Source organism: Sphingomonas sp. 1F27F7B (genome assembly GCF_005503355.1).
Lineage (GTDB): Bacteria > Pseudomonadota > Alphaproteobacteria > Sphingomonadales > Sphingomonadaceae > Sphingomonas.
Genome location: NZ_SCMK01000008.1, coordinates 1 through 57,671 on the forward strand (window position 1 = coordinate 1; position 57,671 = coordinate 57,671).

Annotated in this window: 43 protein-coding genes (1 of these 43 running past the window's edge); 20 read left to right on the forward strand and 23 right to left on the reverse strand. The window is 68.2% G+C overall.

Annotated features, from left to right (window positions below):
* Positions 1-239 precede the first annotated feature (239 nt).
* The 7 genes from FFS08_RS09205 to FFS08_RS09235 all read left to right on the forward strand — a co-directional run bounded on the left by FFS08_RS09205 (position 240) and on the right by FFS08_RS09235 (position 6,362).
* On the forward strand, positions 240-755 hold the full coding sequence (locus tag FFS08_RS09205) for a hypothetical protein (protein ID WP_137863820.1): 516 nt from the start codon (positions 240-242) through the stop codon (positions 753-755).
* A 123-nt stretch (positions 756-878) separates the two neighbouring features.
* A complete protein-coding gene (locus FFS08_RS09210; protein WP_249341187.1) occupies positions 879-1,940 on the forward strand; it encodes a helix-turn-helix domain-containing protein in 1,062 nt (353 codons plus the stop codon).
* Between the two features lie 29 nt (positions 1,941-1,969).
* Positions 1,970-2,641, forward strand: a complete 672-nt coding sequence (locus tag FFS08_RS09215; RefSeq protein ID WP_137863819.1) for a nucleoside/nucleotide kinase family protein — start codon at positions 1,970-1,972, stop codon at positions 2,639-2,641.
* Positions 2,642-2,728: 87 nt separating this feature from the next.
* Positions 2,729-3,853 carry a fumarylacetoacetate hydrolase family protein gene (locus FFS08_RS09220; RefSeq protein WP_249341186.1) on the forward strand — a complete coding sequence of 375 codons (1,125 nt, stop codon included), beginning with the start codon at positions 2,729-2,731 and terminating at the stop codon, positions 3,851-3,853.
* A 66-nt stretch (positions 3,854-3,919) separates the two neighbouring features.
* Positions 3,920-4,699, forward strand: coding sequence for a D-xylose 1-dehydrogenase (gene xylB / locus FFS08_RS09225; RefSeq protein ID WP_137863818.1), 780 nt, complete (start codon positions 3,920-3,922; stop codon positions 4,697-4,699).
* A 3-nt stretch (positions 4,700-4,702) separates the two neighbouring features.
* Complete coding sequence (locus tag FFS08_RS09230) at positions 4,703-5,590, forward strand: SMP-30/gluconolactonase/LRE family protein (protein ID WP_171012544.1); 888 nt, start codon at positions 4,703-4,705, stop codon at positions 5,588-5,590.
* A 313-nt stretch (positions 5,591-5,903) separates the two neighbouring features.
* Positions 5,904-6,362, forward strand: coding sequence for a MarR family winged helix-turn-helix transcriptional regulator (locus FFS08_RS09235; protein ID WP_137863817.1), 459 nt, complete (start codon positions 5,904-5,906; stop codon positions 6,360-6,362).
* Positions 6,363-6,485: 123 nt separating this feature from the next.
* Here the strand turns inward: FFS08_RS09235 and FFS08_RS09240 are convergent, their stop codons facing one another.
* From FFS08_RS09240 to FFS08_RS09255, 4 genes are all read right to left on the reverse strand, one after another.
* The gene (locus FFS08_RS09240) at positions 6,486-7,160 is read right to left on the reverse strand and encodes a GNAT family N-acetyltransferase (protein ID WP_137863816.1); all 675 of its coding nucleotides are present in this window, start codon (positions 7,158-7,160) and stop codon (positions 6,486-6,488) included.
* A 253-nt stretch (positions 7,161-7,413) separates the two neighbouring features.
* Positions 7,414-9,189: an IlvD/Edd family dehydratase gene (locus tag FFS08_RS09245; protein WP_137863815.1), complete on the reverse strand. Its 1,776-nt coding sequence runs from the start codon at positions 9,187-9,189 to the stop codon at positions 7,414-7,416.
* A gap of 149 nt (positions 9,190-9,338) precedes the next feature.
* A complete protein-coding gene (locus FFS08_RS09250) occupies positions 9,339-10,742 on the reverse strand; it encodes a sugar porter family MFS transporter (protein WP_137863814.1) in 1,404 nt (467 codons plus the stop codon).
* A gap of 274 nt (positions 10,743-11,016) precedes the next feature.
* Complete coding sequence (locus FFS08_RS09255) at positions 11,017-12,105, reverse strand: LacI family DNA-binding transcriptional regulator (RefSeq protein WP_137863813.1); 1,089 nt, start codon at positions 12,103-12,105, stop codon at positions 11,017-11,019.
* 140 nt (positions 12,106-12,245) lie between these two features.
* Here FFS08_RS09255 and FFS08_RS09260 point away from each other — a divergent pair, with 140 nt between their 5' ends.
* Positions 12,246-14,642 carry a glycoside hydrolase family 3 N-terminal domain-containing protein gene (locus FFS08_RS09260; RefSeq protein ID WP_137863812.1) on the forward strand — a complete coding sequence of 799 codons (2,397 nt, stop codon included), beginning with the start codon at positions 12,246-12,248 and terminating at the stop codon, positions 14,640-14,642.
* A 40-nt stretch (positions 14,643-14,682) separates the two neighbouring features.
* Here the strand turns inward: FFS08_RS09260 and FFS08_RS09265 are convergent, their stop codons facing one another.
* From FFS08_RS09265 to FFS08_RS09290, 6 genes are all read right to left on the reverse strand, one after another.
* Positions 14,683-16,497, reverse strand: a complete 1,815-nt coding sequence (locus tag FFS08_RS09265) for a glycoside hydrolase family 9 protein (protein WP_249341185.1) — start codon at positions 16,495-16,497, stop codon at positions 14,683-14,685.
* Positions 16,494-18,137 (reverse strand): glycoside hydrolase family 43 protein, encoded by a 1,644-nt coding sequence (locus FFS08_RS09270; RefSeq protein WP_249341184.1) that lies wholly within the window; start codon positions 18,135-18,137, stop codon positions 16,494-16,496. Before FFS08_RS09270 ends, FFS08_RS09265 begins: the two co-directional genes overlap by 4 nt.
* 116 nt (positions 18,138-18,253) lie before the next feature.
* On the reverse strand, positions 18,254-19,756 hold the full coding sequence (locus FFS08_RS09275; protein ID WP_137863810.1) for a tryptophan halogenase family protein: 1,503 nt from the start codon (positions 19,754-19,756) through the stop codon (positions 18,254-18,256).
* Positions 19,753-21,270 (reverse strand): tryptophan halogenase family protein, encoded by a 1,518-nt coding sequence (locus FFS08_RS09280; protein WP_137863809.1) that lies wholly within the window; start codon positions 21,268-21,270, stop codon positions 19,753-19,755. Before FFS08_RS09280 ends, FFS08_RS09275 begins: the two co-directional genes overlap by 4 nt.
* Positions 21,267-22,688: a tryptophan 7-halogenase gene (locus tag FFS08_RS09285; RefSeq protein ID WP_137863808.1), complete on the reverse strand. Its 1,422-nt coding sequence runs from the start codon at positions 22,686-22,688 to the stop codon at positions 21,267-21,269. Before FFS08_RS09285 ends, FFS08_RS09280 begins: the two co-directional genes overlap by 4 nt.
* Entirely contained in the window at positions 22,685-24,136 is a 1,452-nt protein-coding gene (locus tag FFS08_RS09290; RefSeq protein ID WP_137863807.1) for a tryptophan halogenase family protein, read from the reverse strand. The genes FFS08_RS09285 and FFS08_RS09290 overlap by 4 nt, the downstream gene beginning before the upstream one ends.
* Positions 24,137-24,408: 272 nt before the next feature.
* Between FFS08_RS09290 and FFS08_RS09295 the strand changes: the two genes are divergently transcribed.
* Positions 24,409-27,753 carry a TonB-dependent receptor gene (locus tag FFS08_RS09295; protein ID WP_137863806.1) on the forward strand — a complete coding sequence of 1,115 codons (3,345 nt, stop codon included), beginning with the start codon at positions 24,409-24,411 and terminating at the stop codon, positions 27,751-27,753.
* Positions 27,754-27,809: 56 nt separating this feature from the next.
* On the opposite strand, the gene FFS08_RS09300 is transcribed toward FFS08_RS09295, so the two are convergent.
* Entirely contained in the window at positions 27,810-28,514 is a 705-nt protein-coding gene (locus FFS08_RS09300) for a DUF6445 family protein (protein ID WP_212741982.1), read from the reverse strand.
* A 59-nt stretch (positions 28,515-28,573) separates the two neighbouring features.
* Between FFS08_RS09300 and FFS08_RS09305 the strand changes: the two genes are divergently transcribed.
* Positions 28,574-29,593 carry a cupin-like domain-containing protein gene (locus FFS08_RS09305; RefSeq protein WP_171012545.1) on the forward strand — a complete coding sequence of 340 codons (1,020 nt, stop codon included), beginning with the start codon at positions 28,574-28,576 and terminating at the stop codon, positions 29,591-29,593.
* A gap of 42 nt (positions 29,594-29,635) precedes the next feature.
* On the opposite strand, the gene FFS08_RS09310 is transcribed toward FFS08_RS09305, so the two are convergent.
* Positions 29,636-31,792 carry an alpha-glucuronidase family glycosyl hydrolase gene (locus FFS08_RS09310; protein ID WP_137863803.1) on the reverse strand — a complete coding sequence of 719 codons (2,157 nt, stop codon included), beginning with the start codon at positions 31,790-31,792 and terminating at the stop codon, positions 29,636-29,638.
* A gap of 131 nt (positions 31,793-31,923) precedes the next feature.
* Between FFS08_RS09310 and manD the strand changes: the two genes are divergently transcribed.
* The 4 genes from manD (at position 31,924) to FFS08_RS09330 (ending at position 36,289) form a co-directional block, all read left to right on the forward strand.
* On the forward strand, positions 31,924-33,135 hold the full coding sequence (gene manD / locus FFS08_RS09315; protein ID WP_137863802.1) for a D-mannonate dehydratase ManD: 1,212 nt from the start codon (positions 31,924-31,926) through the stop codon (positions 33,133-33,135).
* A 16-nt stretch (positions 33,136-33,151) separates the two neighbouring features.
* A complete protein-coding gene (locus tag FFS08_RS09320) occupies positions 33,152-34,288 on the forward strand; it encodes an endo-1,4-beta-xylanase (protein WP_137863801.1) in 1,137 nt (378 codons plus the stop codon).
* 76 nt (positions 34,289-34,364) lie between these two features.
* The gene (locus FFS08_RS09325; protein ID WP_137863800.1) at positions 34,365-35,366 is read left to right on the forward strand and encodes a P-loop nucleotide/nucleoside kinase family protein; all 1,002 of its coding nucleotides are present in this window, start codon (positions 34,365-34,367) and stop codon (positions 35,364-35,366) included.
* On the forward strand, positions 35,366-36,289 hold the full coding sequence (locus tag FFS08_RS09330) for a 1-phosphofructokinase family hexose kinase (RefSeq protein WP_137863799.1): 924 nt from the start codon (positions 35,366-35,368) through the stop codon (positions 36,287-36,289). The genes FFS08_RS09325 and FFS08_RS09330 overlap by 1 nt, the downstream gene beginning before the upstream one ends.
* Here the strand turns inward: FFS08_RS09330 and FFS08_RS09335 are convergent.
* Positions 36,268-36,576, reverse strand: coding sequence for an ArsR/SmtB family transcription factor (locus FFS08_RS09335; RefSeq protein WP_137863798.1), 309 nt, complete (start codon positions 36,574-36,576; stop codon positions 36,268-36,270). The two genes, FFS08_RS09330 and FFS08_RS09335, sit on opposite strands and share 22 nt — an antisense overlap.
* Positions 36,577-36,726: 150 nt before the next feature.
* On the opposite strand from FFS08_RS09335, the gene FFS08_RS09340 reads away from it, so the two are divergent.
* Positions 36,727-37,290, forward strand: a complete 564-nt coding sequence (locus tag FFS08_RS09340) for an alpha-ketoglutarate-dependent dioxygenase AlkB (RefSeq protein ID WP_137863797.1) — start codon at positions 36,727-36,729, stop codon at positions 37,288-37,290.
* A 1-nt stretch (position 37,291) separates the two neighbouring features.
* Here the strand turns inward: FFS08_RS09340 and FFS08_RS09345 are convergent, their stop codons facing one another.
* From FFS08_RS09345 to FFS08_RS09355, 3 genes are read right to left on the reverse strand one after another with little or no spacing between them, the layout of a single operon-like run.
* Positions 37,292-38,533 (reverse strand): threonine synthase, encoded by a 1,242-nt coding sequence (locus tag FFS08_RS09345; protein WP_137863796.1) that lies wholly within the window; start codon positions 38,531-38,533, stop codon positions 37,292-37,294.
* Positions 38,534-38,537: 4 nt separating this feature from the next.
* Positions 38,538-39,707, reverse strand: coding sequence for a serine hydrolase domain-containing protein (locus FFS08_RS09350; protein WP_137863795.1), 1,170 nt, complete (start codon positions 39,705-39,707; stop codon positions 38,538-38,540).
* A gap of 37 nt (positions 39,708-39,744) precedes the next feature.
* Positions 39,745-42,744, reverse strand: coding sequence for a TonB-dependent receptor plug domain-containing protein (locus tag FFS08_RS09355; protein WP_137863794.1), 3,000 nt, complete (start codon positions 42,742-42,744; stop codon positions 39,745-39,747).
* Between the two features lie 261 nt (positions 42,745-43,005).
* On the opposite strand from FFS08_RS09355, the gene FFS08_RS09360 reads away from it, so the two are divergent.
* From FFS08_RS09360 to FFS08_RS09370, 3 genes are read left to right on the forward strand one after another with little or no spacing between them, the layout of a single operon-like run.
* Positions 43,006-44,553 (forward strand): MFS transporter, encoded by a 1,548-nt coding sequence (locus FFS08_RS09360; RefSeq protein ID WP_249341183.1) that lies wholly within the window; start codon positions 43,006-43,008, stop codon positions 44,551-44,553.
* Positions 44,550-45,554, forward strand: a complete 1,005-nt coding sequence (locus FFS08_RS09365) for a serine hydrolase domain-containing protein (protein ID WP_137863793.1) — start codon at positions 44,550-44,552, stop codon at positions 45,552-45,554. The genes FFS08_RS09360 and FFS08_RS09365 overlap by 4 nt, the downstream gene beginning before the upstream one ends.
* Positions 45,551-46,738, forward strand: coding sequence for a dipeptidase (locus tag FFS08_RS09370; protein ID WP_171012547.1), 1,188 nt, complete (start codon positions 45,551-45,553; stop codon positions 46,736-46,738). The genes FFS08_RS09365 and FFS08_RS09370 overlap by 4 nt, the downstream gene beginning before the upstream one ends.
* 40 nt (positions 46,739-46,778) lie before the next feature.
* Here FFS08_RS09370 and dacB read toward each other — a convergent pair whose 3' ends face one another.
* A complete protein-coding gene (gene dacB / locus FFS08_RS09375) occupies positions 46,779-48,218 on the reverse strand; it encodes a D-alanyl-D-alanine carboxypeptidase/D-alanyl-D-alanine endopeptidase (protein WP_137863792.1) in 1,440 nt (479 codons plus the stop codon).
* A 131-nt stretch (positions 48,219-48,349) separates the two neighbouring features.
* On the opposite strand from dacB, the gene FFS08_RS09380 reads away from it, so the two are divergent.
* Together FFS08_RS09380 and FFS08_RS09385 are read left to right on the forward strand one after the other, a co-directional pair.
* On the forward strand, positions 48,350-50,359 hold the full coding sequence (locus FFS08_RS09380) for a S9 family peptidase (protein ID WP_249341182.1): 2,010 nt from the start codon (positions 48,350-48,352) through the stop codon (positions 50,357-50,359).
* An 8-nt stretch (positions 50,360-50,367) separates the two neighbouring features.
* Positions 50,368-51,627: an amidohydrolase family protein gene (locus tag FFS08_RS09385; protein WP_171015328.1), complete on the forward strand. Its 1,260-nt coding sequence runs from the start codon at positions 50,368-50,370 to the stop codon at positions 51,625-51,627.
* 239 nt (positions 51,628-51,866) lie between these two features.
* On the opposite strand, the gene FFS08_RS09390 is transcribed toward FFS08_RS09385, so the two are convergent.
* From FFS08_RS09390 to hutC, 6 genes are all read right to left on the reverse strand, one after another.
* On the reverse strand, positions 51,867-53,108 hold the full coding sequence (locus FFS08_RS09390; protein ID WP_331484521.1) for a dicarboxylate/amino acid:cation symporter: 1,242 nt from the start codon (positions 53,106-53,108) through the stop codon (positions 51,867-51,869).
* Complete coding sequence (locus FFS08_RS09395) at positions 53,108-54,670, reverse strand: N-acyl-D-amino-acid deacylase family protein (RefSeq protein ID WP_137863789.1); 1,563 nt, start codon at positions 54,668-54,670, stop codon at positions 53,108-53,110. The genes FFS08_RS09390 and FFS08_RS09395 overlap by 1 nt, the downstream gene beginning before the upstream one ends.
* Positions 54,667-55,656 carry an N-acetyl-D-Glu racemase DgcA gene (gene dgcA, locus FFS08_RS09400; protein ID WP_137863788.1) on the reverse strand — a complete coding sequence of 330 codons (990 nt, stop codon included), beginning with the start codon at positions 55,654-55,656 and terminating at the stop codon, positions 54,667-54,669. The genes FFS08_RS09395 and dgcA overlap by 4 nt, the downstream gene beginning before the upstream one ends.
* A complete protein-coding gene (gene dgcN / locus FFS08_RS09405) occupies positions 55,614-56,648 on the reverse strand; it encodes an N-acetyltransferase DgcN (RefSeq protein WP_137863787.1) in 1,035 nt (344 codons plus the stop codon). Before dgcN ends, dgcA begins: the two co-directional genes overlap by 43 nt.
* A gap of 70 nt (positions 56,649-56,718) precedes the next feature.
* Positions 56,719-57,603, reverse strand: a complete 885-nt coding sequence (locus FFS08_RS09410) for a LysR family transcriptional regulator (RefSeq protein WP_137863786.1) — start codon at positions 57,601-57,603, stop codon at positions 56,719-56,721.
* A 64-nt stretch (positions 57,604-57,667) separates the two neighbouring features.
* Positions 57,668-57,671: the 3' end of a histidine utilization transcriptional repressor HutC gene (gene hutC / locus FFS08_RS09415; protein WP_137863785.1), read on the reverse strand. Its footprint extends 689 nt past the window's final position; the window shows 4 of its 693 coding nt (coding positions 690-693); its start codon lies off the right edge, out of view; the stop codon is at positions 57,668-57,670.

The following is a 57,671-nucleotide window of genomic DNA, read 5'->3' on the forward strand; positions in this document are numbered from 1 at the left end:
ACCCCGATCCTCCCCGATGCGAGCCTGCCGCACAATCGCCTGGCCAGCGTCCGCGCCGTCGATCCGAGCACGCTCTCGCCCGCCGCCGCGGCATCCGCCACCGAGCAGTCGGAGCGTGTCGAAGCGGTCCAGCTCGCGGCCGCGCCGGCGCCGTCGACCGCCTCGCTCCACTGATCGCATCGGAACGCCCCCGCGCGTCCGCTTATCCTATAATGCTCCCGAGAGGGCCGGAGGAACCGATGCATCGCAATTTCGACTGGCAGGGCACCGAGGATTTCCCCGGTTCGCTGCCGCGCCCCAATCGCCGCCTGACCGCACTGGCACAGGACGTGGCGCGGCTGGCCCGCCCGCTGCTGCCGGCCGGCAGCGACCTGATCCTCGGCCTGGAAGCGACCGCTGACGGCCAGATCCACCTGCTCTGGTGGCGCCGGCGCGACTTCAAGCGCGTGGCGACCATCTCGGCCGCCCCCGACGCCTTCTGCCCCGAGGACAGCGACGAGGGCGCGCTGCAAGACGCCGCAGCGGCGCTGCTCGACTATCTCGCCGGCCGCTGGCCGACCCCGCCGGGCGCACTGGGTGCGATCACCGACGGCACCGGCGTGGCCTTCGCCCCCGATCATCCGGCACCCTCGGCCGAAGGCTGGCTGCTTCGCCACGCCACCGGCGAAAGCACGCTGGCGATGATCCTGGACCTCGATCCGGCGGGCCCGTGCGGGCTGCTGACAGGGCCGCAGCCGGCCGGTTCATTCCACTAACGGAATGCCGTTTACCTTGTATTATCCTTGAATTGCTTCAAGATACCCTCAGAATCGAGGGGATCGGTCATGGCAAGCGCGAACGGCAAGGGTAAGATGCGGGCGGGATCCGCAGGCGAACCCATGATCGACTTCTATCGTGCAATTGTCTTTCCGAACCGGGTGCGCGAGCAGCGGCAGCGGCACGGCTTTGCCAAACTGCTTCGCCTCTCGGCCGGGATTCCAGAGATCCCCTATATTCGTCTTTCGAAGATCGAGCGCGGCGAAGTCGTCGCGCGGCCGGACGAACTGCGCCGCATCGCCGCCGCGCTCGGTATCGCTCCCGCCGACCTGCTGCTCGACATCGATTCCCCCGATTTCGACATCGCCGCCTGGGCCGAGCCGTTCAGCGACGGCGCGCAGATCGATCTGAAGGAGGAGCGGTTCGCGGTGCTGCTCGGTGCCGCGCTGCGCGCGCGCCGCACGCTCGATCCGGCCCTGACCATCGCCATGATCGAGCGCGACTTCGGCCTGCCCCCGGTCAATCTCTCGCGGGTGGAGAATGCGCAAAAGCCGTTCGGCCGCTGGAACCCCGCCGTTCAACGCGCGCTGTTCGCGCTGTTCGGCGTCGCCGACGAGCCCGGGTTGCGCGCCGAAGTGGAGAAACGCCGCGCGGCGGGCGTGCTGGATGCCTTTCTCGCGACCATCGCCAACCCCGAGACCCGGATCGCCCGCACGCGGGAGCGCGTCGCCGAACTCCAGGCGGCGCTTCGCGAGGAGGCTTCCGCACCGGCGGCCCCGACTGCGATCCCGCTGCCGATCCCCGGCGCGCCGATGACGGCGATCCGCCTGTTACCGATCTTCGGCGCGCCCCTGCCCCATGGCCTGATCGGCCATCAGCCGACCGGCAAGACCGTGGAGGCGCCGCACATCGCGGGGCCCAATGCCTTCGGCCTCAAGGTCTGCCGCGCGACGCTGGGCGGCGGCCTGCCCGCGCAAGCGACAGTGGTCGCCGATCCCGACCGGCTGCCGGTGCCCGGCGGACTCGCCGCGCTGCGCGAGGGCGAGGGCTGGCGGCTGCTCTCGGTCGCTTCGGACCGTGACGGGCGGATGATCGGCTACAGCATCAATCCCGACATGGAAGTGGCGCTCGACGACTGCGATCCGGCGCATCTCGCCGCGATCGTCTCTGCTGTCTTCCTCTGATCGCGGCGCCCATGCTAGGGGCGCCGGTCATGGGGATCATCGTCGCGATCGAGGGCGCCGACGGCGTCGGCAAGAACACCACGTCGAGGCTGCTCTGCGAGACGCTCCAGGCAGCGGGCAAGACCGCCACGGTGATCGGCTTCCCGCGCTATGGCGAGACCGTCGCCGGCGTGACCATCGGCCGCTACCTGGCCGGGGACATGCCCGTGCCGGTGGGGCCCCATGCCGCCGCGACGCTCTATGCGCTCGACCGGTTCGAATGGCGCGAGCAGATCCTCGCTGCCGCCGCCGCGCACGACGTGCTGATCTTCGACCGCTATGTCGCCTCGAACATGGCCTATCAGGGCGCACGCGTGCCGGCGGAGGAGAGCCGCGCGCTGATGGAATGGATCCTGGCGCTGGAGACCGGCCAGTTCGCCCTGCCGGTGCCGGCCCTCTCCATCTATCTGAACACGCCCTGGGAACTGGCACGCGCGCTGATCCTGCAAAAGGCCGAGCGCAGCTACACGAGCAAGAGCTTCGACGAGTATGAAGCCGACGTCGCGCTCCAGCAGCGCGTGCGCGGCAATTACGAGTCGATCGTGGCCGCCGGCCTGCTCGGCCCCTGGCACATGGTGCACGCCAGCACCGACGGCACGATGCGCCCGCCCGCCGAGATCGTCGGCGAGATCCTCGCGCTTCTGGAAGCGGTTCCGCAATAAGGGGGAAAGCAGCGCGACCCGCTTGACAGCCTGCCCCGTGGCGCCGCATGGTAGCGCTATCAAAAGCAGATATTGGGGCGAGAGGATTTGAAAGCGTCTCCGGCGGAAGTGCTGCCTGTCGATCATGAGAAGGCGATTCTGGTTGGCCGCGTCCTGACGGAGGCGGGCCCCAGCCCCGTCCTCCTGCGCGGCGGCCGGATCCATGACGTGTCGGCCAGCGCCGCGACCGTGGCCGACCTGCTCGACCTTGCCGATCCGGCAGGCGTGGCGGGCGTCGACATCGGCGCCGTGGCCGACATTGGTAGCGATAACGGCCCCGTGCTGCTCGCCCCGATCGACCTGCAATGCGTCAAGGCCTGCGGCGTGACCTTCGCGCTCTCGGCGATCGAGCGCGTGATCGAGGAGCGCGCCCGCGGCGATGCCGACAAGGCGGCGGCGATCCGCGACGAACTGGAGGCCAGGATCGGCTCGGGCATCCGCGCGGCCGCCCCCGGCACGCCCGAGGCGGCGAGCCTCAAGGCCGCGCTGATCGATGCGGGCATGTGGTCGCAATATCTCGAAGTGGCGATCGGGCCGGATGCCGAGGTGTTCACCAAGGCGCCCGTGCTCTCCGCAGTCGGCTGGGGCGCCGACATCGGCGTGCGCTCGGACAGCGACTGGAACAATCCCGAACCCGAAGTGGTGCTGATCGTCGACCGGCACGGCACCCCCAGGGGCGCGACGCTGGGCAATGACGTCAACCTGCGCGACTTCGAGGGGCGCAGCGCCCTGCTCCTCGGCAAGGCCAAGGACAACAACGCCTCGACCGCGCTCGGGCCGTTCATCCGCCTGTTCGACGACGGCTTCACGATGGACGATGTCCGCGCCGCCGAGATCGACCTCGTCATCGACGGGCCCGAAGGCTATCGCCTCGAGGGCACCAACAAGATGAGCCAGATCAGCCGCGATCCCACCGAGCTGGTCCGCCAGGCGCTGAGCGAGCACCAATATCCGGACGGCTTCGCGCTGTTCCTGGGCACCTTGTTCGCCCCGATCCAGGACCGCGACCATCCCGGCCGCGGCTTCACCCACAAGGACGGCGACCTGGTGCGCATCGCGAGCCCGAAGCTCGGCACCCTCGCCAACCGCGTCACCACTTCCAAGGCGGCCCCGCCCTGGACCTTCGGCATCCGCGAGCTGATGCGCAACCTGGCGGGCCGCGGCCTGCTGTGAGCGATTTACTCGGACAAATTAAACACTATTCCAGGGTACCTTATTCTCATGTCGGAAGCTGATCCCATGCACGTGCCGCTCACTCGCGATCAGCGCGCCCTCTATCCGAGCCTGAAGGGCAAGCGCGTGCTGGTCACCGGCGGCGGATCGGGCATCGGCGCCGGCATGGTCGAGGGCTTTGTCCGCCAGGGCTGCGACGTCACGTTCTTCGACATCGCCGATGCGGAGTCGCAGGCGCTGGTCACCGGCCTTGCGGGCCTGGGGCAGCCGCCGGTCTACGAGCATGTCGACCTGACCGACGTCGCCGGCGCCAGGGCCCGGATCGCGCGGCTGATCGAGGATCATGGCAGCTTCGACATATTGGTGAACAACGCCGCGAACGACGATCGCCACACGATCGAGGAAGTCACGGAAGAATATTGGGAAAACCGGCTCAATGTGAACCTGAAGCACCTGTTCTTCTGCGCCCAGGCGGTGATCCCGGGGATGAAGGCCAAGGGCGCCGGCGTGATCATCAACCTGGGCTCGATCTCCTGGCACCTCGCGCTGGAGGGGCTGACCCTCTACCAGACCGCCAAGGCCGGGATCGAGGGCCTGACCCGCAGCTTCGCGCGCGAGCTGGGGCCCGACAACATCCGCTCGGTCTGCATCGTGCCGGGCAATGTGAAGACCCCGCGCCAGATGAAATGGTACACGCCCGAGGGCGAGGCCGAGATCGTCAACGCCCAGTGCCTGAAAGGCCGGCTGGTGCCCGACGACATCGCGGCGATGGCGCTGTTCCTTGCCTCGGACGATGCCCGGCTGATCACCGGCCACGAATATTTCGTCGACGCGGGCTGGCGCTGAGCCATGGGCGTGGTGACCTCGGCACCCGCGAGTGTCTGGTCGCTCGCCGCGCCGCTGCTCGAAGGGCCGGTCTGGGTGGCGCGCGACGCCGCCTTGTGGTTCGTCGACATCAAGGGCCATCGGGTCCATCGCTACGATCCCGCGACGGGCGGCAAGCGCAGCTGGCCCGCGCCCGGCCAGCTGGGCTTCGTGCTGCCGGCGGCAAGCGGCGGGTTCGTCGCGGGGCTGCAGACCGGGCTCGCCCGGTTCGATCCCGCGGATGGCAGCTTCACCCATCTGGTTGATCCCGAACCGGAAAAACCGGGCAACCGGCTGAACGACGCCACCGTCGATCCCGCCGGCCGGCTGTGGTTCGGCACGATGGACGACGCCGAGGCCGATGACAGCGGCGCGATCTACCGGCTGGCGGCGGACGGGCGCTGCATCGCCGCGAGCCCCTTCGTCTCGATCACCAACGGCCCGGCGGTGAGCCCCGACGGGCGGACACTCTACCATGTCGATACGCTGGGCGGCGTGATCCATGCCTGCGACCTGGCCGCGGACGGCAGCCTGGCCAATCGGCGCGAACTCGCCCGCATCCCCAACGAGCAGGGCTATCCCGACGGGCCGACCGTGGACGCCGAGGGCTGCCTGTGGGTGGGGCTGTACAAGGGATCGGCGGTGCGCCGCTATGCACCCGACGGACAACTGATTGAAACTGTGCCATTTCCTGTCGACGCGATCACCAAGATCGCCTTTGGCGGACCCGATCTGAAGACAGTCTATGCGACCACCGCCAACAAGCATCTCTCCCCCGCGGAGAAGGCGGCGAACCCCCATGCGGGCGACCTGTTCGCCTTCCGCGTCGCAGTGCCGGGGGTGGCGGGGACATTGATCCGTGAAGGCGCCTGACTCCAGGCGCCTGCGGATGCGGAAGTTCGCGAAGCTCGCGCACTTTGCCGCTCCGCGCTTGTCCGAAACGATCGGTTCGCCTGAGAGCGAGGCTGCGAGTCGTCCGTAGCGGCAGCATATGCTTCGCACGCGGAAGTTCGCGCGCGCCGGCGGCGCACGCGATTTCCCCCTCCCGCGCGGCGCGCATGCTTCCGCGGCTGGTTTTTCCGGACCGTTCAAAGAGCAAGTCGAGGACTAGCAGATACGGCGCCTGTAGGACAGCCAGATAGTCAACCATATTGACTATCAGATACATTGACTGTAAACGACTCACATGCTCGACGAACCCGCCATCCAGATCCCCCTGCCCGCGCTGCTGCGCCACGCGCGCCACACCTATGGCGCCGCGATGCGGGCGGCGCTGGCGGAGGGCGGCTATGACGACATCCCCGGTAACGGGCTCTATGTGATCGGCGCGCTGGCGCTGGGCGAGGCGCCGCTCTCCCAGATCATCCGCGAGCTGCGGGTGAGCAAGCAGGCGGCGGGCCAGCTGGTCGATGCGCTGGTGCTGCGCGGCTATCTGGACCGGCAGATCGACCTCGCTGATCGGCGCCGGCTGACCGTGACGCTCACCGAGCGCGGGCGCGCCGCCGCCGAGACGCAGACCGCCGCCCGCGTGGCGATCGATGCCGAGCTGACGGCATGGGTGGGCGCGGAGAAGATCCGCCACGCCCGCGAAGTCCTGTCCGCGCTGATCGACATCGGCCATAGCGCCGAGCCCGGCACCGACTGAGCCGTCCTGACCGGGTGGATAGCGGAGCTCGTGCCCTTCGGAATGACGCTCTCCTTCGTCATCCCCGCGCAGGCGGGGATGACGAAGGACAATCAGATACTTGTTTGGCTTCTCGACCTAACGCTAGACCTGCGCCAGCACCGTCACGTTGACGTCGATCCGGTAGCGATAGCCCAGGCGCTCGTACAAGGCGATTGCCGACGCATTGTCCGCATAGGCGTGCAGGAAAGGCAGCTCGCCCCGCGCGACGATGCGGGCGGCGACTGCGCGCATCAGCTTGCCGGCAAGGCCGGCGCCGCGGAAATCGGGATGGGTGCAGACCCCGCTAACTTCGGTGAAGCCAGGAGTCCGCATCCGCTCGCCGGCCATGGCGATGAGCCTGCCCTCGTGCCGCACGCCGATGAAGCGGCCGAGCCGGTGGGTGCGGGCGAAGAAGGGGCCGGGCTCGGTCAACGTCGCGAGCGCCAGCATCTGGGCCGCACCGGCATCACCCAGTTCCTCGAAGGCGAAGTCCGGATTGGCCGGCATCGGGGCCTCGGCAAGCATCTGGACGCCCATGCGGTGCTTCCGGACGATCGCGCCGGGCACCGGCGGCAGCGGCTCCCTCTCCAGCACGATGGCCGGGCCGGTGGCGGCGAGCAGCGCGCCGAGCGCGGCCAGCGGCACGTCGCCATGATCCTCCGCGGCAGCGAAGATGGCATAGTCGCCGTCGTAGCGCCGGGCTGCGCCCTGGCCGCGAGCGAGATGCTTCTGGCTGGTGGCAAGCGCCGTCCAGGCGGGATTGTCGAGCGGATGCATGGGGTGGCTTAGCCCAATGCTCCCCCCGCGGGGGAGGATTTGCGACTAGGGTGGGGACTCATATTCCTTCAATCGTCATCCCCGCACAGGCGGGGATGACAAGGTTTGCTGAACGAGTCTTGACCCTAGGTTGAGAACCCAAACAAGCATCTGATTTCCCGTCGTCATCCCCGCGCAGGCGGGGATGACGAAACAGGGACGCTTGTCTCAAGGGGATAATCGTCGAACCAATCCCGGGGCGGAGGATTGGCGACTAATGGTTGTGGCGCGGCACCTTCTCGCTCGTCCGCCGATATTTCAGCGCGAAATCGAGCACCCCGCCCTCGCCCAGCTGACCCACCTTCTCACGGTAGAGTTCTTCCCAGGGCGTATTGCTCTCCGGGATCGGCGGCGCGGGCTCGGCCTTGCGGCGGGCAATCTCCTCCGGCGCGACCAGCGCATCGCAGGTGCCGGCATTCAGATCGATGCGGATCGTGTCGCCGGTGCGCAGCCAGGCCAGCCCCCCGCCCGCCGCACTCTCCGGCGAGGCGTTGAGGATCGACGGGCTGTCCGACGTGCCCGACTGGCGGCCGTCGCCCAGTGTCGGCAGGCTCATGATGCCCCGCTGGATCAGGTGATCGGGCGGCTGCATGTTGACCACTTCCGCCGAGCCGGGCCAGCCGATCGGGCCCGAGCCGCGGATGACGAGGATGCAGTTCTCGTCGATGCCCAGCGCCGGATCGTTGATGTTGTGGTGATAATCGTCCGAGCCGTCGAACACGATCGCGCGGCCTTCGAACACGCCCTCCTGGCCCGGGCGCGCGAGATAGCGGGCGCGGAAATCCTCGCCGATCACGCTGGTCTTCATGATCGCCATGTCGAAGAGATTGCCCGACAGGACGAGGAAGCCCGCCTTGTGCTTGAGCGGCCGGTCCCAGGGGAAGATCACTTCGCGATCCGAGACATGGCTGTCGGCGATGTTCTCGGCCAGCGTCCGGCCGGTGCAAGTCATCATGCCGCCGTCGAGCGCGCCGTTGGCGAGCATCTCGGAGAGGACCGCGGGGATACCGCCCGCGCGGTGGAAGCGCTCGGAGAGATATTCGCCGGCCGGCTGCATGTTGACGACGAGCGGCAGGTCATAGCCCGAACGCCAGTCGTCCGGCGTAATCTCGATTCCCGCATGCCGCGCCATCGCGTCGAGATGCGGCTGGGCGTTGGTCGAGCCGCCGATCGCGGTCAGCAGCCGAATCGCGTTGAGGAAGCTCGCGCGCGTCAGGATCTTCGAGGGGCGGAGATCCTCATAGGCCATCTCGACGATGCGCCTGCCGGTCTCATAGGCCATCTGGCCGCGCTCGCGATACGGCGCCGGGATCATCGCGCAGCCGGGGAGCGACATGCCGAGCCCTTCGGCGATGCTGTTCATCGTCGAGGCGGTGCCCATGGTGTTGCAATGGCCCGACGACGGCGCGCTCTCCATCGCGCGGCGGAGGAACTCGGCCTCGTCGATCTCGCCCGCGGCCATCTTGCGCCGCGATCGCCAGATGACGGTGCCGGAGCCGACCAGCTCGCCTTCGTGCCAGCCGTCGAGCATCGGGCCGCCCGACAGGACGATCGCGGGGATGTCGACGGTGGAGGCCGCCATCAGCGACGAAGGCGTGGTCTTGTCGCAGCCGGTGGTGAGGATGACGGCATCGATCGGATAGCCGTTGAGAATCTCGACCAGGCCGAGATAGGCGAGGTTGCGATCGAGCGCCGCGGTGGGGCGGCGGCAATTCTCGAAGATCGGGTGAAGCGGGAATTCCATCGGCACGCCGCCCGCCGCGAGGATGCCGGCCCGGGCGCGCTTCACTGTCTCCAGATGGATACGATTGCACGGGGCGATGTCGCTGCCCGACTGGGCGATGCCGATGATCGGCTTGCCCGATGTCAGTTCCTCCGGCGTGATGCCGTAGTTCATGAAGCGCTCGAGATAGAGCGCCGCCATGTCGGCACGGCCGGGCGCGGCGAACCATTCGCGCGAGCGGAAGGGGCGGACGGGGGTGCGGGTCATATTTCCTCTTCATCCTCCCCGGCACGGGGAGGGGGACCGCCGCGAAGCGGTGGTGGAGGGGGCTCTCCGCAAAGGACGTGGCTGGTGGAGAGCCCCCTCCACCAGCCTTTGGCTGGTCCCCCTCCCCGTGCCGGGGAGGAATTGGGACCTCACCCCTCCATCGCCTCCAGTTCCTTGCCCTTGGTCTCGTGGATGAACTTCTGGACCAGGAAGAAGCTGATCACCGCGCAGACGCCGTAAAAGGTGTAGGCGCCGGTGAGGCTCAACTTCGCCATGCTCGGAAAGGTCTGGGCGATGACATAGTTGGCGCCCCATTGCGCGAAGCCGCACACCGCCAGTGCCGAACCGCGGATCTGGTTGGGGAACATCTCGCCAAGCATCACCCACATCACCGGGCCCCAGCTGACGTTGAAGAAGATCACGTAGAGGTTCGCCGCGATCACCGCGACCATGCCCATTTGCGGAGTCAGGACGAGCTTGCCCGCCGGATCGAGCGTGCCCTGGCTGAACGCATAGACCATCACGAACAGCGTCACCGCCATGCCGGCCGAGCCGATCAGCAGCAACGGCTTGCGGCCGATGCGATCGATCAGCGCGATCGTGAGGAAGCAGGCCGCGATCGAGACCGCGCCCGAGACGATGTTGATCAGCAGCGCGTCATTCTCGGTGAAGCCGGCGAGCTGCCACAGCGTCGCGCCGTAATAGAAGATGACGTTGATGCCCACGAGCTGCTGGAACACCGCGAGCAGCAGGCCGGCCCAGACGATCGCGCGGATGCCGAGGAAGCCGCCCGGCGCGAAGATGTCCGCCAGGCGCGGACGGTGATCGGTCGAGAAGCTGGCGCGGATCTCGGCGAGCTTGGCGGCGGCCGCGTCGGCGCCGAACAGGCTGGTGAGCACTTTGCCGGCTTCCGCGTCGCGCCGCTTTGCGACGAGGTAGCGCGGGCTCTCCGGAATGAAGAACAGCGCGACGAGGAAGACGGCGGCCGGGATCGCCTGCATCAGGTACATCCAGCGCCACGCCTCGATCCCGCCGAGATGGCCGAGCGAGCTGCCGGCGGCCTGGGCGAGATAATAGTTCACCACGAAGGCGGCAGTGAGGCCGGTGATGATCATAATCTGCTGCACCGTCGTCATCCGGCCGCGGATGTTCGCGGGGGCGACTTCGGAGATATAGGCGGGCGAGAGCACCGAGGCCGCGCCCACCGCGACGCCGCCGATGATGCGGGCGATGACGAAGATGGTGTGGTCGTGCGCGAAGCCCTGGACCAGCGCGCCGCCGAGGAAAAGCAGCGCGGCCAGGCGCATCACGTTGCGGCGGCCCATCGAATCGGCGAGCGTGCCCGCGAAGAAGGCGCCGAACACGCAGCCGATCAGCAGCGAGCCGACGGTGAAGCCGAGCCCGGCCTCGTCGAGCGTGAAGGCGGAACGCAGCCCTTCCTGCGTGCCGTTCACCGCGCCGCTGTCATAGCCGAAAAGCAGGCCGCCGATCGTCGCCACCGCGACGATGGCGCCGATCAGGCCGAAATTGGCCTTCTGCGCCGTATCGTTCATTCGCTCTATCCCCTCCACTCTGCCCTGGCCGGGCGAATTGTTAGCGGTAACGGTGGCTCGATCCGAAGGGAAAAGCAAGTGGGGTTGCTTCGGCCGAACGACTCTGTCCCGCGTTGTCATGCTGGACCTGTTTGCATGGCTGGCCAAGCCCCCCCCCCCAAACATCGTCATCCCCGCGCAGGCGGGGATCCAGGGTTTCTCCGACCGTCTCGCCCGCGACTCTAGGGATCCCCGCCTGCGCGGGGGGTGACGAATGGCGGGGGACGGGAGTGGCCTAGCGCCAGCTCTTCCCCGCCGCCGGCGCGCGCGCCGCACCCGGGGGCGGCCCGGAGGATTCGCGCAGGATCAGCTCGTGATCGAGCACCTGCTCCTCCAGCTTGTGGGTGGTGCCGGCGCGGTGGGCGCGCAGCCGGGCGAGCAGCAGAGTGAGCGCGCTTTCGGCCATCGCGGCGATCGGCTGGCGGACGGTGGTGAGCTCGGGCCACATGGTGGTGGCGAGCGCGGTATCGTCGAAGCCGACGATGCTGATGTCCTGCGGCACGTGCAGCCCGCGCCGGTGCGCGACGCCCACCGCGGCGGCCGCCATGTCGTCGTTCGACGCGAAGATCGCAGTGGGCGGATCCTTGCGGTCGAGCAGCCGCTCCGCGGCGACGATGCCCGAGCGGAACGTGAAATAGCCCTGCTCGACCGGCATCGCCTTCACGTCGAGCCCGGCGGCCTCCACTGCCTCGACGAAGCCGCGATGACGCTCGGCCGAGCTGGTCTGGTTGGGATTGCCGCGGATGAAACCGATCCGACGATGGCCGAGGTCGATCAGGTGCCGGGTCATCGCGCCGGCGGCGGCGGCATCGTCGATCCGCACGTTGAGGCTGCGCTCGGGCGGCAGGCCCATCGCCACCGAGACCCAGGGGATGCCCGCCGCCTCCAGCTCGGCACGGACCGGCGCGGCTTCGGACAGCGGCGGCGGCAGGATCACGCCCTCGACGCTGGTCGAGGCGAACTGGCGCGTCGCCTCGGCCTGCTCGTCCGCCCGCTCGCCCTCGCACGCCTCCAGCACCAGGTGGCAGCCGGCCCGCCTGGCCGCCGCGAGCGCGCCGATCAGGAATTGCGACAGATAGGCCGCCGAGGGATTGGAATAGAGCAGGCCGATCTGCGTGGCCTCGCCCGCCGCCAGGCTGCGCGCCGCGCTGTTTGGCGAATAGTTCAGCGTCGCGATCGCTTCGAGAACTGCCTGGCGGGTGGTCTCCCGGACATTGGATCCGCCATTGACCACGCGCGAGACCGTCATCGCGGAAACGCCGGCGGCGCGCGCGACGTCCTGTACGGTGACCGTGCCTCGGCTTCTGCGGCTGGGTCTGCTCATCGTTTCGGGGATATGCCGCGATTAGCATAAATGCAATCGGCGTGACCCGGTTGACCGTTACGGATTCCCACTGATAGTGATAGCGCTACCATAGATCAACGAAGCCGGCGCCCGAGCGCCGCGACCCAGAGGAGAGGAACGTGCGCAATTTCCGCCGCATCGCCGCGCTTGCCATCGCCGCCACGGCGCTGACGCCCGTGCTGGCCGCCCCGGCCCAGGCCCAGACCGCCAAGGCCGACAAGCCGCTCTACAAGGATGCCGGCCAGCCGATCGATGCGCGCGTCGAGGACCTGATCGGACGGATGACGCTGGAGGAGAAGGTCGCCCAGCTGGTCGCGATCTGGCTGAAGAAGGACGCGATCCAGACGCCGGCCGGCGATTTCGATCCGGCGAAGGCGAGCCGGTCCTTCCCCAACGGCCTGGGCATGATCTCGCGCCCGTCGGACCGCAAGGGCGTGAGCGCGGGCACCGCCAATGCGGGCGCCGACGCCTCCGCCATCCCCAATCGCGATCCGGTCGACACCGCGACCTATATCAACGCCGCGCAGAAATGGTCGATGGAGAAGACCCGGCTCGGCATCCCGATGATCATGCACGAGGAAGCGCTGCACGGCCTGGTCGCGCCGGGCGCGACGAGCTTCCCGCAATCGATCGCCCTCGCCTCCACCTGGAATCCGGGCCTGCTCGAGAAGATATTCTCGGTCGCCGCCGCCGAGGCGCGCGCCCGCGGCGCCAATCTGGTCCTGGCCCCGGTGGTCGACGTGGCGCGCGATCCGCGCTGGGGCCGCATCGAGGAAACCTATGGCGAGGACCCCTATCTCGTCTCGGAAATGGGCCTGGCCGCGATCCGCGGCTTCCAGGGCACCACGCTGCCGCTGGCCCGGGACAAGGTGTTCGTCACGCTGAAGCACATGACCGGACACGGTCAGCCGGACAACGGCACCAATGTCGGCCCCGCCTCGCTCGGCGAGCGGACGCTGCGCGAGGATTTCTTCCCGCCCTTCGAAAGCGCAGTGACGCAGCTGCCGGTGCGCGCGGTGATGGCCAGCTATAACGAGATCGACGGCATCCCCAGCCACGCCAACAAATGGCTGCTGCACGACGTGCTGCGCGGCGAATGGGGCTTCAAGGGCGCAGTGGTGAGCGACTATTTCGCGATCCGCGAGCTCGTGACCCGGCACAGGATGTTCAAGGACGTGAAGGACGCCGGCGCGCGCGCGATCGATGCGGGCGTCGACGTCGAGACGCCCGATGGCGAGGGCTTCAACTTCCTGGTGCAGCTGGTCCGCGAGGGCAAGGTGAGCCAGGGCCAGATCGACAATGCGGTGCGCCGCGTGCTCGAGATGAAGTTCGAGGGCGGGCTGTTCGAGAACCCCTATGCCGATGCGAAGCTCGCCGCCAAGCGGACCAATACGCCCGAGGCGATCGCCCTCGCCCGTCAGGCCGCGCGGGAATCGGTGGTGCTGCTCAAGAACGCCAACCAGCTGCTGCCGCTCGACGCGACCGGCATCAAGCGGATGGCGGTGATCGGCACCCACGCCCGGGACACGCCGATCGGCGGCTATTCGGACGTGCCCAACCATGTCGTCTCGGTGCTGGAGGCCATGCAGGCCGAGGGCAAGGGCAGGTTCCAGGTCGACTATTCGGAAGGCGTGCGGATCACCGAGGGCCGGATATGGGCCGCCGACGCCGTGAAGCTGACCGACGCGGCGACCAACGACAGGCTGCGCGCCGATGCCGTAGCGGCGGCGAAGGACGCCGATGTCGTGGTGATGGTGCTGGGCGGCAACGAGGCGCTGAGCCGCGAGGCCTGGGCCGACGAACATCTGGGCGACAGCGACAATCTCGACCTGCCCGGACCGCAGGACCAGCTGGCGAAGGAAATCTTCGCGCTGGGCAAGCCGGTGGTGGTGATCCTGCTCAACGGCCGGCCCTATGCCGTGAACTATCTGGCGGAGAAGGCGCCGGCACTGATCGAGGGCTGGTATCTGGGCGAGCAGACCGGCAACGCGCTGGCCGATGTGCTCTTCGGCCGCTTCAACCCGGGCGGCAAGCTGCCCGTGTCGATCGCGCGGAGCGTGGGCCAGCTGCCGATCTACTATAACCGCAAGCCGACCGCGCGGCGCGGCTATCTGTTCGGCGACACGACGCCGCTCTATCCGTTCGGCTATGGCCTGTCCTACTCCAGCTTCGAGATGGGCGCGCCGGTGCTGGGATCGGGCACGATCGGCGTATCGGACAATGTGACGGTGAAGGTGGACGTGACCAACACCGGCAAGCGCGCCGGCGACGAAGTCGTCCAGCTCTATGTCCGCGACGACGAAGCGAGCGTGACTCGGCCGCTGATCGAGCTCAAGCGCTTCCGGCGCGTGACTCTCCAGCCCGGCGAGCGGAAGACCGTGTCCTTCGAGCTGACCCCGAAGGATCTGTCGCTGTGGAACGTGCAGATGAAGCGCGTGGTGGAGCCGGGGACCTTCACCCTCTCGGCGGGGCCGAATTCGGTGGACCTGAAGAGCGCCACGCTGACGGTGAAGTAAGTTTCCAATTCCTCCCCCAGGCGAGCCGGGGGAGGAATTTTCAGTCGGCCAGCCACATCGCCACCCACACCAGCGGCGCGTTCCAGTTGATCGCGACTTCGTTGAGCACATAGGCCTCGACCTCGTCCGCCCAGCAGCGCTGCGGCGCGCAATGCCCCTTCAGCTTCGCCGCCACCGGATCGATCATCCCCGTCGAGTTCGGCCCGCCCGAAAGCACGCCCGGCGGCGGCCCCGGCAGCTTCGGATCGAGCGAAGGCGCCCAGAAGCGGTGATGCGGATGCCGCATCGACACCGCGCCATAGCCGCTGACATAGGAAACGCGATTGGGGTTGCGGCCCAGCACATAGTCGATCGCATCGATCACGCCCGCCCGGTATTTCGAGTCGCCGGTCAGGTCGCCCGCAATACCCAGCACCATCGCGCGGTTCAGCAGCGCGCCGTTCGATCCCCAGGGATAGCCGGACGCCGGATAGGGAATGCGATAGCCATTGCCCGCCTCCTCGGCCAGGAAGCGATCGGCGGCGGCGACCAGCGAGCCGCGCAGGCGATCGGTTTCGGCCCTGGGGAGCGCGGAGGGCTGCGTCGCCAGCGTGATCGTGCCCGGCGTCGCCACCTGGGGCCAGCCGGGCTCGCCGGCGGGCGCGCGGAAATGCGGCGAAGCCTCCAGGCTCGCGCGATATCCGGCTCCGCCGGTAGTCACGAACAGCTCGGCCGCCGCCCAGTAGAATTCGTCGGACACGTCATTGTCGCCATAGCCGCCAGAGCCGGTGAAGCTGTTGGTGGCATGGACTTCCGGGTTGCGCCGGGCTGCGGCGAAGGCACGCTCGGCGGCAGCGAGGCAACGCGCGGCGAACGCATCGTCGATCCCCTTCCAGATACGGGCGCACTGGGCCGCGGTGGCCGCCAGGTTGAGCGTCGCGGCGGTGGTGGGGGGATAGAGGAGCCGCTCCTGCGTGTCGTCCTGGGGCGGCGTGGGCAATTTGGTCCATGCGCGATCGGCGACCTTCTGGTGCGCCATGCCCGATGCGTCGATCGTGGCGAAGGGCGGCGGCGGCGCCTGCCAGGCGGGCTGGCCGGGCGCGGGCTTCGGCTTGCCGACGGGCACGGTGAGGCGCGTACCCGCGGGCACCTGCATGCGCAGCAGGAATTCCATCTCGTGGCGGGCTTCATCGAGCAGGCCGGGCATCGCCAAGGGGCGGCGCCCATGCGCGGCGAGCAGCGTCCAGAGCGCGATACCGCCATTGACGACATATTTGCCGTGGTCGCCGGCATCGTACCAGCCGCCGGTGACGTCGAGGCTGTAGGGGCACCCGGCCCATTCCGTGCCGCGCTCGTCCCTGCCGGCGAAGCATTTCGCCACCTCGTGCGCATGGCCGGCGGGGCGTGCCCATTTCTCCCCGACGATGGCCGCTTCGATGGGCGTGCCGGCGCGCTGATGGTAGAAGAAGGCCAGCGCATCGCGGGCGAGCGGGGCATAGAGGCCCGGGCGGATCGCGAAGGGCGCGCTCTCGCTGCCGCCGACGCGGATCCGATAGCCGCCGCCCGCAATGCGGAAGCCGGAGAAGTCGATGCGCTGGACTTCGACGCCCGAGGCAATATCGGGACCGAAGGGCAGCGCCTTGCCGCTGGCGAGGACGCGGCCCGCCGCGTCGACCAGCTGCCAGTCGCGCGGCGCGGCGCCAGCCTCGACGATCGCGGTCTTGGGATCGCCGGGCTCGAAACCAAGCTGGTTGAGATTGACCGGCGGATCCTGCGGCGCGGCGGCGGCCGGCAGCGGGCTGGCGAGAAGGGGGACGGCAAAGAGAGCCAGCCATCCTCCCTCCCTTGCGGGGAGGGGAAGATGCCGCCGCCTCACTCCCCTGCCCCGGCGAACAGCCCGAACACCGAGCCGACAAAGCCGCCCGCCACCTTGGTGGTCAGGCTGTCGGTCTCGACCGTGCCGAGCCGCTGCCATGCCGGCTTCCCGCCCGGCGCGGCATAGCTGAAGGCGTAGCTGCGCCCCTGCACGGCGATGCGCAGGCGCAGCGCGCCCGCGGGCGCGGGCGCAGTGAACAGCGTCCGGCCGAGCTTGGGGCTGGCCGGCCCCTCGCGCTGATCGACGGTAACGACATCCTTGCCGCCGACGCGCTTCCGGCCGACGAAGAACCAGTAATCGTCATTCTGCAGGACCACGAGGCCGGCGCGGTCGCCATCCTTCTCGGGCGCGAACTGCACGACGGTTTCGGCGACGGCATCGATATGCTGCTGGCGGCGGGCAAGGAATGACGGATTGGCATTGTCGCCCAGGCCGATGGGTCGCGCGACGAGCGACAGGCCGGCGGCGCCGGTGCGGTACCAGTCGTCGCGCGGGTTGCGCAGCATCATCCAATGAGGTGGGAGCTTGCCCCGGAAATCGTCGCGTATCGTGAAGGCGCCCGCGGTGGGAAGCGGCGCGCGCGCCCGCGGCAGCGCGGGGCGGGCATGAGTCCCGGGGATCGGCGTGGCGGGCGGCAGGATCACCGGCCAGCCGTCCTTCCACTCCACCGGCAGCAGGAAAGTCTCGCGCCCGGTGGTGTAGAAATCGCCCGCATAGGGCCGCACGGCAAGGAAGGTCGCCCACCATTTGCCGTCGGGCGTGGTGACGAGCTGGGCATGGCCGGCGGAAGTGATCGGGTGCGGGCGGTCGCGCGGCAAGTCGCGCTGGGTGAGGATCGGATTGCCGCTCCAGGCCGCATAGGGGCCGGTGACCGAGCGTGAGCGCAGGATCACCTGGCTGTGCCCCTCCGCCGTGCCGCCCTCTGCACAGCTGAGATAATACCAGCCGTCCTTCTTGAAGATGTGCGGACCTTCGATCCACACCGGCTTCTTCGAGATGTCGATGCCGCCGTCGACGAGCAGCGTGCGCGGGCCGAAGGTCTTGCGCGTCCCGCGGTCGAACTCCTGGACCCAGATCGCCCGATGCCCCTCGTAGAGCGGCTGGCCGCGGGTGGGGCCGTTGTTGACCACCCAGGCGCGGCCGTCGTCGTCGAAGAACATCGAAGGGTCGATGCCGCCCTCCAGATCGGGCAGCCAGACCGGGTCGCTCCAGGGACCGGCGGGATTCCGGGCAGTAAGCAGGAAATTGCCGCCGCAATCGACACAGGTGTTGAGAAGGTAGAAGGTGCCGTCCTTCGCCTGGATCGACGGCGCGAACACGCCGCGCGAGAGGCCCAGCCGCTTGAAGTCGAGCATGCCGGGCCGGTCGATCGCATTGCCGATCTGCGTCCAGTGGACGAGGTCGCGGCTATGGAAGACCGGGATGCCGGGGAACCAGCTGAAGGTGGAAGTGACGAGGTAGAAATCGTCGCCTACCCGGGTGACGCTGGGATCGGGATAGAAGCCCTTGAGGATCGGGTTGCGATAGTCGCCGGGCCTGGCGGGCACGACGTCGCTGGCGTCCTTGCCGCTATACTGGAAGGACGGGAAGGTCGCGACCCGCTGGGCGGCGGCGGGGGCGACCACCACCCCCATCGTCATCCCCACCATCCCTATCGTCATCCCCGCGCCGGCGGGGATCCAGGGTAACAAAGCGACGGCCTTCGCGACTCTGGATCCCCGCCGGCGCGGGGATGACGAAGGGGAATTGAGAGTTCTCATGCGGCGCAATGCTCCCGGATGAAGTCGCGGTGGCTGGGCATGTAGGCGGCCGAATTGGCGACCGCCTCGCGGATATGGGCGAGCCGGTCGCGGGTCTCGTCGAGGTGCATCACGTCGGCCACCGGGTCGTGCGACGCAGGCTCGATCAGCTGGCCGAGCATCACCGCGAACCAGCTGGTGTCGTTGAACAGCTCCTCATTCTCGCGAAAGGCGCGGCCATGGCTGCGGAACACGCGCATCTTCTCGGCCAGCCGCCCGGGGATCTCCATCGTGCGGCAATAGTCCCAGAAGGGGGAATCGGTGCGCTCGGTCGCATGATAATGGAGGACGAGGAAGTCGCGGATCTCCTCGTAATCCGTCGTCATGATCCGGTTGTACCGGTCGATGTCGGCCTGGTTGAAGTCGCGGTCCGGGAACATCGTCAGGAAACGCGACAGGCCCGACTGGATCAGCCAGATCGACGTGCTCTCCAGAGGTTCGAGGAAGCCGCCCGCCAGGCCCATGGCGACGCAGTTCTTTACCCACATCCGGTTGCGGTGACCGGTGGTGAACGGAACGGTGCGCGGATCGGCGAGCGGCTCGCCGTCGAGATTGGCCATCAGGATCGCCGTCGCTTCGTCGTCGGACATATGGTTCGAGGAGAAGACATGGCCGTTGCCGATCCGGTGCTGGAGCGGGATGCGCCACTGCCAGCCGGCCGCATGCGCCGTCGAGCGGGTATAGGGGGTCCAGGCATCGACGCTGGCGCAGGGCACCGCGATGGCGCGGTTGCAGGGAAGCCATTGCGACCAGTCGGTATAGCCGGCCTTCAGTGCCTGCTCGATGATCAGGCCGCGAAAGCCCGAGCAGTCGACGAACAGGTCGGCTTCGATCTCGGTGCCGTCCTGCATCTTCACCGACTGGACGAAGCCGTCCTCGCCGCGCAGCTTCACGTCGACGATCCTGCCTTCGCGGCGCGTCACGCCGCGCGCCTCGGCATAGCCGCGCAGGAACTTCGCATAGAGGCCCGCGTCGAAATGATAGGCATAGGCGATGTCGGAAAGCGGCGAGTTGCCCGCATCGATCGCGCGCATGAACTTGTCGTCGCGCGCCGCCATCGCCTGGAGCGACCATTGGTCGACGTCCGGCGCCTCGCCGAGCTGGCGCAGGCGGAGATAATAAGCGTGGAAGGACACCCCCTTCATATCGAGCCCGTAGCGGCCGAAGGGGTGGAAATAGCGATGGCCGATCCGCCCCCAGTTCACGAACTGGATGCCGAGCTTGAAGCTGCCCCTGGTCTCGCGGACGAACTGGTCCTCGTCGAGCCCGAGCATGCGGTTGAAGGTGGCCATCTGGGGGATGGTCGCCTCGCCCACGCCGATGATGCCGATCTCGTCGCTCTCGACCAGCGTGATCTTCGCATAATCGGGGCCGAGGATGCGGGCGAAGGTGGCGGCGGTCATCCAGCCGGCGGTGCCCCCGCCGACGATGAGGATGGAGCGGATGTTGCGATCGGTCATGAGCCAGTCCTTGCGGGGGCGTTGCGGGCGAGCCAGTCCTCGTGGCGCGGCATCGCCAGCGCGGCGCGGGCGAACATCTCGTGGATGCGCGCCAGGCTGGTGGCGAGCTTGTCGTCGTCGAGGCCGTCCGCGAGCGGATCCCAGCCCCGCGGCATCACCCCCTGCCCCAGCAGCACCGCGATCCAGCTCGATTCCGCGAACAGTTCGTCCTCGTAGCGGAAGAGGCGGCCGCGGTTCCGGAAAAGCGCGAGCTTGCGCTCCAGGCTCGCGGGGACCGCCATCTCGCGGGTCCGCCGCCACAGATCGCCGTCGCGGCGCGCATTGGCGTGATAATGGAGGATCACGAAGTCGCGGACCTGCGCCATCTGGGCATCGGTCAGGCGGTTATACTCGTCCCGCTCCGCCGGGCCGAAGCCGGTATCGGGGAGCAGCGCCATCAGCCGGTGGATGCCCGACTGGACGAGGTGGATGCTGGTGGATTCGAGCGGTTCGAGAAAGCCCGAGGCCAGGCCGAGCGCCACGCAGTTGCGGTGCCACGCCAGCTTGCGCCGCCCGGCCTCGAACTTCAGCACGAAAGGATCGCGCAGCGGCGCGCCGTCGAGATTGGCCAGCAGCGTCTCGCGCGCCGCATCGTCGGAGATGTCGGCACTGCAATAGACATGGCCATTGCCGACCCGGTGCTGGAGCGGGATGCGCCATTGCCAGCCGGCGCGGTGCGCCGTCGCGCGGGTGAAGGGCGTGATCTCCGGCCCCGGGCTCGCGCTGGGGACGGCGACGGCGCGATCGCATTGCAGCCAGTGCGACCAGCTCTCCCAGCCCGCATGGAGCGCCTGCTCGATCAACAGCGCGCGGAAGCCGGTACAGTCGAGGAACAGCTCGCCCTCGATCCGCCGATCGCCTTCGAGCACCACTGCCTCGATGAAGCCGTCCGCGGCGCGCAGCGGCACCTGCGCAACCTTGCCCTCGATGCGGACGACGCCGCGCCGCTCGGCATGGGCGCGGAGATATCGGGCATAGAGCGAGGCATCGAACTGATAGGCATAGGCCATGCGCGACAGGATCGAGCCCGGATCGGCGACCGGGGGCTGGTAGCGGCCCGCCGCCATCGCCAGCGCGCAGACGTTATAGTCCGCGATCCCGCGCACCCGCCCTTCGGCATGAAGCTTGCGCCAGATCTGGTGGAACTTCACGCCCTCGACGTCGAAGCCGAATTCGCCGAACGGATGGACATAGCGATGCCCCTCCCGCGTCCAGTCGACGAACTCGATGCCGAGCTTGATCGTGCCCTGGGTGCTGGCGAGGAAGTCGTTCTCGTCCAGGCCGAGCAGCGCGTTGAAGTTGCGGATTGGCGGGATCGTCGCCTCGCCGACGCCGACCGTGCCGATCTCCTCGGACTCGACCAGCGTCACCGCGACTCCGGCGGGCACCAGCCGCGAGAGCGCCGCCGCCGCCATCCAGCCGGCGGTGCCGCCGCCGACGATGACGATGCTGCGGATCGGCGCGGGAGCACTCATGCGATCAGTCCTTCGGCGCGGAGCGTGGCACCGTGATGGGGCATCGCGCGGACCGCGTCGAGGATCAGCGCGCGGATCCGCCCGGCATGGCCGAGCAGCTGCGCCTCCGGAACGGCATCGGCGAGCGCATCGTGGCGACGCGGGCGCCGGCCCTGGCCGTCGAGCACGGCGATCCAGTCTTCCACTCCGAACAGCTCCTCGTCGTCGAGCGGCACGCGGCCCCGGCTCGCATGGAGATCGAGCTTGTGCCGGAGCGCCTCCGGCACGGGCATCGCGCGGGCGGCATCCCACAAGGGCTCGCCGATCCGGCCGTTGGTCTTGTAGTGGAGGATCGCGAAATCGCGGACGCGATCGGCCTCGCGGGCGGTCAGGCGGTTATATTCGGCCGGCTCGGGGCCGTTCGGCGCGGCGGGGAGCAGGCCGATCAGCCGGTCGAGCGCATTCCGGAGCAGGGCGAGGTTCCAGCCATGGAGCGGCTCGACCAGCATGGCGGCGGCGCCGAGCGCCACCACATTGCCGGTCCAGGCGGCCGCGCGGCGTCCCTGGGCGAGGGAAATCGCACCGGGCTGATCCGGAAGCTGCCCGGCGGCATGGAAGAGCGCCCCGCCCTGCCCGCCGATCAGCGGCACGGTGCGCTGCCAGCCGGCCTCGAAGGCGCCGGCATGGGCATGCGGGGGCGGCACGCCCTCCACTTCGCTCCAGGTCTCGATGACGCGGTCGCAGGGGAGCCAGGCGGACCAGTCCTCCCAGCCACGGTCCAGCCGGCTCGCCAGCAGCGCGGCCGAGCCCGAGCAATCGAGCCAGAGATCGGCGGCGATCCGGGTGCCGTCGCGCAGCTCGACGGCGGCGACGGCCTCCTCGCCGATCGCGCGGCCGAAGCCGCCGGCCGGCGCCAGACCGGTCGCGGCCTGGAGCACGGCAGCCAGGCCGGCGCGGTCGAAATGCAGGCCATAGCCGTAGCTGGAGAGAATCGAGCGCGGGTCGCGGCTCGGCCGGGCGAAGCGGCCCGACGCGGCGGCGATGGCGGCCAGCGAGAAATCGGCGAGGCGAAGCGCGCGGCCGGTCTCGCGGATGCGGCCTGCGAGCTGGTGAAAGGCGATGCCGGCGAGCGGCGCCCCGATCGTGCCGAAGGGCAGGAACCAGTCCGCATCGCGCTCCGCCCAGCCGGAAACGGCGGTGCCGAGCGAGAAGCTGGCGCGCGCGGCACGGAGGAGCACCCCTTCGTCGACGCCGTGATCGCCGAGCCAGGCGGGGAAGTCCGCCAGGCTGGCCTCGGCGGGGCCGAACGGGCCCAGGCTCCAATCCGGACCATCGGTCTCGATGACGGCGATCCGGGTGCCGGGCAGCGCCCGGACGAGCGCCAGCGCCGCCATCCAGCCGGCGATACCACCGCCGACAATGCCGATGCTGCCGATCATGCCGGCATCCCCAGCGCGGCTTCGTGCGCCGGCATCGCCTCGGCCAGCGCGGCGATCCTGGTCCGCATCGCGGCCATGGCGGCGGCGGCGCCCGCCCCGCCCGCGCGCGGATCGCAGTGGCGCGGCGTCACGTGCTGACCGAGATAGACCGCGAGCCAGCTCGGCTCGAGGAAACTGCCCTCGCGATACTGAACCACCACGCCGCGCTCGCGGAACAGGGCGAGCTTGTATGCGAGCGAGTCCGGCAGACGCATGTTGCGGCAATGGCGCCAGAATTCGGAATCGTCGCGCTCCGTGCAATGATAGTGCAGGATCAGGAAATCGCGGACCCGCTCATATTCGAGCGCCATCAGCCGGTTGAACTCCGCCGCGTCGAGCGGGTCCCAATCGCGGGTGGGGAAAAGGTCGAGCAGCCGGCCGATCGCCAGCTGGATCAGGTGGATGCTGGTCGATTCCAGCGGCTCCAGAAAACCCGAGGACAGGCCGATCGCAACGACGTTGCCGACCCATTGCCTGCGCCGCTTGCCGGTGACGAAGCGGAGGCGGTTGGGATCGGCCATCGGCGGTGCGGCGATCGCGCCGAGCAAGGTCCGCAGCGCATCCTCGTCGCTGGTGAAGCCGCTCGCATAGACATGGCCGTTGCCGGTGCGATGCTGGAGCGGGATCCGCCAGATCCAGCCGGCATCCTGCGCAGTCGCGCGAGTCAGCGGCGCGATCGGGCCGGCATTGGCACAGGGCAGCGCGATCGCCCGGTCGCAGGGCAGCCAATGCGTCCATTCCTCATATCCGGTATGGAGCGCCTGCTCGATCAGCAGGCCGCGAAAGCCCGAGCAGTCGATGAACAGATCCGCTTCGAGCGCCTCGCCGCTCTCGAGCAGGACCGAGCGGACGAAGCCGCTCTCTCCATCGAGCGCGACGTCGACCACCTTGCCCTCGCGCCGGACGACGCCCCGCGCCTCCGCATAGCCGCGCAGGAACTTCGCATAGAGGCCGGCATCGAACTGATAGGCATAGTTGTAGGGATCGCCGTCGGGCCGGCGGAAGCGGCCGCGCCGCGCCGCCTGGATGGGCAGCGAATATGCCTCGAACGCCCCGGCTTCCCGCGCGGCGCACCATAACTGGTGGAAGGGCACCCCGCCGATCGGCGCACCGAACTCCGCGAAGGGATGGACATAGGAATCGCCCTTGCGGCCCCAGTCCACGAATTCGATGCCGAGCTTGTAGGTGCCCTTGGTCGCGGCAAGGAAATCGGCTTCGTCGATGCCCAGCGTCGCGTTGAAGTGGCGGATGTGCGGGATCGTCGCCTCGCCGACGCCGACCGTGCCGATCTCGGCCGATTCGACCAGCGTGATCCGCGCGGGGGTGCCGGCGAACTTATGCGCCAGCGCGGCGGCAGTCATCCACCCCGCGGTGCCCCCGCCGACCACGACCATGCGCCCTGCCAGCATTCTTGCGATGCCCCTCTCCGCCCTGAATGTTAGCGCTCCCGTCGCGAAACCGTCAATCGCATCCGCGAGTGATTCGAGGCCGGAATACGCTCTTCGCGGTTGCGGGATTCGTGCCGCGATGCAACGAAACCGTTGCGAAAACGCCACAAATCCGTGGTTTGCATCGCGGTGTCACAAGACGGCTTGATCTTTCGATAACTCCTACTTTAGGTTCGGCCCAAACAAGAAACGCGCCAATATATGGTAGCGCTAACACGGGAGGGGACAGCGCGATGCGAAAGCACGATTCAATTCATCATGTCGGCGGGACTGGCAGGTTCCGCACGGGGGCGCTGCGCGCCGGCGTCTCGGCCGCGGCGATGGCCTGCCTTTCGGTCGCCGCGCCGGCCTGGGCGCAGAGCACGCAGGGAGTGCCCGCCACCGGCGATGCGCAGACCACGGAAGACACGATCGTCGTCCAGGGCTATCGCCAGTCGCTGCAGAGCGCCCAGTCGCTCAAGAAGAATGCCGACGTGATCGTCGATTCGGTGACTGCCGAAGACATCGGCGCCCTGCCCGACCGCTCGGTGACCGAGACGCTGCAGCGCATTCCCGGCGTGTCGATCAATCGCTTCGCCGCCGGCGTCGACCCCGATCACTTCTCGGTCGAGGGCTCGGGCGTCGTCGTGCGCGGCCTCACCTATGTCCGCTCGGAGTTCAACGGCCGCGAGGCGTTCACCGCCAATAACGGCCGCTCGCTGAGCTTTGCCGACGTGCCGTCGGAGATGATGGGCGGCGTCGACGTGTTCAAATCGCCCTCGGCCGACCGCATCGAAGGCGGTATCGCCGGCGTGGTCAACCTGCGCACCCGCAAGCCGTTCGACAACAAGAAGGGCCTGGTGATCGCCGGCTCGCTCGAGGCGAATTACGGCGACTACAAGAAGGAATGGACGCCGACCGGCTCGCTGATGGTCAGCGACCGCTGGGAAACCGGCATCGGCGAGATCGGCGTGCTCGCCAACTTCTCCTATTCGCAGCTGAAGAGCCAGTCGGACCGTTTCCAGGTCTCCAGCTTCCGCATCCGCAACCTCTATTCGGACGGCGACGTCATCAACAACGGCAATGGCGCGACGGTCCAGCGCCAGGTCTATTTCCCGCGCGGCGCAGTGATGGGCCGCCAGGAGTTCAATCGCGAGCGCTATGGCTATGCCGCGGCGCTCCAGTATCGCAGCAATGACGGCTCGATCGAGGCAGTCGCCCAGTTCCTGCGCTCCGACGCACGCCAGGCCTGGACCGAACGCACGATCGAAATCGCGACCGACAACGTCTCGTCCAACGGCGATTCCCGCCGCGTGCCGGGCACCACGCTCGACTTCGACAGCGACGGCATGTTCGTGAGCGGCACCATCACCGGCCCGACCGGCTGGCGCGGCGACCAGAATATCGGCGGCGGCAACAGCGGCCTGATCCCGCGCGTGCCGATGCTGGGCCTGCAATCGAACAACCAGCGGCGCGACCACCAGGAGAAGCTCGTCACCGACGATTACGGCTTCAACCTGAAGTGGAACGCCAGCGAGCGGCTGGGCGTGGTCTTCGACTATCAGCATGTGAAGTCGAGCACCAACCTGCTCGACAACACGGTGTGGAACTCGACCTATCAGAACGCGTCGATCCGGCTGAACGGCTCGAGCTTCCCGACCGTGGCCTTCCTGCCGCCGCAGGTCTGCAGCGGCCCGGCCGCCAACATGCAGGACGCGCAGGGCACCGACAATGACTGCCGCGCCGGCGGCAACCCCAACCAGTACATGCCGAACTATTTCGGCGCCGGCCACACCAGCTTCACCGATCCGTTCAACAGCTTCCCGCGCGCGGCGATGGACCATATCGAGCAGAGCGACGGCAACTCGGACGCCTTCCGCCTCGACCTCGACTATGCCATGCCCGAGGGCAGCTTCCTGAAGTCGATCCAGGGCGGCGTGCGCTATGCCGATCGCGACCAGGTCTCGCGCTTCTCGCGCTACAATTGGGGCGTGCTCTCGGAACAATGGGGCAATAACGGCCCGGTATGGATGGACATGCCGGTGAACGGCAACAATGCCAGCCGCACCGACGGGCAGCCGTTCAACGCCAATACGCCCTATTATTTCAACAACTTCTTCCGCGGCCAGGTGACCAATCCGCTCGGCGGCGACGGGCGCCTCTATTATTCGGGCAACACCGTCAGCGATTATGACGCGATGGTGCGCTACGCCAATGCGATCGCGCGCGAATGGCAGGGCACGACCACCTGCGCCGCCGACGGGCGGACGGTCAACGCAGGCTGGAACGCGCTGGCCAATCGCTGCGGCGTGATCTCCGGCACGCCGTTCCTGCCCGACGAGATCAACCCGATCCGCGAGCGCAATTACGCCGCCTATCTGATGGCGCGCATCGACACCCATCTGGGCGGGCTGCACCTGACCGGCAATGTCGGCGTGCGCTACACCAAGACCAAGCGCTCGACGGACGGCTATATCTCGTTCAGCAACACCACGGCGCTGCCGACCGACGCGACCTGCGCCACGCCGCCGCCGGCCGGGCAGACGGCTTCGCCCTTCTGCTCGTTCGACCAGGCGACCCGCGACAAGGCGCGCGCCTTCGTCAACGGCGCGCTGATCCCGTCGCACGTCCAGTTCGACTATGACTATTGGCTGCCGAGCGCGAACTTCAAGCTCGAGGTGGGCGGCGGGCTGCAGTTCCGCGCCGCTTATTTCAAGGGCGTCTCGCCGCCTCAGACCGGCTATATCCGCAACTATCTCCAGGCCAATCTGAGCGCGGTGCAGAATGTCGACGCCAGCGGCAGCCTGATCCCGGGCAGCTTCCGCCTGCAGGGCGTCACCACTGCGGGCAACCCGTATCTGATGCCGGTGAAGGCCGACAATTTCGACCTGACGGCGGAATGGTATTTCTCGCGGGTCGGCTCGCTGACCGTCTCGGCTTTCTACAAGGTGCTCGACGGCGTGGTGACCAACAACACCCGCCGCGTCGACCTGACCAACAACGGCCAGACCTATCCGGTGGTGATCACCACGCCGATCAACGCCACGCAGAAGGGCAAGATCAAGGGCGTCGAGGTCGGCTATCAGCAGACGTTCGACTTCCTGCCCGGGCCGCTGAAGGGCCTGGGCCTGCAGGCGAACTACACGTACATCGACAGCTCGGGAGTGCCGCAGTCGACGCTGTCGGAGACCGATCCGGACGTCGCGGCTGGCCGCGTCACCACGGTCGACCTGTCGCTGCTGCCGCTGCAGGGGCTCTCGAAGCACCAGGTGAACATCACCCCGTTCTTCGATTATGGCCCGGTGTCGCTCCGCGCGAGCTATTCGTGGCGCTCGGACTTCGTACTGACCATCCGCGACGTGATCGTGCCCAACGACCCGATCATCAACAAGGCGACCGGCCAGCTCGACGCGTCGATCTTCTTCACCATCACCCCGCAGATCAAGATCGGCGTCCAGGGCTCGAACCTGACCAACGAGATCACCCGCACCACCGCGGTGATCACGAAGATCGGCGATCCGAAGGGGTATGTGGAGGTACCGCGCGGCTGGTACATGAACGACCGCCGCTTCGCCGCGATCGCGCGCTTCAACTTCTGATCCCGCGAAACACCCAGCCTGGCGCTGCCGGTTCCCAGCCGGCGGCGCCGATCTTTTCAGGCGGGGCGATAGCTGAGGAAGATATTGGCGGTGAGTCGGCCCCGGCGCGGATCGGCCGAGCCGGGGCCGGCAACCAGCCCCGAATGCAGCTGGCGGCTGCGATAGACCAGCAGCCGGTCGAACGCGGCATCCACCGCGGCGATCCGTTCGAACTCCGCAGTGTCGCCCTGGATATAGCCGGGCGCCGGCGCCGGCTCGGCGGCACGCGCGGCGGCATAGTGCGCCGCGCGCTCGGGGGTGATCGCTTCGAAGCCGGTGGCGCGGTGGCGATAGAAGCCAGTGCCGCCCTGCTCCGGACCGCACAGATAATGCAGGAAGGCGAATTGCAGCGGATCGGTGGTATCGATGTGCGGCGCGCGCTGCGACGGCAGGAGCGTGCCAGGTGCGAGCGTGACCAGCGAGAAATTGCATTCGGCGCGGCCGAGCCGGACCGCACCCAGCTCGAACGCGTCGCGCACTGCCGGATCCAGCGCCCGGACCACCGCTTCGACATAATCGAGCGGCGCGGGCGCACGGATGCCGGGATAACCACCCTGCGGGCCATGGACGGGCGCGAAGCCGGTCTCGGTCGCAGCATAGTCGATCAGGGCCTCCGGCGCGCGCATCAGCCCGTCGAGGCAGAGCAGCGGCTCCCCTTCCCGCCCCAGGCGCGAGAGCCGCGCGGCGGGCCGCGGATTGAGCGAAAAATCGTGCGACGACACGGACATGCCGGGGACACGAACCACCCGGATATGACCAGCGCATTTCCGGGATGACGAAAATGTCCAGCCGCGAGGAAGCACCGATCCGCGAAATCGAAGGGCCGCTGGACGCCGCCGGGCTGCGTGCCATCGTCGACGATTATGCGCCCGTCGTGCTGCGCGGCGCGACACGGGACTGGCCGCTGGCGGCTGCCGCCCGGCAATCGGACGAGGCGGTGTGCGACTATCTGCTCGGCTTCGATCGCGGCGCGTCTGCCGAGGCGTTCATCGGCCCGCCGGCGATCGCGGGCCGCTTCTTCTATTCCGAGGACATGCGCGGTTTCAATTTCGAGCGGCGCAAGGGGCGCTTTGCCGACCTGCTGCGCTATGTGCTGCAATTGCGGGGCCGCGACCACGCGCCTGCCGTCTATGCCGGCGCGGTGGAGACGGCGCAGGCGCTGCCGGGCTTCGCGGGCGCCAACGCCCTGCCCGCGCTGCTCGGCATGGGTGCCGAGCCGCGGATCTGGATCGGCAACCGGACCAGCATCAGCACGCATTTCGACGCGTCGGACAACATTGCCTGCGTCGCGGCCGGGCGGCGACGCTTCACGCTGTTCCCGCCCGATCAGACGGCGAACCTCTATATCGGCCCGCTCGACCATAATGTGGCGGGACAGCCCCTGAGCATGGTCGACATGGCCACCCCCGATTTCGCGCGCTTCCCGCGCTTCCGCGAGGCGCTGGCGGCGGCGCGGACGGCCGAGCTCGAACCGGGCGACGCAATCTACATCCCGGCGCTCTGGTGGCATCAGGTGGAGGCGCTCTCGCCGTTCAACGTGCTGGTCAATTTCTGGTGGCCGGATTCGCCCGACCAGGACGCCCGCTTCGACGCGATGGTTTATGCGGTGCTGACGCTCAGCCACTTGCCGCCCGGGCGCCGCGCGGCCTGGTCCGAATATTTCGACACCTTCGTCTTCCGCGAACATGGCGACCCGGCCGCGCACCTGGCACCCGAGCATCGCAGCGTGCTGGGCGAGCCGACGCCGCAGCTGCGGCAGTACATCAAGCAATATCTGGCGCGGGGGCTGGCCAGGCCCTGAGGCGATCAACCCTCTCCCGCTTGCGGGAGAGGGATTGCAGGGCTACTTCCCCTGCCCCGGCGCATAGGGCGTGGTGATCGCCTTGTAGTGATCGAGATCATGGGCCGGCGGCGCGTGCCCTTCCGGCAGCGGGCGCTTCGCGATCGACTGGAAATACGCCACCGAAGCGTCGCGCCACCAGATCGCCTCCTCCAGCTGGATCGCCAGGAAGTCGCGCACCTCGGCCCAGCGGGTCTCGTCGACCTTGCCGCGCAGCCCGGCCCAATCGGCCTGCATGCGGCGGACCCGGCCCACTCCGGCATCGTAGTGGATCACCAGCTCGTCCCACAGCGCGCGCCCGGACTTCATCCGATAGTCCCAGGGAACATGGTGGAACCAGAGCAGCAGCGCGTCGGGCACCGTCGCCAGGCTGCCCCAGTTCTTCGCGACCTGCGGCGCATATTGGGAGAGCGCGTCGCTGCCCCTGGCGGTGCGGTCGAAACCGATGCCGTCGGGGCGGGCCTGCGCATAATAGACCGGGTTCCATTCGGGCCGCTTGAGGTCCGCGACCCAGGGCCCCGGGCCATAATGATGGCCGGTCGCCATCTGATGGGTGAGGCCGAGCGGCGTCATATAGTCGACCACCGCCTCGCGCGAGCCCATCATCATCCGGACGATCGTGGCCGTCACCGCCGGATCGCCGCCCCAGGTCATCCGCGCCCAGTCGCGCGCGATCGCCTCGGCCTTGGCATCCGGATCCCAGGCGAAGCGCCCAAAGGCGTACCAATTGGCCTGATCGAACTGCGAGCCCGACCAGTTGCGGTCGCTGCCGATATTGGCGACTCCCGCCATCCCGGTGGCCGCGCCGGCATCGACCGGCGTCTCGATCACCTTGGCGACGGTGCTGCCCCTGGCGGGACGGAAGGTATCGGCCCCGAGCACTTCCTCCCACATCGTGCCGAGATAGGCGAGGTGCGTGGCGAAACCGAGATACTCCTTGGTGATCTGGAATTCCATCATCAGCGGCGTTCTGGGCATCGCCCCGAACAGCGGATGGAAGGGCTCGCGCGGCTGGAAGTCGATCGCGCCGTTCTTGACCTGGACGAGCACATTGTCGCGGAACTTGCCGTCGAGCGGCTGGAATTCGGCATATGCCTGCTTGTGCCGGTCCTCGGCATTCTCGGCGGCATAGACGAAGGCGCGCCACATCAGGATGCCATGATGCGGGGCAAGCGCGTCCGCCAGCATGTTGGCGCCTTCGGCATGGGTGCGCCTGTAGTCCGCCGGGCCGGGCTGGCCCTCGGAATTCGCCTTGACCAGCAGGCCGCCGAAATCGGGGATGACGCGGTAAATCTCGTCGATCTTGGCCTTCCACCAGGCCCGGACCGCGGGATCGAGCGGATCGGCGGTCTGGAGCTTGCCGAGCTCGATCGGCGCGGAGAAGCGCGCGGTGAGATAGACCTTGATGCCATAGGGCCGGAAGACCTCGGCCAGCGCCTTCACCTTCTGCAGATAGTCGGGGCGCAGGATGTCGGCATTGGCGTTGACGTTGGTCAGCACCGTGCCGTTGATCCCGATCGAGGCATTGGCGCGGGCATAATCCGTGTAGCGCGGATCCTTGTGGAGCGGCAGCTTCTGCCAGTCCCAGATCGACTGGCCCGAATAGCCGCGCTCGACATGGCGATCGAGATTGTCCCAATGGTTGAGGACGCGGACCTGGAGCTTCGGCGCATCGACAATGTCGAGCTTGTCGATCGGCTGGCCGGTCTGGAGCAGTTGCAGGAAACGAAACACGCCGTAGAGTGCGCCGATGTCGCTGTTGCCGGCGATGATCGTCACGCGCTTGCCCTGCACCGTCGCGCTGCGCAGGAGATAGCCCTCCCGGCCCAGCCTGGCGAACGGCAGGCCGAGCCCTTGCACCAACGGCGAGCCGGCGCGAGCGACCAGCAGGGTGCCGTCCCGAAGCTCGGCGCCCTGCCGCGTCAGCTCCCCGCCGAACATCCCCCGATAGCCCCGCTGGAGCTCGTCGACGGCGGCGCGGATCGTCGGGCCGTCGCCGGGCGCGACGATGCCGGCGATCTGCGGTTCGTACCGCGCCCTCGCGGCGGATTCGAGCGGCCGATAGCGCAGCCAGAGATCGTATCCGTCCTCGGCATGGCCTTGATTCGCAAGGCCGAAACACAAAAACGCAGACAAAATAGCCAACAATTTCCGAAGCATCGCTCTTCCCATTGACTGACGGTCGAACGCCGCCGTTGACAAGCTTGTAACAGGTCAACAATGGTAGCGCTACCAAGCAAGAAGGCGCGCGACGGACGACGCGCCGGACAGGAAGGGGAAGCTCTCGCGCCATGGCCGAAATCACATCCGCGCGCGTGATCGTCACTTGCCCCGACCGCAATTTCGTGACGCTCAAGATCGAGACGGCGGACGGCACGACCGGCATCGGCGATGCGACGCTGAACGGGCGCGAGCTGGCGGTGGTCGCCTATCTCCAGGACCATGTCATCCCCTGCCTGATCGGGCGCGACGCGCACCGGATCGAGGATATCTGGCAGTATCTCTACAAGGGCGCCTATTGGCGGCGCGGGCCGGTGACGATGTGCGCGATCGCCGCGGTCGACGTGGCGCTGTGGGACATCAAGGCCAAGGTGGCGGGCCTGCCGCTCTACCAGCTGCTGGGCGGTGCGAGCCGCGACGGCTGCATGGTCTATGGCCATGCCAATGGCGCGACGATCGAGGAGACGATCGCGGAAGCGGTTCGCCATGTCGAGGAAGGTTACAAGGCGGTGCGGCTCCAGGCCGGCGTGCCGGGGCTCAAATCCACCTATGGCGTCGCCAAGCCGGGCCAGCGCTACGAGCCGGCGGACGGCGCGCTGCCGACCGAGAGCCTGTGGTCGACCGAGAAATATCTCCGCTCGGTGGCGCCGCTGTTCGAGAAGGCGCGCGAAGTACTGGGCTGGGACGTCCACCTGCTTCACGACGTCCACCACCGGCTGACCCCGATCGAGGCGGCGCGGCTGGGCAAGGAGCTGGAGCCGTATCGCCTGTTCTGGCTGGAGGACGCGACGCCCGCCGAGAACCAGGCCGGCTTCCGCCTGATCCGCGAGAAGACCACCACCCCGCTGGCGGTGGGCGAGATCTTCAACACGATCTGGGACGCGAAGCAGCTGATCGAGGAGCAGCTGATCGACTATGTCCGCGCGACGATCGTCCATGCGGGCGGCATCACCCATATGCGGCGCATCGCTTCGTTCGCGGATCTCCATCAGGTGCGCACCGGCTGCCACGGCGCGACCGACCTGTCGCCGGTATGCATGGCGGCGGCGCTGCACTTCGGCCTGTCGGTGCCCAATTTCGGCATCCAGGAGCTGATGCCGCACACGGCGGCGACCGATGCGGTCTTCCCCCATGCGTACCGTTTCAAGGACGGGATGATGCATCCGGGCGACGCGCCGGGGCTGGGCGTGGCGATCGACGAGGAACTGGCGGCGAAATACGAGTATAGACGCGCCTATCTCCCCGTCGCGCGGCTCGAGGACGGAACGCTGTTCAACTGGTGAGCGGGAGAGGCTTGCGATGATCGAACTGACACGCCGTGGATTGCTGGGCGCGGGCGCTGCGCTGGCGCTGCCCTTCCCCGCAATTGCGCAGGCGGCCGAGGGGCTGAACGCCGTCGCCAGGACCAAGGGCATGCGCTTCGGCTCGTGCTTCGCCTGGAGCCCGCCGGGCGCCGATCGCGGCTCCTTCGCCAATCCGGAATATGCCGCGCTGCTCAAGCGCGACTGCGGCGTGCTGGTGCCCGAGAACGAGTTCAAATGGCAGGCGATCCGGCCCGACGCCAAGACCTTCGACCTCGACCATTTCTCGGACATGCTCGACTATGCCGAGGCGAACGGCATGGCGATGCGCGGCCACACCCTGTTGTGGCACAAGACGCAATATTTCCCGAAATGGCTGAACGACCATGATTTCGGCGCCAGCCCCGCAAAGGAGGCCGAGCGCATCCTGGGCACGCACATCCGCACCCTGTGCAAGCTCTATGCGAGCCGCATCATCAGCTTCGACGTGGTCAACGAGACCGTGGAGGAAGGCACGGGCGCGCTGCGCACCTCGTCGCTCTCCAAGGCATTTGGCGGGACCGAGGCGATGCTCGACTTCGCCTATCACACCGCGCGCGAGCATGCGCCCGGGGTGGAGCTGGTCTATAACGACTATATGAGCTGGGAACCGGGCAATGAGGGGCATCGCCGCGGGGTGCTCGCGTTGCTCGAGGGGTTCCGCAAGCGCGGCACGCCCTGCGACACGCTGGGCGTGCAATCACATATCGGGCTGACAGGCGACGGCACGGTGGGCGCGCTGGTGAGCAGGCAGGAAGGGCCCTGGCGCGGCTTCCTCGATGGCGCGGTGCAGATGGGCTACAGGCTGGCCGTCACCGAGTTCGACGTGAACGACAAGGCATTGCCGACCGACGCGAAGCTCCGCGACGGCATCATCGCCAACTATGCTGCGGCCTATCTCGAGATCATGTTCTCCTATCCGCAGCTCAGGGACGTGCTCGCCTGGGGCATGTGCGATCGCTTCACCTGGCTCAACGGCTTCACGCCGCGCAAGGACGGGACGCGGCAGCGCGCGACGCCCTATGATGCGGAATACCGGCCCAAGGCGCTTTACGGCGTGATCCGCGATGCCTTTGCCGCGGCACCGGCACGATAGGTCGATCTTGTCCAAGATCGTTCAGGAAACTCGTGCTAGGGGCTGATTCGAGGAACCGATAGACGGGGGTGGAACGATGGCGGCGGTGGCCGCAAGCCAGGAACCGAGCTTCGAGGCGCTGCTGGCCGGCGATCTCGACACGGACCAGTTGCATACCCTTGCCGACCATCTGGCCGCACGCCATGCTGTCTTGCCCAAGGGCGACGGCGGCGCCTTCCACAAGGCACTCGCGCTGGCCGCCACCAGCGACGCCCAGCGCGCCGAACTTGCCCGCCACCAGGATTCGATCGCCCGCCGCATCGCCGCGGGGCAGGTGCGGACCGTGCCGGGCGCGCCGGCAGAGGTGCTCTACGACCTCGCCGGCCCCGTGCTGGAAGTGATGCGCGGCGGCAGGGCGGGCGAAGCCAACACGCTGGCCAACCGCTATCTCGACATCGCGCCGCAGGGCGCCACGGGCTGGTCGCTGCTGCCGCTCTATCTCTCCCTGCGCGCGAGCGCGGACGGCGATGCCGAGCTGGCCGACAGCCTGCTCGCACCGGCCAGGCCGCGGCTGGTGGTGATCGGCGGGCTTTCGGGCACCGGCAAGTCGACGCTGGCGCGGTTGCTCGGCAGCCGGATCGGCCGTCTTCCCGGCGCGCGCGTGCTGCGCTCCGACGTATTCCGCAAGCGGCTGGCCGGAGTGAGTCCGGAAACCAGGCTGCCGCCCAGGCATTACACGCGCCGCAATGACGATGAGACCTATGAAGCCCTGTTCGAATCCGCGGACGATCACCTCGCCTGCGGCAACAGCGTGATCCTGGATGCGGTATTCATGAGCCGCAGCGAGCGCGACGTGGCCGAAGCGCTGGCCGATCGCTATCGCGCCGTGTTCACCGGCATCTGGCTGGAAGCCCCCGAGCGGGATCGCATCGCCCGGGTGAATGCCCGCAGCAACGACGCCTCGGACGCGACCGAGGCCGTGGTGCGCGAACAGTCGCGCCGCTCGGTGGGCGAGATCCACTGGCACCGCATCCGGGTGAACCGTCCACAGGAACTGATCGTCGCCGCCGCCCGCGCCGCGCTGGACCGGACGCGCTGATGGCGATCGCGACGCTGACGCTCAATCCGGCGCTCGACCTGACCACCTGTACCGAGAAGGTGCGCCCCGGCCACAAGCTGCGATGCACCGCGCCGCGCTTCGACCCGGGCGGCGGCGGGATCAATGTGGCACGCGTGGCGACGCATCTCGGTGGTCGGGCGACGGCGGTGTTCCCCAGCGGCGGCCCAGCGGGTGCGACGATCGTCGCGCTGCTCGAAGCGCAGCGGGTGCCGATCCTGGCCGTGCCGATCGCGGGAGCTACGCGCGAGAGCTTCACCGTCGACGAGGGCCGGCCGGGCGACCAGTATCGCTTCGTGCTGCCGGGCCCCGAGCTGAGCGCGGACGAGCTGGCGAAGCTGCTCGACGCCCTGTTCGGCGTGGCGGAGGCGGATCATATCGTGGTGAGCGGCAGCCTGCCGCCCGGCTGCGACCCGGCGATCCTGAAGCGCATCGCGGAACGCTGCCGCCAGTCGGGCGTGAAGCTGGCGGTCGATACCTCGGGATCGGCGCTGGCCGCATGCGAGGGCGCCCGGGCATGGCTGATCAAGCCAAGCCTGCGCGAAGTCGCCGACCTGCTCGGCCGCGCGATCGCCAGCGAAGCGGAAGAAATGGCGGCGGCGCGCGAGCTGCACGATCGCGGCTTCGCGGAAATCGTGGTCATCTCGCTCGCGGAGCGCGGCGCGCTGCTCGCCGGCGAAGGCAGGGAACTGCGCCTGCCGGCGATCCCGGTGGAAGCCAAGAGCACGGTGGGTGCCGGAGATTCGATGGTGGCGGCCATCACCCTCGCCTCGGCCCGGGGCAAGGCGATCGAGGATGCGCTGCGCTACGGCATCGCGGCGGGCGCAGCGACCCTGATGACCCCGGCGACCGAGCTGGCCCGCAAGGAAGACGTCGAGCGGCTCTATGCGGGTACGGTTTCCTGAGCCGCATCGGTGCGGCAGAACAGGCTGTGCATCGCCTCCAGCATGTGGCGCGCTTCGTCGCTGGCCAGCGAATAGAAGATCATCTGGCCGTCGCGGCGCGCGGCGACCATCCCCTCGCGGCGCAGCAGCGCCAGCTGCTGCGACACCGCGGTGTCGCGCGCACCGGTGAGGCGCGCGAGCTCACCCACCGACTTCTCGCCATCGAGAAGGTGGCACAGCAACAGAAAACGGCTTCGACCCGACAACGCCTTCAGGAACGACGAGGCGCGATCGACCACGGCGATCATTTCATTCTTCACGGGGCGAACAGCTAGGGCGCCGCAACGCCGGTTGCAACCGCTATCTTGCGGGAAAAACAAAGGAATTCCATTCGAATATGAAGGTATCCGTATCTGGAAGAACATAGGTCGGCCTCCCATATCCGGCCGGTGTCCCCTTTGTTTCCCGCATTTTTCGAAGAGTCCCTGCCCGCGGGCATCGAACAGGCGAAGAATATCGTCACGCCCGGCGAAGAAGCGGCGCTGATTCGAGCGATCGACGGGGCCGGGCTGGTGTCGTTCCGCTTTCAGCAATGGCTGGGCAAGCGGCTGACGCGCAGCTTCGGCTGGCGCTACGACTTCACCGATTCGAGCTTTGCCGAAGCGGAAGCGATCCCCGACTGGCTGATGCCGGTGCGTGCGCGGGCCGCCGCGCTGGCCGGGCTGGAAGCGGAAGCACTCGTCCAGGCGCTGGTGACTCGGTACGATCCGGGCGCCGGCATCGGCTGGCACCGCGATCGCCCGGTGTTCGAGCATGTCGTCGGCGTGTCGCTCGGCGCGCCCACGGCGCTGCGGCTGCGCCGGCGGCGCGCGGACGGGAAGTTCGACCGCGCCGAACTGCCGCTGGCACCGCGCGGGGCCTATCATCTCGCCGGCGAGGCCCGGCACCTTTGGGAACACAGCATCACGCCGATGAAGGCGCCGCGCTGGTCGGTGACGTTCCGGAGCCTGGCCGCGCGCTGATCTACAGGCTGGCGAAGTCGATCGATCCGTCCTTGTCGAGATAGCGCGACTCATCGGCGAGCGGGTATTTCAGCCCGGTCGCACAGTTGAACAGCAGCACCTTCTCCTCCGGCGAGACCAGCCCTTCCGCCAGCGCCTTGCGCCATGCGGCCAGCGTCGCGCCACCCTCGGGGCACAGCAGCAGCCCGTCCCTGCGCGCGGCGTCATCGACCGCCCGGGCGATGCTTTCGTCGCTCACTGCCATCGCCACGCCGCCGCTTTCCCGGACGGCGTCGAGGATCAGGAAATCGCCCACTGCCTGGGGCACGCGAATGCCCATCGCGATCGTGTGCGCATCCTCCCAGCGCATCGCATGGCGCTCGCCCGCCTCGAAGGCGCGGACCATCGGCGAGCAGCCTTCGGCCTGCACCGCGATCATCCGCGGGCGCCTGGGCCCGATCCAGCCCAGTGCTTCCATCTCGGCAAAGGCCTTCCACATGCCGATCAGGCCGGTGCCGCCGCCGGTGGGATAGAAGATCACGTCGGGCAATTCCCAGCCGAGCTGCTCGGCCAGCTCCAGGCCCATCGTCTTCTTGCCCTCGATGCGATAGGGTTCCTTGAGCGTGGAAAGGTCGAACCAGCCCCGCTCCTGCGCGCCGCGGCCCACCAGCTTGCCGCAATCGTCGATCAGGCCGTTGACGCGGTAGACGCGCGCGCCCTGCGCGGCGATCTCGCGCACGTTCACCTCCGGCGTGTCGGCCGGGCAGAAGATCACGGACTCGATACCGACGCGGCTGGCATAGGCTGCCGCGGCGGCGCCGGCATTGCCGTTGGTCGGCATCGCGATGGTGGTGACGCCCAGCTCCTTCGCCATGGCGATCGCCATGACCAGCCCGCGCGCCTTGAACGAACCGGTGGGCAGGCGCCCTTCGTCCTTGACCCAGAGATGCTTCGCCCCTTCCGCGCGCGCCAGCGCGTCGAGCGGGACGATCGGCGTGGCGATCTCGCCCAGGCCGACGATATTCTCCGTCCGGCGGACGGGCAGCAGCTCGCGATATTTCCACAGATCCGCCGGACGGCGGGCCAGCGCATCGCGCGGCAGCGCAGCCTTCACCCCGTCGAGGTCGTAGCGCACCAGCAACGGCCGGCCTACTCGCGACAGGCCGTGCAGCCGGTCCGCCTCGTAGCGCTCGCCGGTCATCGAGCATTCGAGATGCGTGACGAAGGTGGGACGGTCGGTCGTCAGATTGGCGTCGTGGCGCAAGATGCTACTCCGGATGGGCGAGCGATTCCTCGGTCGGCGTATAGGCCGATCGTTTCCCCGGCACATCCGGAACATCGGTGGCGAAATAGGCGATGCCCGTGCCGGCCGCGCGATCGATCCACAGGCCCGATTTGAGGCCATAGGCATCGCCCGAATGGCCGAAACGCCGACGGCCGTCGCCCCCCGGATCGTCGCGGCACCCCTGCACGCCGGTGGCGGTGAACATCACTGCGAGACCATAGCTGCAGGTGGTGCCGCCGACCGGATTGGCGACCGAGATGTCCCCCCCGACATCGCCGTCACGGCCGTTCCAGGTCCAGAGCGGCGTCTCCAGCATGCGGACCGAAGCGGGGCGCAGGATGCGCACGCCATCGAGCCGGCCATTGCCAAGGAACATGCGGCCGACCCGCGCCAGGCCGCGCGCGGAAATGCGCAGGCCGCCCTGGGGCGAGAAGATCGCCCCATTGCCCCCCGGGCGCCAGATCGACAGGTCGCAGCCGCCGTCCCGGGCCGGGGTGACCGGACAGGCGGGGATCGCGCCATGATTGTCGTCCTTGGTTGCGACGCCTCCGCGATATTGGACGACGGCGCGCGCGGCGGTTCCCGGCTTGCAGCTCGCCCAATTGTAGCAGGCGTCGAGCTTCATCGGCGCGAGGACGAGCCGGTCCATCAGCCGATCGAAGCGCTCGCCGGTCGCGCGCTCCATCACCGCGGCGATCACCGGGAAGTTGAAATTGGTATAGGCCCACCAGCTGCCGGGCGCATGCTGCGCGTCCCAGGCCTTCGGGTCCTGGAGCACGGCGCGCATGTCGGCATCGAGCGGCAGGACGTAATCGACACGATCGGTGAGGCTGGAGCGATGCGAGAGCAGCAGGCGCAGGCTGATCGGCGCGTCGGGAAAGGCCGGGTTGCGCAGCTTCCAGCCGAGCCAGCGCGAGACATCGGCATCGAGATCGAGCCTGCCCTGCTCGACAAGGCGCATCACCCCGATCGCGACGACCAGCTTCGAGATGGAGGCGATCCGCACGGGATCGTCGGCCGTGACCGGCCGGGACGCGGAAATGTCGGCCAGCCCTTTCGCGCTGACCGACACTTCTCCCCCCGCATTGAACTCTATCCGGACTGCGGCGACCGGATCCGGTGCCGCGGCGAGCAGGAGCGCCGCGGCGATCATGCCGGCCCCATCGCCAGGGATGGAGCCGGCATGCCGATTACTTCAGGCTGATGCGGATGCCGGCGCGGAACTGACGGCCGAGCATGTCCGAATAGGTGGTGTTCGCCGCCATGCCGGTTTCCGGCACCAGCAGCGGCCAGCGGTTGAACAGGTTGGTGACGTTGACGAAGAACTGCGCCTGGTTGCCGCCGAAGCGCACCGTCTGCGACAGGTTCAAGTCGACGTAGAACAGGCCCGAGACCCGGTTGTTGTCATAGGTCGGGAAATTGGTGGTCGAGACCGGACAGCCGCTGGTGCACTCGATACCGTTGGCGACATATTTGCCCGAGCTGACGCCGCGGCCGGTGACGGTGGCCGAGAAGGTCTCGGTCTCGTAGGTCGCGCTGCCGCGGAAGATCCAGGTCGGCGTGCTGGCCTGGCCCCCGTTCGCGCCGACGGTGTTCACCGCCACGCTGCCGACAATGCCGGTGTTGGAAAGATTCTCGATGTAGCGCGTCGCGACGCCCTTCAGGGTGAAGCTGCTCGCCTCGCCCACGGGGATCCGATAGGCCGCGTCGAAGTCGATGCCGCGCACCAGTTTGCTCACGAAATTGAACGGCTGGCTGCGGATCAGGAGGTACGGTGCACCCGGCAACGAACGCGTCGGATCATTGGTGATCGCCGCGCAATAGGTGGCGTTGCCGTCGGAGCAGCGGTTGACGATTTCCTGCGCGCTGATCGAGTCGATCGCATCCGCCAGGTTGATGCGGAAATAATCAACCGACGCCGTGAAGCCCGGCAGGAAGCGCGGCGAGACGACGGCGCCGATGTTCCACGAATTGGCGACTTCCGGACGCAGGTTGGGGTTGCCGGTGGTCAGGCCCGAATAGCCCCAGGTCGCCGGGCCGTTCAGGCCGTCCGAAGTGTATTTGGGATTGCGCACCGAGTCGCTGTTGGCGGTGCCCGCCTGGTACAGCTCGTTCAGGTTAGGCGCGCGGATGTCGCGCGAACGCGTCACGCGGAAACGAATGTCCGGGATCGGCGCCCAGGTCGCGCCCAGCTTCCAGGTGGTGACATAGCCCGAGTTGGAATAGTCGGTGGCGCGAACCGCGCCGTTGAATTCGAGGCCGAAGCCCAGCGGGACCACCGTCTCGAGATAGGCTTCCTTGACGCTGTATTCGCCGGTGAAGGGCAGATAGTTGCCGACCGACCATGCATTGGTCGTGCCGGTGGTGGTCACGACCGGCTGATACTCCTTCGGCACGCTGCCGCGGATCTTCTCCTTGCGAACCTCGCCGCCGACCGAGACGCTCACATCGCCCGCCCAGGTGGCGAACGGCGTGACCGACCAGTTGGTGCCGGCGACGAACTGCTCCATCACCTGATCGCGATACGGGTTGCCGAGCACATAGTTGATCGCGTCCTGGCTGGCGACGCCCACGCCCATGCGGTTCAGCGGCACGCAGTTCGGATCGTCGTTGGCAGGGTTGGAATCGACGTTGATCAGGCACTGGATCGAACCGACCGTATAGCCGCGCGCATTGCCCGCCGGCGCGAACGCGGCGTTGGTGGCATTGGCCATGCGGGTCAGGTTCATGATGTTGCGAAGCTGCTCGCGCAGGTCGGATCGGCCATATTGGGCATAGACATCCCAGTGCGCGGCCCTGCCGAACGCCTCGAAATTGCCCTCGGCACCGACGACATAGCGCTGCACCTTGCGCTCGTTGTCGATCGCGCGGAACGGCAGGTCGGCGGCGGTGGTCGCCAACGTGAGGCCCGTGATGCCGGTCAGACGCGCCGCCCCGAGCGACTGCAGTGCGAAGGCGTTGCAGGTCACGGGGACCGGAACGGTCGTGCAGCCGGTGGTGTTGATCGCGATGCCGGTCGACAGGTTCGGACCCGCGTTGAAGAAGACCTTCTGCCGGTTGTACGATCCCTCCGCGAAGAGCTCGATGCCATCAGCGACTTCGAAGCTCAGCCGGCCGAAGACGCCCCAGCGATCGTCCTTCGGCATCAGGCCGATGCGCGTGCCGGAATCGTTGACTTGCCAAGAACCGCCCTGAACGAGGCTGGGCGCCGAGGACCCGGAGGCGCGGGTGAACGCCGGATAGGTGAAGCTGCCATAGTCGAAGGTGTTCACTGCCCCGCCATAGCCGAAATACAGGCCGCGCAGAGCGTTCGCGGTGCCGCCGGCCGAGCCGGTGATGAGACCGCCCGGGGTCGAGTTCGCCGCACCGATCTGGCGCCGGGTGGTGATGAACTGCGGCGTCGTGCTGGTGCTCGTCCAGTTCGGATCCTGGATGCGCACATAGCCGGTGTGGTTCCATTCGCGGTCGTCGCCGACTTCGAAGATGCCGTCCTGGTGCGCGATATTGGCGCTGAGCAGGATGTGGCCGCGGCCGCCGGCGAACGACTTTCCGCCCGCGATGCTGGCCGAATAATTGCCGCCGTCGCCATAGGTGGTGATGCCCGAATCCGCCTCGATCTTCAGGCCCTCGAGCTTCTTGTTGAGGATGAAGTTCACCACGCCCGAGACCGCGTCCGAACCATAGGCCGACGAAGCGCCGCCGGTGACGACCTCGACGCGATCGACCAGCGCCTGCGGGATCGTGTTGATGTCGACCCAGCCATAGATGGTCGAGCCGACCGAACGGCGGCCGTCGAGCAGGACGAGCACGCGGCCTTCGCCCAGGTTGCGCATGTTGAGTGCGTTGATGCCCGCCGAGCCGTTGGACAGGTTGAGGCGCGAATTGGCTGGCTTGGTCGAGCCCGCGAGCTGCGGCAACTGGTTGACGAAGTCGGCGATATTGTTCGTCGGCGACGTGTTCTGGATGTCCTGCTGCGTCAGCACGGTCAGCGGCGTCGGGGCCTGGAAGCCGTCGCGGCGGATGCGCGTGCCGGTGACGAGGATCTCGCCTTCCTCGGCGGGAGCCGCCTGGGCGGATGCCTGCGGAGCCTCTGGAGTGGTGGTCTGCGCCCAGGCCGGCAGCGCAATCGCCATGGCCGCGAAAGCCGTGCTGCTGGCCAGTACCTTCCTAAACGCCGTTGCTTCGATCATTTCCTAAAACCCCCTGAAGCCCGCAATATCCCGCGCGGTGAAGGGGCATTAGGTACCAAGAATGTTGCGGCGCGCCATAGTTTCTGTTCCCCGCGCCATAACTCGGGGGCATCAAAGGAGACGATTGCCCGTCAAAGCGTGACACGACTGCAACACAAGCCTGCCATACTGGCCATTGACTGCGTGCGCGCCCCGTCAGAGCGTTAGGGAAACCAGCCCCAGGGGAGCCCTTGATGCCGCATTTCGAACGCCCGGTGCCGCGTGACTGACGCACCGAGTCCCGCCGCGACGCCGGCGATGCGCCCGGGGTTCGGAAGGCTGGCGCTGTACCTGCTGCTCGGCTTTGCCGCGGGCCTGCCCTTTTACATGTTCAACGCCGTGCTGCTGCTGCGCCTGGCCAAGCACGGCGTGGACATCGTGACGGTGGGCTTCTTCGCCTGGGTGGCGCTGCTGCCCACCTTCAAGTTTGCCTGGGCGCCGCTGCTCGACAAATATGACGTGCCGGGCTTCGGCCGCTTCTGGGGCAAGCGGCGCGGCTGGATCATGCTGTCGCAGCTCGGCATCTTCCTCTCGACCGTGGCGATGGCGCTCACTTCGTCCGACGCCAACCTCCAGGTAACGGCGCTGTTCGCGGTGCTGCTCGCCTTCTGGACCACCACGCTGGAAGTGGCGGCCGATGCCTGGCGCATCGAGCTGGCGCCCACCGCCGAGCAGCAGGGGCCGATGGTGGCGGCGAACCTGTGGGGCTATCGCAGCGCGATGGTCGCCGCCGGCAGCGGCGCGATCTACATCGCGGCGAAGAGCGACTGGACCACTGCCTATCTGGTGATCGCGGCGGCGGCCTTCCTCCCCTTCCCCATCCTCGCCTGCATGCGGCCCGATCCCGATCATGGCGGCGGGCGCGGCACGGCGCTGGTGACCGGCATCCTCGCCAGCGCCGTCGTGCTGGGCGGCAGCCTGGCGATCGCCGCCGCGGTCGGCTGGGCGTTGCTCGCCGCCATGGGATCGGTCGGCCTCGATAATCCGGACATCGTCAAATATTGGGTGTTCGCAGTGGCGCTGCTGCCGTTCGTCGCGCTGGGCGTCGCCGTGCCGTGGATCCGGAAGCTGCCGGCAAACCACCGGCTGCTCACCACTTCCGGGCTGGCGCCCTATCTCAACGTCGCCTGGCGCTACGGACTGGCGGTGATCCCGATCCTTCTCTTCGTCTCGGTCTATCGCATGGGCGACGTGATGGCGCTCACCCTCTCGCACCCGCTGTTCAACGCGCTGGGCTACAGCCTGGAATCGATCGCGGTCGCCGACGGCGCGGTGGCGCTGCTCTCGTCCATGTTCGGCGTGGCGCTGGGCGGCTGGCTGGCGGCCAAGGCGCCGATGGGCTGGGCATTGGTGATCGGCGCGATCATGTCGGCGCTCAGCAACTGGATCTTCGCCTGGCTCGCCCACCAGGCGCCGGGCGGACCGGTCTGGTTCTCGCTGCTCGGCGTGCAGGTGACAGCGGGCGATTTCGACCTGTACCTCGCCATGGCGCTCGACCAGTTCGGGCACGGTTTCGAGGGGGCGGTGTTCGTCGTCTACCTGTCCCTGCTGGTGAACCCGCGCTTCCCGGGCACCCAATATGCGCTGCTCTCCGGCCTCGCCTTCCTGATCCCCAGACTGCTCGCCGGCCTGTCGGGCGTGTTCCAGAAGGCGATCGGCTATGACGGCTTCTTCATCATGGCCGGCACGATGAGCGTCGCGGCGCTGGTGTTCGTGCCGTTCATCGTGCGGGCGAAGCCCCGGCCCGACGGCGAGGCGGTGGCGGCATGATCGACGCTGCCTTCGCACCCGCCGCCGAAGCGGTGGCCGCGGGACGCATCCCCGGCGCGACGCTGGGCGTGGCGGCGGCGGACGGGCGCCGCTGGGTGACGCACACCGGCATGGCCGCGCTCGCCCCCGAGCCCGAGGCGCTGACGCTCGACCATTGGTTCGATCTCGCCTCGGTCTCCAAGGTAGTGGCGACGACCACGATGGTCCTGCGCCTGGCCGAGGAGGGGCGGATCGATCTCGACGCGCCGCTGACCACGGCGATCCCGGACCTGCGCCAGTACGACGTGGCGGGCGCCTATGAGCGCACGCTGACGTTCCGCGACTGCCTGGCGCACCGCACGCTGTTCCCCGCGGTCGAGCCGATCTACACCTATGGCGACGATCCGCAGCGGCTGCGCGCCTTCGTGCTCCAGCGCGAATGGAAGCACATCCCGGAGCCGGTCTATTCGGACGTCAACTTCCTGCTGCTCGGCATCGCGATCGAACGCGTGACCGGCCGGCCGCTCGGCGAATGGCCGCTGGGGCCCGGCCTCAGCTACGGCCCGCCGCCGGGGCCGGCGGTGGCGACCGAGCGGTGCATGTGGCGGAACCGGGTGCTCAAGGGCGAGGTGCATGACGAGAATTGCGCGGCGTTGGGCGGGCAGACCGGCCATGCCGGGCTGTTCGGCACTGTGGCCGGGGTGCTCGACTTCGCTCAGGGCGTGCTGACCGGAAGCTTCTCGCCGATGATGCTCGAAGCGATCCGCACCCCGCAATATTCGCACCGCACCTGCGGCTGGGAGCGCAAGTTCGCCGGCTGGTCGGGCGGCCAGGCCTGTTCGGACGAGACGATCGGGCACACGGGCTTCACCGGCACCGGGCTGTGGATCGACTTCGGGCGCGGCATCGCCTGGACCCTGCTCACCAACCGCGTCCACCCGACGCGCCATTTCGACAGCGGCATCTTCGTGCTGCGCCCCGCGACGGGGGATGCCGTCATCAACGCCTGGGAGGCCCCATGATCTCTTTGCTCGCGCTCGCCATCGCCCTGTCCGGGCCCGATAGCGACACCCCCAGCCCCGCCGACCGGCTGGCACACGACCAGATGCTGGTGCTGGACACCCATCTCGACACGCCCGAATTGTTCGAGCATCCTGGCTGGAAGTTCGATCGCTGGCACGACCGCGATTTCGACAAGAGCCAGGTCGATCTGCCCCGCATGGAGCAGGGCGGGCTCGATGGCGGGTTCTTCGTGATCTATACCGGCCAGGGGCCGCTGACGCCGGAAGGCTATGCCAAGGCACGCAACGCGGCGCTCACGCGCGAGATGTGGATCCAGCGCGTCGTGGCGGCCAATGCCGACAAGATGGAGTTCGCCACCACCCCCGAGGATGCCTATCGCATCGCCAAGGCGGGCAAGCGCATCGTCTTCCAGTCGATCGAGAACAGCTATCCGCTGGGCACCGACCTGAGCCTGCTCAAATGGTATTACGACCAGGGCGTGCGGATGGCCGGGCCGATCCATTTCCGCAACAACCAGTTCGGCGACAGCGCCACCGACAAGGCGAAGCAATGGAACGGCCTTTCGCCGCTCGGCAAGCAATGGGTGGCCGAGATGAACCGGCTGGGCATGCTGATCGACGTCAGCCATTCCTCCGACGACGTGTTCGACCAGGCGCTGGCGCTCTCCAAGGTGCCGATCATCGCCTCGCACTCGGGGCCTCGCGCGATCTTCAACCATCCGCGCAACCTGGACGACGAGCGCATGCGCAAGCTCGCCAAGGCGGGCGGCGTGCTGCAGGTGAACAGCGTCTATCTGGTCGAGGGCGACCATGACGAAGCGCGCAACAGGATCTCCGACCGGCAGGACGACTGGTGGGCGCTCTCCGCCGAAGCGCAGCGCAAGCTGATCGCCGACAAGGCGAAGGCCGATGCGGCCAACCCCTATCAGGGCGCCGATTTCGAGCTGTTCATGAAGAGCCTGCTCCACTGCATCGCGGTGATGGGCGTCGACCATGTCGGCATCGGCGCCGATTGGGACGGCGGCGGCGGCGTGCGCGGCATGGAGGACATCACCGCCCTGCCCAAGATCACCGCCCGCCTGCGCCGCGAAGGCTTCTCCGACACCGACATCGAGAAGATCTGGAGCGGGAACGTGCTGCGCGTGCTGAAGCAGGCCGAGGACTGGGCAGCGAAGAACAAGTGACGCGATATCCCTCTCCCGCTTGCGGGAGAGGGAAGGATCGTCAGTTCCCCGCGGCGACCAGGTTCAGCGCATCGTCCATATATTTCGTCGCGCTCGCATCCTGCGGCACGTCGTTGGCGTAGAAGGCGAAGGTGTAGGTCCTGCCGCTCGCGCCGGTGAAATAGCCCGCCAGCGCGTTGGTGGCGTTGAGCGTGCCCGTCTTGGCGAAGACCCTGCCCTCCAGCGGCGTGCCCTTGAAGCGGCGGGCGAGCGTGCCGTCCACCCCGCCGATCGGCAGCGTGTCGCGGAACTGGGCGCCCCAGGGCTGGGCGGCCGCCCAGCGCAGCAGCTTGACCGAACCGCGCGGGCTCACCCGGTTGTAGCTCGACATGCCCGAGCCGTCCGAAAAGTCCCACGCCGTGCGCGGCAGGCCGGCCGTATCGAGCAGCTTCGCGACCTGCGCGACGCCATCGGCGATCGAGCCGCTGCCCTGCAGGAAGGCGACGCGGCGCAGCGCCAGCTCGGCATGGAGGTTCTGGCTCACCTTGTTGATGTGCTTGAAGTCCTCGACGAGCGGCGGCGGCGTGAGCCTGGCGAGGACATTCCCGTCGGGCGTTGCCCGCGCGAGCGCCACGCCCTTCTTCGCGCGATATTCGGGATCATCTTCGGGTCGCAGCGGCCGGTGGCGCGCGCTGACCGTGCCCTTCACCTGCACCCCGCGCGCCTCGAGCAGCGCCTTCAGGCGCCAGGCGGCATAATCGGCCGGATCGTCGATACCGAGCTTCCAGCTCTTCGGCCCGGCATCGGCGCCGATCGTGCCGGTGATGCGGAGCCGCTTGCCGTTGGGATCGCGATCCCAGCCGAGTTCGGTCTCCCCGCCCGGCACCGTCTTCGCCTGGTTGTCGATCGTGAAATAGGGCCAGAGCTCGACCCTTGCCGCCTCCCCGGCCTTGGCCGGCGCGACGGTCAGCTTCAGCTCATTGTCGTCGAGCGTCAGCGCCGAGGCGCCGGTGCCCGACGAACTCGGGATGTTGTTCCAGCTCATCCCCGGCCCCCAGCGCTGGTCCGGGAAGAGCGTGTCGTCGCCGATGACGTTGCGGACGCGCTTGGTCTTCGCGGCGATCGCATCGGCGAGCGTGGCGAGGCAGTCGACCGTGCAATCGTCGGCGCTCGACAGGCGCGCATCGCCCCGCCCCTCCAGCACCACATCGTCGCCCACCAGCCGCACCGCGGCGCCGCCGGTCGCGTCGGGCGCATTGATGCCGGGCAGGTTCGCGAAGGCCGCGGCGGTGGTGTAGATCTTGGTGTTCGAGGCGGGGATGAAGCGGCCGTCGGGATTGATGGCGACGATCTCCCTGCCCGTATCGTCGGCCACGACCAGGCCGAAGCGCGTGCCCGTCGGCGCCTCGGCAAGCTTGGCGGCGACGCGCTGCTCCAGCGTCTGCTGGGCGAGCGCGGGCGTGGCGAGCGTAAGGGCGATGCCGAGGATGAAATGCTTCATGCCGCGAGCGTAACTCCCGCCGCCGGGCCTGCAAACCCGCGATCATTCAGAGGAGTCGCCCGGGCATAACCATGGCGCATGCCGGCATTGTACGGGCAACATCGGCCCGGCACCTTCGCGGCATGAACCTGATGCGGGCCACCCTGAAACCCCTGGCCGCGATGGTGGTGGCGTTCGCCCCGCCGGCGCTGGCGCAGACCGACGATCTGGCGGCGGCGCTCGCCCTGCCGGTCGCCAGCCAGATGGCAGGCGCGCGCGATGTACCGCGCTTCGCCTGGGTGGAGAACCGTGCGGGCGTGCGCAACCTGTGGATGGCGGACGCAGGGCGGAAGGCGCGGCAGGTCACCCGCCATGCCGAGGACGACGGCATGATGCTCTACGATCCGGCGCTCAGCCCCGACGGCCGGCGCCTGGCATATGTGCGCGGCGGGGACGACGAGTTCCCCGACGGCAAGATCCCCAATACCGCCTCGGCCGCGTTTACGCCGGGGCAGCAGGTGTTCGTCGTTGAAGACGGTGGAGATCCCACACCGATCGGAGACGGACACCTGCCCGTTTTCTCGCCGGATGGACAGCGCATCGCGTTCACCCGGCGCGGCGAACTGTGGCTCTGGCAGGCCGGCAAGGCGGCCCGGATCGCCACCGTCACGGGCGAGGTCAGCGACCTGAAATGGACGCCGGACGGCGCGAAGCTGCTGTTCGTCGACAATCGCAACGACCATGCCTTCGTCGCGCTGCTCGCCGTGGACGGCGGCAAGCTGACTTATATGGAGCCCGCGCTCGGCTATTCGGTCGAGCCCGCGCTTTCGCCCGACGGCACAAAAGTCGCATACATCCAGTACCGCGATCCGCCCGCCGGCGCCGCGCGCGACGGCGGGCCCTATTGGTCGATCCGGGTGGCGGATGCGGCAACGGGCAAGGCGCGCACGATCTGGACCGCGCCACAGGGCATGGGCGGCCGCTATTACGGCACCAGGCAGCACAATCTGTGGTGGAGCAAGGGCGGCGCGCTGCTCTTCCCCTGGGAGCGGAGCGGCTTCCTCCACGTCTATGCGATCGATGCCGCGACGAACGCCGCCGAGCCCCGCGAGCTGACGCCGGGCAAGTTCGAAGTCGAGACCTTCGTGCTCGGCGCCGACGACATGGTCACCTTCTCCGCCAACGCCGACGAGGCCGACCGGAGGCATTTCTGGCAGGTGCCGGCACGCGGCGGCGTGGCGCAGCGCGTGACCGAGGGCAAGGGCAGCGAGAGCCTGCCGGTCCTTGCGGGCGGGCTGCTCGCGGGGATCGCCGCCGATGCGCGCCATCCGGCCCATCCGGTGCTGGCGAAGGGGCTGGCGCCGCTGGGCGAAACCGCCGAGCTAAAGGGCGCGATCGCGCCCGAGGCGGTGACCTATACCGCCGAGGACGGCGTGACCGTCCATGGCCAGCTGTTCCGGGGCCAGGGCAAGGGTCCGCGCCCGGCGCTGATCTTCGTTCATGGCGGGCCGCGACGCCAGATGCTGCTCGGCTTCCACCATGCGCAATATTATTCGAACGCCTATGTGATGAACCAGGCGCTGGCGGCGCGGGGCTATACGGTGCTCTCGGTCAATTATCGCAGCGGCACCGGCTATGGGCAGGCGTTCCGCGAGGCGCCGGGCATCGCGCGCGACGGCGCCTCCGAATATCGCGACGTGCTGGCGGGCGGGCGCTGGCTGGCGACCCGGAAGGACATCGACCCGCAGAAGATCGGCATCTGGGGCGGCAGCTGGGGCGGCTATCTGACCGCACTGGCACTGGCCCGCGACAGCACGCTGTTCAAGGCCGGAGCGGATTTCCACGGCGTCCACACGCTGCTGCGCAACGTCGAGGGCAACCTCTCGCCGGAACGACAGCTCGCCGCGCGGCAGAAGCAATGGGAATCCTCGCCGATGGGCGCGATCGACACATGGCGTTCGCCGGTGCTGCTCGTCCATGGCGACGACGACAGGAACGTCGATTTCGGCCAGTCGCTGCTGCTCGCCCGCAAGCTTTCGGCGCGGCGCATCCCCTTCGAGGAGCTGGTATTCCCCAATGAGCGCCACGAATTCTTCCGCTATGCGGACTGGCTCACCGCCTATCGCCGCACCATCTCCTTCTTCGATGCGCATCTGAAATGAGGTGGCTGATGGCGGCGGCGGCACTGGCCGGAGCGAACGGAGCACAGGCGCAGGAGCGCGCGACGCTGATCCACGGCGCGCGGGTGTTCGACGGGACCGGCGCCGGCGCGAGACAGGCGGACGTGCTGATCGAGGGCGATCGGATCGTGCGCATCGGCCGGAAGCTCCGCGTGCCCGAGGGCACGGCAGTGATCGACGCCACCGGCATGACGCTGATCCCGGGGCTGCACGACCTGCACATCCACACCCGGCGCGAAGCCTTTGCGGACGCCGCGTCGCTCCACCGCTTCTACCTGCCCTATCTGCGTGCGGGGGTGACCGGCATCAACGAATTCTCGGTCTCAGGCGAGATGATGGCGGGGATCCGCGCGCTCCGCGCCGACACGCCGCGCCTGACGCTGGCCGTGCGGCTGGGCGTGCCGCACGGGCACGGCACCGAGAGCCAGTTCACCAATGCGATCACCATCCAGGTGACCAACCCGGCGGAAGCCCATGCGGCAATGGCGGCGGCGCTCGTCTACCAGCCCGACATGGTCAAGGTATTCGCCGATGGCTGGCGCTATGGCGATCCGGAACGGCCCGACCGGCCGAGCATCGACGAGCCCACCCTCGCCGCGATCGTGGAGGATGCGCACCGCGCGGGCATCAAGGTGATGACGCATACGGTGACACTGGACGGCGCCAAGATCGCGGCGCGGGCGGGGGTGGACTCCGTGGCGCACGGCGTGGGCGACACGCTGGTCGACGACGAATTGATCCGCCTGATGAAGAAGCACCACATGGCCTATGTCGCGACGCTGGCCACCTATGAGCCGCTCGAGGCGCGGGTGCTCGCGCCCGAGGAACTGGCACTGCTCACCCCGGAACAGCGCGACCGCGAGACGGCGCGCCTGGCCAAGGGCGATGCCATCGCGCCCTATGACAGCAGGCGCTGGGAGATCATGCGCGAGAATATCCGCCGGCTGAAGGCGGCCGGCATCCGCATCGGCGTGGGCACCGACACGGGGATCGAGGGCGTATATCCCGGCTTCGGCGCGCTGCGCGAGATGCGCCTGCTGACCGAGCTGGGCTTCACCCCGGCCGAGGCGATTGAAGCAGGCTCAAGCGTGAGCGCCGACATCATGGGACGGCACAAGCACGAGGGCGTCATCCGCAAGGGCGCGCAGGCCGACCTGGTGCTGACCGGCGGGACGCCGGACCTGAGCTTCCGCGACCTGTATTCGGTGAAGCGGGTCTGGGTGGCGGGACGCGAGGTCTCGCTGGACTAGGTTGAAAACTCATTCAGCGAACCCCGTCATCCCCGCGAAAGCGGGGACCCAGGGTAATGCGGGATATCGGCGCCACCGCGCGAATGCCGTCCGGAAAGGACAGGACCCACCACACCCGTTCCGCGCCTGGCCCTGGATCCCCGCCTGCGCAGGGATGACGAAGGAAGATCAGATACTTGTTTGGGTTCTCAACCTAGCGCCCGCCCGGGATAACCGGCATTGCCAACGGCATGTCCGCGCTATGCCGCGTCCGGCGCCCGATAGACCTCTTCGTCGAGCTCGCCTTCCCAGCGCGCCACCAGCGTCGCCACGGTCAGGTTCGCCGAAGCGCTCGGCACCGTGCGGGTCATGTCGAGCAACCGGTCGAACGGCAGGACGAAGCCGACCACCAGCGCGGTCTGCTCCGGCGAGACCCCCACGGCGCTCAGCACCGCCGCCAGCATGAACAGCGAGGCCGAAGGCACCGGCGCCGTGCCGAAGGCGGCGAGCGCGCCGGTGAACAGCACCGTCGCGCAGACGGTGGGCGTCAGGTGCACGCCGAACGCCTGGAGCGCGAACATGCTGAGCAGGCCGACATACATGGCCGTGCCGTCCTTGCCGATGCTCGCGCCGAGCGGCAGGACCGTGGAGAAGACCGAGCGGCCGATGCCCAGATTCTGCTCGGAGACCCGCATCGCCACCGGCAGCGTCGCGCCGCTCGATGCGGTGGAGAAGGCCACCGCCAGCGCATCCACGATGCCGCGGAAGAAGGGCAGCAGCGGCAGGCGCGCGACGAAGCGCAGGAGCAGGCTGTGCACCACCAGCATCTGGATCAGCGAGCCGAGCACCACCGCCAGCGCCAGCCAGCCGACATGGACGAACACCGCCGCGCCGTTCGCCGCCACGGCGTTGGCGATCAGCGCGAACACGCCGAAGGGAGTCGCCTCCATCACCAGGCCCACGACCCGGAGCAGCACCGCCGAAGTCGATTGCAGCAGGTTGGCGAAGGGCTTGCCCGCCTCCCCCGCCACCACCGTGCCGCAGCCGATCAGGATCGACGTGAAGATCAGCGCGAGCATGTCGCCCTTGGCCAGCGCATCGAAGATGTTGGTCGGGATGATGTTGATCAGCTGCTCATAGGGCGTGACCGGCTTGCCGAGCACATGCGCCTCGGCCGTGCCCAGCGGCGCGCCGATGCCGGGCTGCACGACAGCGGCGACAAGCATGCCCACCGAGACGGCGATGAAGGTGGTCAGCGCGAACATGCCGACGGTGCGCCCGCCCAGGCTGCCGAGCCGCTTGGGATCGGCAAGCGTCGTGATGCCCGAGGCGATGGTGACCAGCACGATCGGGGCGACCAGCATGCGGATCGCCCGGACGAACAGGTCGCCGATGAACTGCACATAGGGTGCGCCCTGCGGCACCAGCAGCGCGAAGATGACGCCGAGCACAAGGAAGGCGAGCACGCGCTTCCACAGGGCGATGCCGAACCACCAGCCCATCAGTTGCACGTCCCGGGCGTGGGCTTGTGCGCCAGCGCGCGGCCGGCGGCCTTGCCGGTCATCGCGCCCTTGTCGACCGCGGCCACGCCGTTGACCAGCACGGTTTGCACGCCGGCGGCGAGCAGCGCGGGCTGCTCATAGGTGGCGCGCGAGGCATAGGTCTTGGGGTCGAACACCACGACATCGGCAAAGGCGCCGGCGCGCAGATGGCCGCGTCCCTCCAGCCCGAACGTGTCGGCGGTCAGCGCCGAACTTCGCTCGATGAATTCCCGTAGCGTGATGACATGGTCGGCCTTGACGTATTTGTCGTACTTGCGCGCGAAGCTGCCATAGACGCGCGGGTGGCCGCCCGAGGCGTCGGAGCCGGTCATCACCCAGGGCTGCTGCATGAAGGCGGCGATGTCGGCCTCGCTCTGGTTGAACGAGACGGTGCCCGGATCGCCGATGCGGATCACCGCGATCGCGGCGTCGACCGGATCGAGCTTGAGCTCCCTGGCCACGGCGTCGAGATAGCGATTCCTGTACTTGCCCTCGACGATCAGCAGCTTGCCCGGCCCGCCGCGCTTGCGGAGGTTCTCGACCATGCCGGCATGGAGCTTCTCGGCGAGCGCAGGATCGTCGAACCGCTTGAGCAGTGCCGGGCGCCCGCCGTCCTGGGCCCAGAGCGGCACGAGCGAGGCGACCAGGCTCGTGCCCGAGGCCGACCAGGGATATTGGTTGGCGGTGACCTTCTCGCCGCGGGCACGCGCCGCATCGATCTTGGCGATGATGGCGGGGGCCTGTCCCTGCACGTCGACGCCCAGCGCCTTGATGTGGCTGATATGCGCGGGCAGCCCGCCCTCGCGGCCGATGCGGATCGCTTCGTCGATCGCGGCGGCGAGGCCAACGGTGTAGCTGCTCTCGTCGCGGATATGGCTGTCATAGCTGCCGCCGCGCTTGCCGGCTTCCTTGGCCAGCTCGATCACTTCCTCGGTCTTGGCGAAGCTCTGGGGAGCGTAGAACAGACCCGTGGAGAAGCCGAGCGCGCCGTGGCACATGGCGTCGGCGACGAGGCCCTTCATCCTGTTCAGCTCGGCCGGCGTGGGATCGCGGGCATCCTGGCCCACCACCATCTCGCGCACCGCTCCGAAACCGACCCAGGCGGCATAGTTGATGCCCACCGGCTTCGCAGCCGCGCTGCCGAGAACCTTGGCCAGGTCGGGGCTGCCGCCGCCGTCATTGCCGATGAACGCAGTGGTGACGCCCTGCATCAGGAAGGCGGGAATCAACCGCTTTCGGGGATCGCTCGAAGCGAGATCGTCGCCCATATGCGTGTGCGGATCGATGAAACCGGGCGCGACGATCATGCCCTTGGCATCGATCACGCGCGCGGCGAGCACCGCCGCATGCCGGCTCACCGAGACGATGCGGTCGCCCTTGATCGCGACGTCACCGACGAACGGCGCATCCGACCCGGTGTAGATCGTGCCGCCACGGATCACCACGTCCACCTTCTGCGGCGGAGGCGGCGCGGCAGCACCCAGCGAGACAGCGGCAATCCCCAGCAGCAGCGCGATCTTCATGGCGTTCCCCAGAATCCCGGAAGTGGCGGATGGAGCATCCCGCTCCGGTCCTCGACCCCACCGGGGCGATCCTTGGCGAGCCAGATGGGGCCGTCAAGGTCGACGAAATCGGATATGCGGGCGATGTGCAGCGCCGCCGCGATCGACAGGGAGGAGCTGACCATGCATCCGGTCATCAGGCCGAGGCCGCGTTCCCGTGCCGCCCGGGCGAGTGCCAGCCCCTCGGTGAGGCCGCCGGACTTGTCGAGCTTGACGTTCACCACCTGATAGCGGCGCGCGACCCGGTCGAGATCCTCACTCGTGTGGAGGGACTCGTCCGCGGCGATCGGCACCAGCGGACGGAACGTCTCCAGGCATCCGTCGATCTCGGCCGAGACCGGCTGTTCGAGCAGGTCGACCCTGAGCTCGGCGAGCACGGGCTGCATCGCCTCGACCAGCCGCGCGTCCCAGCTCTCGTTGGGATCGACGATCAGCCTGGCATCGGGCGCCGCGGCACGGACGGCGCGGATCTGCGCATCGGGCAGCCGCGCATCGACCTTGACCTTGAGCAGCGGCGCCTGCGCGACCCGGCGCGCGGCGCAGCCCATCATCATCGGCGTGTCGATCCCGATGGTGAGCGCGCTGGCGAGCGGCCCTGGTTCGGGCGCGCCGAGCAGTTGGGCAACGCTCCTGCCCGCCGCGCGCGCTTCCAGGTCCCAAAGGGCGCAATCGACTGCGTTGCGTGCGGCCCCGGCAGGAAGCAGCGTCTGCAATTCCTCGCGGCCCGCCCCCGCCTCGATCGCCGGACGGATGCTCTCGATCGCTTCGAGCGTCGTCCCGACGCTCTCGCCATAGCGCGGACAGGGCACGCCTTCGCCCTTCCCTTCCAGCTGCCCCGCGCGGATCGAGACCGTGACCAGATCGGCCTCGGTCTTCACTCCGCGCGAAATGCGGAAGGGCCTGGTCAGCGCGAAGCGATCGTGGCCGGCCGTGAGGGTTCGGTGCATAGCAACTCGTCGATGATCGCCTCGACCCCGAAAGCGATTGGATCGGTACAGGGCAGACCGAGATCGGCCTCGATCTGCCGGCAAAGCGCACGCGCCTCCCCCGCCTCCATGCGGGACGTGTTGAGACAGACACCGACCGCGCGGACATCGGGGCTGGTGAGGCGGGCAACCTGGAGATTGGCCTCGAGGCATTCGCTCAAGCCCGGCAGCGCCCGGCCGGGCAGCCCGCGCATATGGCCGCGGCTCGGATCGTGGCAGAGCACGATCGCCTCGGGCTGGGCGCCGTGGAGCAGGCCGGTCGAGACGCCGGCGAAGCTCGGATGGAAGAGCGAGCCCTGCCCTTCGATCAGGTCCCAGCCGCCATCGGTACGCTCGGGCGCGAGCATCTCGATACCGCCCGAGATGAAGTCGGCGACCACCGCGTCGATCGGCACGCCGGCGCCGGCGATAAGGATGCCGGTCTGGCCGGTGGCGCGGAAATCGGCCTTCTCCCCGCGCGCCTTGAGCGCATCGGCGAGCGCGATCGTGGTGTACATCTTGCCGACCGAGCAATCGGTGCCGACGGTGAGCAGGCGGCGGCCGGCACGGGCATAGCCGGTGCCGACGCGCATCTCCGCGGGCGGATCGCGCACGTCGAACAGCTGGAGCCCCTTCTCCTTCGCCAAGGCGGCAAGCTCAGGCACATCGCGCAGCCGCTGGTGCAGGCCGGCGGCGATGTTCATCCCCGCTTCCAGCGCCGCCTTCGCGTCGCGCACCAGATCGCCGCCCAGCGTGCCGCCCGAATTGGCGATGCCGAGCACGAGCGTCTTCGCGCCCGCGGCTGCGCCTTGCTCGATCGTCATGCGCGGCAGGCCGAGGGTAAGCGGGCTATCGTCGTGGCGGAACTCGCCCACGCAATCGCCGCGCCGGAACTCGGCAAGGCCGCGCGAAGTCTTGATGCCCACGAAATCGGTGCTGTGACCGAGGTAGAGGAGGTAAGGTGCCGGTATCATTGGGTGATAACGCTATCCGCCCACATCCGGCACCGCGCATAGCGAGTGCGCGCCTCGGCATAGCCAGCCGTTATGGCGTGTCGATCACCTTGGCGAGCGTCTTGAGGAAATCGGTCGCGAGCGCGGTGGGCGGCCGGTTGAGCAGGAACATCGCGTGCACGTCGAAGGTGAGCTGCGGCTTGAGCGGCCGCATCGCCAGGCCGGGCACCAGCGAGGCCTGGGCCGTGAAGCTGTCGACCACCGTCATCCCCACTCCCTGCGCGACCAGCGCAGTGGCGATGTAGAAGGTGCGGGCGGAGATCACTTCGTCGAGGTCGAGCTCGAGGCGCGCGCATTCCTGGCTGAACAGCTGGCCGATCGGGCCGCTGTTGGCGAGGCTGATGAACGGGCGCCCGCGCAGCCGCTCCAGCTCGATGCGCGGCGGCGCGTCAGGCATGTCCTCCTCGCGGTAGAGCACCACCAGCTCGCCCTCGCCCAGCCAGCGATGGCCGATCGGCGCGGCATGGGGCACTTCATAGGCGATCGCGACATCGGTCTCGCGCTCGTAGAGCTTCCGCAGCAGATCGTCATGGTGCACGGTCTGCAGGTCGAAGCGGACGCCCTCGTGCCCCCGCATGAAGCGCGAGACGGCGGTGGGCAGCGCATTGAGCGCCAGCGACGGCAGCGCCGAGATGCGCAGCATGCCGCCGGCGCCGCGCTTGAGGTTCCGGCCCGCCTCGCGCAGCGCATAGACGCGGTCCTGGATCTCCGAGACTTCGGTGAACAGCGTATGCGCGTCCTCGGTGGGTACGAGACGGCCATTGGTCCGGTGGAAGAGCTGGAAGCCGAGCAGGCTCTCGGCATGGCGCAGCATCTTGGAGACCGAAGGCTGCGACACGTTGAGCGCGCGCGCCGCGCCGCTGACCGAACCGTTCACATAGACGGCGTGGAAGATTTCGATGTGCCGCAGATTCATCGTGCCAGAGTATCGACTTCGCGGAAAAGCGGAAGGGCCCGATTTGGGGCGAATTGTCCGGCGGTCAA

Bases quoted from the DNA above. Each gene is read 5' to 3' on its own strand.
- FFS08_RS09305 (WP_171012545.1), top strand. From the start codon at position 28,574: ATGTCCAGCCGCGAGGAAGCACCGATCCGCGAAATCGAAGGGCCGCTG.
- FFS08_RS09290 (WP_137863807.1), bottom strand. From the start codon at position 24,136: ATGCTGGCAGGGCGCATGGTCGTGGTCGGCGGGGGCACCGCGGGGTGG.
- FFS08_RS09325 (WP_137863800.1), top strand. From the start codon at position 34,365: ATGGCGGCGGTGGCCGCAAGCCAGGAACCGAGCTTCGAGGCGCTGCTG.
- FFS08_RS09270 (WP_249341184.1), bottom strand. From the start codon at position 18,137: ATGACGATGGGGGTGGTGGTCGCCCCCGCCGCCGCCCAGCGGGTCGCG.
- FFS08_RS09275 (WP_137863810.1), bottom strand. From the start codon at position 19,756: ATGACCGATCGCAACATCCGCTCCATCCTCATCGTCGGCGGGGGCACC.
- FFS08_RS09395 (WP_137863789.1), bottom strand. From the start codon at position 54,670: ATGAAGATCGCGCTGCTGCTGGGGATTGCCGCTGTCTCGCTGGGTGCT.
- FFS08_RS09250 (WP_137863814.1), bottom strand. From the start codon at position 10,742: ATGAACGATACGGCGCAGAAGGCCAATTTCGGCCTGATCGGCGCCATC.
- FFS08_RS09255 (WP_137863813.1), bottom strand. From the start codon at position 12,105: ATGAGCAGACCCAGCCGCAGAAGCCGAGGCACGGTCACCGTACAGGAC.
- FFS08_RS09380 (WP_249341182.1), top strand. From the start codon at position 48,350: ATGCGGGCCACCCTGAAACCCCTGGCCGCGATGGTGGTGGCGTTCGCC.
- FFS08_RS09230 (WP_171012544.1), top strand. From the start codon at position 4,703: ATGGGCGTGGTGACCTCGGCACCCGCGAGTGTCTGGTCGCTCGCCGCG.
- FFS08_RS09210 (WP_249341187.1), top strand. From the start codon at position 879: ATGATCGACTTCTATCGTGCAATTGTCTTTCCGAACCGGGTGCGCGAG.
- FFS08_RS09285 (WP_137863808.1), bottom strand. From the start codon at position 22,688: ATGATCGGCAGCATCGGCATTGTCGGCGGTGGTATCGCCGGCTGGATG.
- FFS08_RS09320 (WP_137863801.1), top strand. From the start codon at position 33,152: ATGATCGAACTGACACGCCGTGGATTGCTGGGCGCGGGCGCTGCGCTG.
- FFS08_RS09240 (WP_137863816.1), bottom strand. From the start codon at position 7,160: ATGCATCCGCTCGACAATCCCGCCTGGACGGCGCTTGCCACCAGCCAG.
- FFS08_RS09355 (WP_137863794.1), bottom strand. From the start codon at position 42,744: ATGATCGAAGCAACGGCGTTTAGGAAGGTACTGGCCAGCAGCACGGCT.
- FFS08_RS09385 (WP_171015328.1), top strand. From the start codon at position 50,368: ATGGCGGCGGCGGCACTGGCCGGAGCGAACGGAGCACAGGCGCAGGAG.
- FFS08_RS09330 (WP_137863799.1), top strand. From the start codon at position 35,366: ATGGCGATCGCGACGCTGACGCTCAATCCGGCGCTCGACCTGACCACC.
- FFS08_RS09365 (WP_137863793.1), top strand. From the start codon at position 44,550: ATGATCGACGCTGCCTTCGCACCCGCCGCCGAAGCGGTGGCCGCGGGA.
- FFS08_RS09215 (WP_137863819.1), top strand. From the start codon at position 1,970: ATGGGGATCATCGTCGCGATCGAGGGCGCCGACGGCGTCGGCAAGAAC.
- FFS08_RS09280 (WP_137863809.1), bottom strand. From the start codon at position 21,270: ATGAGTGCTCCCGCGCCGATCCGCAGCATCGTCATCGTCGGCGGCGGC.
- FFS08_RS09370 (WP_171012547.1), top strand. From the start codon at position 45,551: ATGATCTCTTTGCTCGCGCTCGCCATCGCCCTGTCCGGGCCCGATAGC.
- FFS08_RS09390 (WP_331484521.1), bottom strand. From the start codon at position 53,108: ATGGGCTGGTGGTTCGGCATCGCCCTGTGGAAGCGCGTGCTCGCCTTC.
- dgcN (WP_137863787.1), bottom strand. From the start codon at position 56,648: ATGATACCGGCACCTTACCTCCTCTACCTCGGTCACAGCACCGATTTC.
- xylB (WP_137863818.1), top strand. From the start codon at position 3,920: ATGCACGTGCCGCTCACTCGCGATCAGCGCGCCCTCTATCCGAGCCTG.
- dgcA (WP_137863788.1), bottom strand. From the start codon at position 55,656: ATGCACCGAACCCTCACGGCCGGCCACGATCGCTTCGCGCTGACCAGG.
- dacB (WP_137863792.1), bottom strand. From the start codon at position 48,218: ATGAAGCATTTCATCCTCGGCATCGCCCTTACGCTCGCCACGCCCGCG.
- FFS08_RS09295 (WP_137863806.1), top strand. From the start codon at position 24,409: ATGCGAAAGCACGATTCAATTCATCATGTCGGCGGGACTGGCAGGTTC.
- FFS08_RS09245 (WP_137863815.1), bottom strand. From the start codon at position 9,189: ATGACCCGCACCCCCGTCCGCCCCTTCCGCTCGCGCGAATGGTTCGCC.
- FFS08_RS09205 (WP_137863820.1), top strand. From the start codon at position 240: ATGCATCGCAATTTCGACTGGCAGGGCACCGAGGATTTCCCCGGTTCG.
- FFS08_RS09310 (WP_137863803.1), bottom strand. From the start codon at position 31,792: ATGCTTCGGAAATTGTTGGCTATTTTGTCTGCGTTTTTGTGTTTCGGC.
- FFS08_RS09410 (WP_137863786.1), bottom strand. From the start codon at position 57,603: ATGAATCTGCGGCACATCGAAATCTTCCACGCCGTCTATGTGAACGGT.
- FFS08_RS09335 (WP_137863798.1), bottom strand. From the start codon at position 36,576: ATGATCGCCGTGGTCGATCGCGCCTCGTCGTTCCTGAAGGCGTTGTCG.
- FFS08_RS09235 (WP_137863817.1), top strand. From the start codon at position 5,904: ATGCTCGACGAACCCGCCATCCAGATCCCCCTGCCCGCGCTGCTGCGC.
- manD (WP_137863802.1), top strand. From the start codon at position 31,924: ATGGCCGAAATCACATCCGCGCGCGTGATCGTCACTTGCCCCGACCGC.
- FFS08_RS09350 (WP_137863795.1), bottom strand. From the start codon at position 39,707: ATGATCGCCGCGGCGCTCCTGCTCGCCGCGGCACCGGATCCGGTCGCC.